We start from the raw sequence: 57,671 nt of genomic DNA on the forward strand, positions 1-57,671 counted from the left end.
TCCAATGTTTGCTCTTCTTCAAATATTGTTAATACTTCCAGCGCCACACGACATGCCAATGTATTACCAGAATAGCTATGAGAATGTAAAAATGCTTTCATTGTCCCATATTCATCATAAAATGCGTTATACACTTCATTACTTGTTAAGACAGCGGATAATGGTAAATAGCCGCCTGTTATGCCTTTGGATAAACACATAAAATCAGGTGTGATACTCGCCTGCTCACAGGCAAACATTGTCCCTGTACGACCGAATCCAACAGCTATTTCATCAGCGATTAAATGAACATCGTATTGTGAGCATAATGCTCGGAGCCGTTTTAAATAAGTAGGTGGATACATTTTCATCCCTGCTGCTGCCTGAATAAGTGGTTCTATAATAACAGCCGCGATTTCCTCATGATGCACTTTGAGCTGTTCTTCTACGAATTGACTACATGGTGCGTCACAGCTTTCTGGTACTTTCTGAAACGGGCAACGGAAACAATCTGGCCCCTGGGCACGTACAGTATCCAATAAAAGTGGCTCAAATACTTCATTGTACAGTCCTACCCCTCCTACAGATAAAGCACCAACGGTTTCACCATGATACGCATCTGTAAACGCTAGAAATCTAGTCTTTGTTTGTTTTCCAGTTTGCATATGGTATTGAAAGCTCATCTTCAATGCCACTTCAACGGCAGAAGAGCCGTTATCCGCAAGAAACACTTTATGTAAACCAGGTGGTGCTAAAGCGACTAATTTTTCAGCTAACTGAATAGCCGGTTCATGTGTAAAATTAGCAAAAATCGTATGCTCCAACGTAAATGCTTGATGACTTAAGGCTTGACTGATCCGCGGATTGGCATGTCCAAATAAATTTACCCACCATGAGGAAACTGCGTCCAAATAGCGCTTATCATGCTCATCATAAAGCCACACACCTTGTCCTTTTTTTATGACGATGGGCGGAAATGCTTCATAATCTTTCATTTGCGAGCATGGATGCCAAATATGCTGTAAATCTCTAGCTTGTAAGTCAGTTATTTCTCGTATCATTTCTATAAAGCCTTTCAAATAATGTTGTGTGTGTAATGTTGATATTCACTAGCTGTGAAATGTCCTGAAGACGTGGAATAACCGCATAGGGCAAAGGGTGATACTGTAAAATCGTTTTTATATTATCCTGTTCCATCATACTGCCCGTGTCACCATTAAAAACAATGCCAAGAACATCAATCTGGCGTGATTGCAATGCCTCCATCGTTAACAAGGTGTGATTGATGGTCCCAAGAGATGTCCTAGTAACAAGCACTACTGGCAATTTGCTACTAACAATGACATCGAGCAGTGTGATGCTTTGTTGAATATCTAATGGCACAAACAATCCACCTGCTCCCTCAGCTATAACGACATCGTAGGATTCTTGTAAGTATTGAATACGCTGTAAAAGATTTTCTACATCAATTTGCTGTCCCTCCAGTTGAGCAGCAAAATGAGGCGATGCGGCTTCCTTAAACGAATAGCCATTCATATGTTCTTTATTTAAAGCTTGCAAGGAATACTTCTCATACATAGCCGTATCAGCATAATAGCTATGCAAATTGTCGTATACCTCTCCTGTTTGCACAGGCTTGAAAGGTGTAATTTTCATCCCCAGCCTTTGCAATTGACACATCAACAATGTGGTGACAATCGTCTTACCAACATCTGTATCAGTACCGACAACCCAAAAATGTTGCATTGTTAACCTCCCCCTCTTTTTAAGTTAACCTAAGACACTTTAAAAGTTAACACATTTATTTTCTTTTTGTAAATGCCTATTCTTTAATTTCTCAGAAACTTGTACAAAAATAGCAAAATCTTGTCATAGCTTCTTGAAAAGTTAGACCTTTCAAGGCTTTCAAGGAATGCACCAACTGAATATGTTTTTTCATAAAATAAAGTAGGAGATACTTCTTAAATGAAAGGAGTTTTATCTAGCTGTGTAGTATTACACTATATGGGGGTGGTTGTATGTTTGGGATTTTTAAAGACGCAGAGAAAAGCATTGATACATATGAACAAGTGCATACAATTTTAAAATCATTGCTTACCTATGAACTAAGAGAATTACCGACTCGCTATGAATTTTGGTATCGTGTAGCTATTCGTCAGGAGGAGTGTCGTAGTCTTCAGGCGGAACATCGTGCAAAAATTTCGATGACCTCTGCAGTAGGACGTTTTCATCAAAAACAATATGAGGCGATGACAAAGAAACTAGCCAAACTAGAGCGACTGGCTGATATCTATAAATTATTTTGTTTGGAGGAAGAACGAGCGAATCTAAACCATCGACTATCCTTCCATCAAGAAAACATTGCCGCACTATACGATCACATTCAGCATAAAGAGCTTTATACGTATTGCGACTCGGTTCAACTGCAATTTTGGGAAGCCATCCGCGATGACATTTTACAAGCAATCGCAGACCTTGATTAAATAAAAAAAGCCAACGTTTTTATTCAAAACGTTGGTTATATATATTTAGGCAAAATGGTTTGACATTTTTAGTTGAAGCATTTGTTTAAATTCTTGTGACTGATCAACTTTAATCGCTACTTGATGATAGCTTTTTTTAATGCCTAACATAAAGGTCACTTCCACTGGCTCTTTCATTTTTAAAATAACGTGCGGATAAGCTTCACCAAAATCACGTGCAACGAAATCTATCGTATCCTTTGATAGTTTTCCTTCTAACTGTACCTTATCCTCTACGATCTCTTCAATTTTATTAAAGTCGATTTTTGTACGCTTCATTAAACCTAGTGAAATATATATTGTTTCGTCTGTTACGTAGATAGGATTTAAACGAACCGCCTGCATATCTGCTATAAAAAAGATCACTGAATACACATTAAAAATGAGCAAAATAATGGAAAGGATCATGGACTTCTCATGTAGCCACCAGTGAATGCCAATCGTTTCAATCACAATACCGTGGATAATCATCAGTTGAAAAGCGATATAGCTTGAATTTTTATGCAAAGTGAAACCGGGTCGTTCTTGTCGCTTCCAGCTAGCAAATCCATAATAAAGGACAAGTAAATCGGAACAAATCATTTGAATGACAGGATGCTGCGGTATTTGTTTTTCCACAGCTTTTGAAAATGAAAATAAATCCGGTAATGAACTGGCGCGTACATCGGCAAGAACCCTTGGCAGATAGCGTACAAGGGTAGCAATGAGAAAAATTTCTAATACGATCATTATACCTTCAATGGCAAAGCCTGCCCACGTGACTGCGACAAATGGCTGAAGATGCTCTATCGGAATGATAAAACGTGCGACAAGACAGCCAATTGCGCCTAATAAAATGGCTTGCTTTAATGAAAACTTCCCTTTATAAAGCATCCATATTACAGGTACGATGACTATTAAATCAATAAGGGAACCTAGGACAACTCCATTTGTTTCAATTGGCAAGATGGAAGAACCAAGCCCCGTATTATAAAGCGTATAATTGCTGACTAACACGATGAATAAAAAGGCTAGCCATATATGCTGCTTTTTCCTTAAAACCATCATTCTAACGCCCCCTACATACTATTAATTTCACTTTATTGTAAATGGTGAATCATGTATAGATTACAGGCATAAATAATCATATTTTTTCCATTTACGTTCAAGATTTTTTCACAATTTAATATTTTGCAGGAATTTCTTGCGATAAACATGTGGTGAATAGCCTGTATATTCTTTAAACTTCTCAATATAATAGCTAACTGTACTAAAGCCTGTATTGGCAGCTACCATCGTGACGGTTTGCTCGTCATCCTTCAATAATTCAATACTTTTGCGCAGTCGATATTGTAATAAATAAGTAAATGGTGTCAGTCCAATTATTTTCTTAAAATACCGACTACACTCAGCCCTACTTACATACACATGCTTGGCTAAATCCTCTAAAGTTATTTTTTGCTGATAGTGGGTATGTAAAAAATTCAGCATCACTTTAGCCCGTTCTTGTTGCACAATGATCGAGGGGTCCATAATCTCTTCAGTTAGCAAGGATTGGGTTAACATCAATTCCCAAATGTATAGCAGCTCTCTCCATACTTTTAGTTGAAAAAAGGCATCTTGCTCTCGCAAAATATCAGCCATACATGCCACCTTTTGCGAGAGCTCCTTTGTAAGCTTGACGTATGGCAGTCGCTGATTCGTTAAATAAGGTTGAACATAATTAGTTATAAAAATACTGCCTTCATGTCCACCGATGATTATAGGATCTACATTTATACAGTAAACAATAGCCTGCTCCATTTGAAAGGGCTTTGCCTCATGTAATTGCAAGGCATTGATGAATAGTCCTTCCCCTTCCTCTAAAACTAAAATATCCGCTCCTATCCGATACTTAGCACGTCCACTTTTGAGATATACAAATTGAATTTCTTTATGCCAATGGAGCGGAAGAAAATCCATACTATCCATGCTCATTGTTGTTTCATACAAGGCAACTGGAAATTCTTTCGATCCATGCAATGTTAGCTCTTGTAAATCTTTCGCAATTTTTATATGTGTTAAAGGCATTCTCATCACCTCAATATATTGATATTTTTAACGTGTTAACACGATATTTATTGGTTTATAGATCGCTTATAATCACTTTATATTGATAGTTTAGGAGATGTTCATCCATGAATCAAATCATCCCAAAAAATCGTACCCTCGGTTTTTTACTAGTTATCCTCGGGGCAAGTTTTTGGGGAATCGGTGGAACCGTAGCCCAAAGACTGTTTCAGCAGGAGCAAATAGCTGTAGAATGGCTAGTTTCTAGTCGTCTACTTTTGTCTGGTCTATTACTCATAGGAATATATAAAATAACCCATCGACATGGGTCAATATTTGTAATGTGGCGGACAAAACAAAATGCAATGAGACAACTTCTATTTAGTTTACTCGGCATGCTTGCTGTCCAATATACGTATATGATGTCTATTTCTATTGGAAATTCAGCAGTAGCCACGCTTCTACAATATTTAGCACCTTTGTTCATTATGGTGTATTACTTCTTATCTAAGCAAAGCCCGCTGACAAAACAGGATAGTATTGCTGTTACACTTACGCTTGTGGGAACTTTTTTATTATTAACAAATGGGTCCTTTTCTACACTATCAGTTCCTTTTATGGCGGTCTTCTGGGGTGTAGTATCAGGACTTTCAGTTGCCTTTTATACACTATATGCAGTTCCACTTCTCCAGCAATTTCATTCCTTACTTGTTGTGGGTTGGTCCATGATCATTGGAGGAATCGTTATGAGTTTTTTCCATCCACCATGGGCTATTGATGTATCAGACTGGACATTTTCTACGATTGCCTATTTTCTTTTTATTATTATATTCGGCACCATGCTAGCTTTTTGGTTTTATATTGCTAGCTTGCATTATTTATCCCCAAAGGAGTCAAGCTTGTTAGGTAGTTTAGAACCATTAATGGCCGTCATCACAAGTGTATGGTGGTTAAAAATAAGCTTTGGCGTTTATCAATTTATTGGCACTTTGCTTATTCTTCTAATGATTCTATATCTTACAGTGTTTCAGAAGAAACAGGCTTAAATAACCAAATATCTGATTTTTCTGATTTCAAGTAGTTAATACCTCCTATATTAAATATTAGTTTATATGAATTTATACATAAAATTTACATATTTCATATATCTTTTCTCCTTGTTTGTCTACTATACTGAAAATAAATGACAAACAAAAAAGGAGGTATTATGGATGAATAAAAAAGTTATTTTTTTCGAGGTTGAGGGTGGCACAGATAAAGGACCAGATGGCTATCGCCCAGATACAATGCCGATGGTGGAAGCTTTAAAGCAACGTGGACAAGATGCAGAGGTGCTATTTTTTGATAATGCAAAAAAACAGCAAATTTTTGACTACGTGAAGGAACATGGTGCTGCCTATGTATCACGTATAAACCCTGGCAATTTACAACATGAAGAAGAATATTTTGGGATGCTCCGAGAACTTTGCCAAGTAGGCGTAATGGGCATGCCACATCCCGATGCGATGATTAGCTACGGCTCTAAAGATGTATTATCCAAGCTGATTGCTACTAATTTAGTACCTGATGATACGTTCGCCTATTATACGATTGAGGCATTTAAAGCTCAATTTCCTACTTCACTAGCATTAACAGAACGTGTTCTGAAGCAAAATCGTGGTTCTACAGGTGAAGGTATTTGGCGTGTAAAATTAGTAGAACCTCTAGCCGAAGGAATGACTGAAGTTCCACTAGATGCACAAATTAAATGTACGGAAGCGAAAGATAATCATGTTGAATATTGGTCGCTTGGAGACTTTATGACATTCTGTGAGCCCTATATTACTGGACCGAATGGTATGTTGATCGATATGCGATTTCTTCCACGTATTACAGAAGGTGAAGTTCGCTTATTGATGTTGCGCAATCACCCCGTTCACGTGGTACATAAAACACCTGCTAATACCGAGGATGCCTTTAGCGCAACATTATTCTCAGGTGCACAATATCGCTATGATTCACCAGAAGATTGGCAAGAGCTGGTCGAAAACTTTCTATCGCAACTCCCTCAAGTAACGAGCCTATTGGGGGGTTATGACTTACCACTAATTTGGACAGCTGATTTTATGTTAGATACGGATGAAGCTGGAGCAGATTGCTATATATTAGGTGAAATGAATTGTTCTTGTGTGGGCTTTACTTCAGAGCTTACCTTAGCACATCAAGTAGCAGAAGAAATTATGGCTTGTCTCCAAAAGCAGACAACAGTCATTTCACCATCATAAAAAAAGTGCGATCTGAGTGATCGCACTTTTCATATATAAATTTTAATTGCTTGTATAAATTCATATATAAAATATCCAGCAAAGCCAATTAACAAGAATCCTGCGACAATCGTAAATGTTTTAATCATCTTACGATTCATGGCTTTACGCGTAACTGAGACAATGGTTAGTAAACCAAGATCGTGGAGTAAAATTCCACTCAGAACACCTGCAGCAATAATTAAAAAGCTTGATTGCTCCCCTTGTCCATAAGATTTAGCTAGAACCACGCCGAATACATTGACCCAAAAAACAAGGTTACCAGGGGAAATCGCTACCAATAATCCATTAAAATAAGAGGCAAAAAAGGACTTGGTTACTTTTTCTCCTGCCAATGTAATATCATGATCGGCATTCTTAATAGAGTCATACCCTAACAAGAATAAAAAGCCCGCTCCAATGATCCACATCGGAAGCTGTACCATAGGCATTGCCAAAATAGAGGCTAATCCCATATACAAGGCAAAAACTAATACGATGTCAATGGTCATGCCACCAAGCCCTACAGCCCAGCCGTGCAGAAAACCATTTTTAAGTCCTTGCTTTGTCATTTCAACTGTAATTGCACCTACAGGCATGGCAATGGCAAGTCCCACTAATACATACGCTACATATAAACTCAAAAAAACACTTCTTTCATGTCATCGATAAGCTTCATACGTCCGTTTATACATTCATAATAGCATAAATATACTCAAAAGGAAATAATTATTAATAGTTTAAACATCTCATTTCTAGATTTATAGCATTTGTTTTTTCCATTGTCTTAACATATCATTTGACTTCACAAGATCCATTTTCAAGGTAATTTGCTTGGTAGAACAGCGTTTTTTAGCTCTTTCCCAAGCCTCTTCTAAAGCAGGTAAATAGCTTAAATTTTTCGTAGCAGCTACAAGCTGTAAAAAAATATTCCCTTGAATAAAGTGCCAGCGAGGATTCATACCATCTAGCTGTATGGCTTCCTCAATAAGTCTAAGTGCTAAATAAGGGCTCCCCTCATGACGATTTAAAAATTGAGCAAAAGCACCCCAATAGAGCCCCTTGTTAGGCTGTAATTTGATAGCCTCCGCAAATTGGATCATTGCTTTGTCCTGTTCTTTAGTAAGAACGTAGTATTCAGCCATCGTGTAATACGCGTTTGCCTGTGCTTCAATGGGTCCGGCTAATAATTCGTCTATTACCTTCCCAAACTGTTCAGCATCTTGAGTACCGATATAGGCTGTAAGAACATCTCTCTCTGGGTAAGAACCATCTGTACGTTCTGTACTTTGCATGACTTTTTCATCAGTCGTTTCGGGCATATTGGCATATCCATTTGCCTCGAGTAATGCAACATGTTGCTGAATAAGCTGATGGGTCTCACCTTCTAAATTTGTCTGGTTGGCAAGAATCTCCTTCGCTAGCTGATAACTCTCTTTTACTTGACCACTTAAAAATAAGTCATTCATTTGCTGTACTTGCTCATCCATTTGTTTTACCACCATTAAATCCTCACCTTCACCAAAAGAAAAATCTTATTGATAGTGTACCATCTTAGACACGCAAGCAAAAGCTAACTTATTCTAATTTTTCTACAATTCTTTTAATTTAAATGCTTTTACGTGTTGCTCTAGTGTATGTGCCATATGGGTCGTTTCATTCGAACCTTGTGCAACCTCATCAATACTTGCTGTTGTTTGCTGGGCTGCTAAAGTAATTCTATTCATGGCTCCTTCGATGTCTCTAATGGATTCAGTTAATTGTTGTATCATCTGGACAATTCGAGCTGACTTTTCATTTTCAGCAGTCACTGCATGAGAAATACTTATAATTTCCTCAACGGTCTTCGCTACAGCGTTTGAAATATTCCCCAACGATTGTGCTGTTAAACCGACAGTCTCTGTTCCTTTTTCAATATATTGCGTATTATCATTCGTTGACGACATTACTTTCTGAACATGTTTCATCATATCCTGAATAAGCTGTTCAACTTGTAATACTTCTGCATTGGACTGCTCTGCTAGCTTTCGCACTTCCTCAGCAACAATCGCAAAGCCTTTTCCTTGCTCTCCTGCTCTAGCTGCCTCGATAGAAGCATTCAGTGCTAGTAAATTCGTTTGTGATGCAATACCAGCAATAGATGTTGTAATTGCCTGTATTTTAGCAGCAGACGTAACTAAGTTTTCAACAGTATGCTTCACTTCATCTGATCCACTTTGAATCGATGCCATATCATTATTTATGTCTTTGGCTAGCCTTTCTCCCTCTGTTGCTAGTTTCATTGTTTCTCGTGCATTATTAGCACTATCCGTAGCATTGTACTGGATTACCTGCAAGTCATCTGCTAAGGAGGTAAGCACTTCGGTAGCATTTTCAGCATGATGCATGCCTGCTGTCACAGTGTTTGTTACCTCTTCGATATTATGAGCGACCTCTTGAATGGTATTTGTCATATCGTTTAAGGTGCAAGCGGTTTCATCAGCATTATTAGCAAGTGTATTAGAAGTAGAACGCATGGTCATGATCATACTTTGCAGGCTAGCGGTCATACGATTTAATGTCTTCGCTAAATCCTCTACCTCATCCTTGCTATTTATTTTTGTTTCAGCTACTGCTAAATTGCCATTCGCAATTTCTTTGGCCTGTTGAATAAGAACACTAATTGGCTTCACTTTTCGTCGGATTAAAAACCCTGTAATAATTGAAGCAATCAGCATAGGGAAAATACTAATTAATATCCCACTTCGCACAACATCCCATGTACGCTCCTTGACAATATTGGCGTCAAAATCGATCACGCTGATGGCAATGATTTCTTTACTGGAATCGTGATCTTTGAAAATGGGCGCATAACCCGATAAGCGATCCATGTCAGCATACGTATAGGGCTGAGAGTAAGTTGGATGCTTATCTTGTAACAACCTATCAATCGCCTCTTGATCCAAATAGAAAGAATCCCCAGGGGCAAATCCTTTCTCGGCTAATTGGTCGTCCAGCGCTAACAATGTACCATCAAGGGACAGAATATATTGAGTTTGAAAAATATCTTTGTGTCCGGTTGTCCAGTTTAAGTCATTCCCAATCCGATCCTGAGCTGCCTGATCGCCACGCATGGCCTTGTCCATTAGTTCAGGAGCAATTAAACCAGTCGTAATATTGGCACATCCATATGCCTCCACACCAGCAGCATCATAAAGTTTATTGTAAGCAGTTATGTATGTAGCGAACGATGTAATCCCTAGCATGACCACTAAAATACCAGCGATAATCGTTCCAAGTTGAAAAGTTAATGAATTTCGTAATTTCACGATTCATCTTCTCCCCTTTCTTGTAATAATCTATGAATTTTCCCTTTATTTTCTCATCATACTATAAAAAGATGTATTAAAAAAGCATCTTTAATTTTTCCTATAAAATAAAAGTATTGGATAAAAGTTCTGAATTATGCGATAATTGAAGTGGACTAACTTTATTTTGAGGCATTTATCATTCATCTACAAAGGGGGGGCTTACAATGAATAAACGTTTTCATTTTGTATCGCTTATTACTGGAAATTTGCTAACAATAGGAGCCATATTCATTTATGCCGTGCAAAGCCAAGTACATGTAGCCCTCAGTACGTATGCACTAGTGATGGGATTTTTAAGTACATTACTTGTGATTTTCTTCTATGTATGGGGAGATGAAAAGCAACAAATATCCAGTCGATTTTTAAAATAAAAAGAGTGAAATGATGTTCTGATGTTTCAAGCAATGAGGTCCCTTGCTACCCTTGTAGAAAAGGGATTTTTTCATGTATTCCATGCTTTTTTCTTCTGATTACGTCTAATTGATGTAGAAAAATTAAAATTTTTGTAGAAAATTTTAAAACAATGATTGAGTACTATATCAAATTTCTGTATAATCAGCTTGTTTGACAATACTTTTATGAACTTGGGGGTAGACAATTGGGTAAAGCATTGATTATCGGAGCTGGCGGAGTTGCCAGTGTTGTGGTACACAAGTGTGTTCAAAATTCGGACGTATTTGAGGAAATTTGTATCGCAAGTAGAACTGTTTCAAAATGTGACGCTCTAAAAGAAAAACTAGACGGCGGAAAAACAAAAATTCATACTGCACAGGTAGACGCAGATAATACAGAAGAGGTTATTGAGCTTATTAAAGCCTTCGGACCAGATGTAGTGATTAACGTTGCCCTACCTTATCAGGACTTAACGATTATGGATGCTTGCTTAGCGACAGGTGTGCACTATGTGGATACTGCAAACTACGAGCCACCTGAAACGGCAAAATTTGAATATAAATGGCAATGGGCTTATAAAGAGAAGTTTGAAAAAGCTGGCTTAACTGCATTACTTGGTAGCGGTTTTGACCCAGGTGTAACAGGCGTTTTCACTGCTCATGCGCAAAAACATGAATTTGATGAAATCCACTATATCGATATCGTGGATGCAAACGCAGGAGATCATGGTTATCATTTCGCAACAAACTTCAACCCAGAAATTAACATTCGTGAAATAACAGCGAATGGTCGTTACTGGAAAGAAGGCGAGTGGGTTGAAACGGCACCACTTGAGAAAAAAGAAGTGTATAACTTACCAGAAATTGGACCAAAAGATATTTACCTTCTATACCATGAAGAGCTTGAATCACTAGCAAAAAATATTAAGGGTTTAAAACAAATCCGCTTCTGGATGACGTTCTCTGAAAAATACTTAACACACTTAAAAGTATTAGAAAACGTTGGTATGACATCAATCGAGCCGATCGAATTTGAAGGTAAAATGATTCAACCAATCCACTTCCTGACAGCGGTATTACCAGATCCAGCTTCTCTAGGACCACGTACAAAAGGTAAAACAAATATCGGTTGTATCATTCGCGGTCTAAAAGATGGCAAAGAAAAAACGTATTATGTGTACAACGTATGTGACCACGAAGAATGCTATAACGAAGTGGGCTCACAAGCAATTTCTTACACAACTGGCGTACCTGCTATGATTGGTGCAATGCTTGTGATGAACGGCGAATGGCGTAAACCAGGTGTTTGGAATGTAGAAGATTTCAATCCAGATCCATTCATGGATGCATTAAATAAATGGGGTCTACCATGGCAAGAAAGCCATAACCCAGAGTTACTAGACCTTGATTTAGATACAAAGGAATTAAGCCGATGAAACCAATTGATTTTTCAAAAGTTCCATCCCCTTCTTATGTAGTGGATGAGCGATTATTAACAAAAAATCTTGAGCTTTTAAAATCAATTCAAGATCGTACAGGCTGCCGCATTTTACTAGCCCTTAAAGGGTTCTCTATGCATTCAACTTTCCCGCTAGTAGGGGAATATTTAGCAGGCATTACAGCCAGCTCCCTGCATGAGGCACGTCTTGGCTATGAAAAAATGGGCAAAGAAGTACACGTTTATGCACCTGCTTATATTGAGCATGAAATGGACGAGCTTCTAGGCTATGTAGATCACGTCGTATTTAACTCATTTAACCAATGGGCTCAGTTCAAGGATAAAGTAAAATCTACTGGTAAAACAATTGAATGTGGTATTCGTGTGAATCCTGAGTACTCTGAAATTGAAACAGCTCTTTACGATCCTTGCTATACGAATTCCCGTCTTGGAACGACTTTGGCTAACTTCGATAAATCCCAACTTGACGGCATTGATGGCTTACACTTCCATGCAATGTGTGAACAAAACTCGGATACGCTAGAGCGTATTATTGAAGTAGTGGAAGAAAAATTTGGTGATGTATTACATCAAATGAAATGGTTGAATTTCGGTGGTGGTCACCATATTACACGTGAAGATTATGATGTAGAGAAGCTTGTGAACATCATTAATTATGTGCAAGAAAAATATAACCTGCTTGTGTATTTAGAGCCAGGTGAAGCAGTAGCCCTTAATACAGGTTATTTAGTAGCTACTGTGCTTGATATTCAAGAAAATGGGATGGATCTTGCTATTTTAGATACATCGGCAACATGTCATATGCCTGATGTACTTGAAATGCCCTACCGTCCAATGATTATTGGTTCAGGTCAAGCCAATGAATTTGCCCACACATATCGCTTAGGTGGACTAACATGTCTTGCTGGTGATGTTATTGGTGATTATTCATTTGAACAGCCCTTAAAACCAGGAGATCGTCTTGTATTTACGGATATGGCCCATTATTCAATGGTAAAAAACCATATGTTTAACGGTGTTAACCTGCCTTCTATCGTTTCTTATAATGATGAAGAAGGTATTAAAATTATTCGTGAATTTAAATTTGAAGACTACAGTGGTCGTCTTTCTTAAGAACGCGACAAAGCCCTTCCATTTTTGCAGGAAGGGCTTCTTTTTATAGCTGTATAGTCTTGGGATCTGTTCATACATCGCCTTGTCCCACCAATTTGAACATAAGAAAAACGTAGAAGCCTAAGCCTCTACGTTTTCTTTTTCATTTTCAAGCATTTTGTGTAAATAATTGATAATTTCACGAATACCCTCTAATGAATTGACGAGTATTTTTGGGTCAACATACGTAATCATTCGGTTTTCAAGATTAGCCACAGCTGTAAAATAGCGAGTTTTACTATAATTCACAAGTCCTAGCTGTTGAAGTATAGACTCATCTAAATCAAGAATTTCACGAGCTTCCGTAACAAGTAACCCATAGTTAACAACATCTGTATTCAATACAATTACTCGAGCAGTTGCTGTATTGGAAGAGCGATTATATAATATTCGTTCAAAATCTAGGACAGGCACAAGCTCCCCACGAATTCTTGTAAAACCTAAAAGATAGTTAGGTAAATGAGGAATAGGTGTTACCTGCTCTAATTTTTCAATTGAAATCGCTTGCTCTACAGGCACTGCATATTCCTCTGTACCACAAGCAAAAACTACTGCTTTTACACTTTCCATATGGTCACACCCTTCAAATTCGACTATTATTTTTTCGCAGATTCTTTGACGATCTCAACTAGTAAATCTGCTAATTTTTCTAATTCTTCAACGGGTATTTTTTCATTTGTCGTATGAATATCCTCATACCCAACTGATAAATTAACTGTTGGGATACCAAAGCCTGCAATCACATTTGCATCGGACCCACCACCTGAAATACCTAATGTAGGGGTACGATCAATTTGGCGTGCCGCTGCCATTGCCACTTGAACGACTTTGTCTGATTCGGTTACACGGAAACCTGGATACATAAGCTTCACTTCAACTTCAGCTCGTGCCCCTAATGAAGCAGCTACTTGTTCAAATGTCTCTTGCATATGCTTTGTTTGAGCATCTAATTTTGTTTTATCAATCGAACGCGCTTCAGCTAGAATAGTAACTTCGTCGCAAACAATATTTGTCGCCTGTCCACCCTCAAAGCGACCAATATTGGCTGTTGTTTCTTCATCTAATCGACCTAGCTTCATCTGTGCAATACATTTTGATGCAACTGTAATAGCTGAAATTCCTTTTTCAGGCGCAACACCAGCATGCGCAGTTTTACCGATAATCTTCGCAAAAATTTTCGCTTGGAACGGTGCTGCTGTCACAATACCTCCAACTTTGCCATCACTATCCACAGCAAAGCCATATTTTGCTTTAATAATAGATGGATCCAATTCTTTGGCACCAACAAGACCGCTTTCTTCACCAGCAGTAATAATAAACTCAATATCTCCGTGAGCAATATTTTGCTCTTTTAAGCGTTTTACCATTTCTAGTAGTGCCGCAAGTCCAGCCTTATCGTCCGCACCTAAAATTGTTGTGCCATCCGATACAATATAACCGTCTTCACGTAATGATGGCTTTATGCCTTTACCAGGAACAACTGTATCCATATGAGAAGTAAAATAGATCGGCTCTACATCTAATGTGCCTTTTAATGTAGCAATAATATTGCCTGCACCATGTCCGTTACGTGTATGGGCGTCATCTTGGATTACTGTAAATCCAAGTGCTGATAACTTATCGACTAAAATTGGTGCGATTTCTTGTTCATATTTTGTTTCTGAATCAATTTGAACGAGCTCAAAAAACTCTTCCACTAAACGACTTGTCATGTTGTAAAACTCCCTTAGTTTACGTGATTTTCCACGTTATAGTATAAGTATTATTTTAGCACAACGTCAGAAGAGTTGAAATCATTCAACAATACTCCCCATATAAAAAGTCTGAGAAATGAATCTCAGACTCAACTTACGCATTGAAAATGGCTCCTTGTTCTTGTTCGATTGTTTGTAAATAGTTCGCTGCTTTACTATGTTTATCCTGTAAGCGCCAAATTGTATTATGTACATCATCTTGGACACGTGAAACCTGTTCTCTTGCGGTTGAAATTTTGGAATGGACCGACCAAGCTGAAAAAAGATCATCGAAGAAATAGTCCGCAAATTTAACAAAACCATCTGTTTCCACTTGTAGTGTCTTTGTAGACATCTCATGAACATCTAATAGCTCATTGTGAAAACGTTGCAACGCAATTTGTGCACTATGTATGTAATTTTCTGATTGATCAAGTGCACCATGCTTTAAGTGTGTAGCGATTACTCCACCACCAAAGAAAGTATCCCAAGTCGAATATTCGTTGGCCGAATGAAGTGACGCAGCTGCTTGCCCCAACTTTGTCAGAGCTACCTCCCCTGCTCCTTCTGCTTCTTGAATTTCAGCAATGAGTTGCTTTGTGTGAATTTTTTCCTGAGCTAAATGCTCCAATCTCTCTGCCTGTGCAGGATTATGGATTTGTAAATAGCCCTTCTGTGTTGCGTGAATTTCTCGAAGCTCATCTTGTAAGGCTATCGTATTGATTTGAGCTAATTTCTGAGTTATTTGAACTTTATCTTTGCTTAAATCCGTCTGCATTTTCTTCGCTTCTTTAATTTTTAATTCAAGCACGGCTGCTTTATCAATTTTTTCAGCCCGTAATTCATCTTGTTGCCCCGTCCAAGTACGAATCATATTCATAAATGAAAAACCCTCTAATTTATGTAGTTTGGACCGAATTTGATTGAGTGTACTAAAATGTTTGTTTATTTCCTGTTGGGTATGCTCAATCTGCTTGTCAATTAACAGTCCTTGCTCGTTTAGCCTTGCCGCTTTTCTTAGTTGTGTATGAATCTTTTCCTGCTCTTTTTGTAATTGCTTCCATTCCATTCATATCAACTCCTTATATATCAGTACGGATGACAAGGAAAAATGTTTCAATTTTCATTGATAATATCACATACTAATTTTTAGAAATAAAACGCCTAGTAACTGTATAGCTACTAGGCTTGGACTTTTTATAATGGAATATTACCATGTTTTTTCTCAGGACGCGTTTCCTGTTTATTAGATAGCATATCAAGTCCTTGAATCAGTTTAATGCGTGTATCTCTTGGATCAATAACATCGTCTACCATTCCACGAGATGCAGCAACATATGGATTAGCAAATTTCTCTTTATATTCTTCAATTTTTGCCGCACGTGTTGCTTCTGGATCATCTGATTTTGCAATTTCACGGGCAAAAATGATGTTTGCTGCTCCGGCAGCTCCCATAACTGCAATCTCAGCGTTTGGCCAAGCAAATACAAGGTCTGCACCAATTGATTTAGAGTTTAGGGCAACGTAAGCGCCTCCATAAGCTTTACGTAAAATCACTGTAATTTTTGGTACAGTTGCTTCGGAGTAAGCATAAAGAATTTTCGCGCCATGACGAATGATGCCACCATGTTCTTGTTTAACACCTGGGAAGAAACCAGATACGTCTTCAAATGTAATGATTGGAATATTGTAAGCATCGCAAGTACGGATAAAACGAGCTGCTTTATCAGAAGAGTCTATATCTAATCCTCCAGCAAGTACTTTTGGTTGGTTACAAACAAGACCAACTGACTCACCAGCAATACGTGCAAAGCCAACTACAACGTTTTTCGCAAATTCTGCATGAACTTCCATGAATGAACCTTCATCCACTACTTGTTCAACGACTTTACGTACATCATAAGGACGTGTTGTTTCAATCGGTACAGTATCTACGATTTCTGGACGGTAGTCATCCCCCTCTGGTCGATCTTGACGAGGTGCTTTTTCTTTATTATTTTGGGGTAGATAGCTTAACAGTTTTTTAATTTCTTGAATTGCCTCTTCTTCAGATGGTGCACGGAAATGAGCATTACCACTTACTGCATTATTTACTTTCGAACCACCTAAATCTTCAGCAGAGATTTTTTCACCTGTTACAGTTTCGATCACTTTAGGTCCTGTTATAAACATTTGAGATGTTTTATCGACCATTAAGATAAAGTCTGTGATTGCAGGAGAATATACAGCTCCTCCAGCACATGGCCCCATAATTACGGAGATTTGCGGAATAACGCCCGAGTAAATCGCATTTCGGTAGAAAATATGACCATAGCCATCTAGTGAAAGAACACCCTCTTGGATACGTGCGCCACCTGAATCGTTAATACCAATAAATGGTGTGCCATTTTTCGCAGCGAGGTCCATAACTGTTGCCATTTTTTTCGCATGCATTTCACCTAGTGCGCCACCAAACACTGTAAAGTCTTGAGAGAATAAGTATACTGGACGTCCGTTAATTTTACCGAAACCAGTTACAACACCATCACCAGGACCTTCCATTTTTTCCATTCCGAAGTCTACTGTACGGTGAGTAATAAATGGGTTGATTTCAAAAAATGTGCCTTCATCTAGTAACAAATCAATACGTTCACGAGCTGTTAATTTCCCTTTTTCATGCTGTTTTTCGATGCGCTCATAGCCACCACCAAGTTCAATTACCGTCTTACGATCATACAAGTCATTGATTTTGTCGAACATATCCATATTAATCACTTATCCCCTTTTCCACTTTTATCACATAATTCATATAACACCCCGAACGAAGATTTAGGATGCATGAACGCAACCTCTGCACCTCCAGCACCAGGTCCTGGCTCTTCCGATAAAAGACGTACACCTTTTTCACGAAGCTCTATCATACGCTCACGAATTCCTGTCACACCAAAAGCAATATGGTGAATACCTTCTCCACGTTTTTCAATAAATCCATGAATGGCACTTTTTTCACTCATTGGTTCTAATAGCTCCAATTTCACGTTGCCTGCGTCGATAAAGGCAACACGAACTTGTTGTGAATCTACTTCTTCCACTTTCAATAACTTTAAACCTAAAGTTTCTGTATAATATGTAATGCGTTCATCAAGATCGCGCACAGCAATCCCAATATGGTCTACTTTCTCCATGGTGACATCTCCTTCTGTTATGGTACATACTCTATTTTACAGACTTTTTTGTCAAAACTCTACTACTTGAGAAATTTTTCAGATTTGATAAACTATTTATAAGAAAAGAAGGAGCGAACGAGCATATGAGTAATAAAAAGTTTCAAAAAATCGTTGTTTATACTATGGTCGCAATCATGCTAATCTCATCTCTAGCATTTGGTTTATCAATGCTAGTTTAAGGCAAGGCCATAGCGTCCACACTACTGTGGGCGCTCTTTTTTTACCTTTAAACCCTTAAATGACTGCTTTATTTCTAAATACCTGTCCATTTCCTCGATAAACTGATAGAGTGCGGCTTGAGCGATAAATTGCTCATGATTTTGCGGCAATGGTAGCTGAGAGAAATCATGTTTCACCTGCTCTAGCTTTTCCCGATAATGACTCGCTGTATTTCCAGAATGAATATGTCCCCCGAGGTCTTGTAAAAAATCTGCCACAATTTCAGCCTCTTGTACTATAACAGGTAAAGTTGTAATTTTTGGTAATACTCTTTCGATAATTTCTAGCTGTTTTTCTCGCATATCGAAATACATATAGTAATCATTTTTACGTCTCGTAAAATGGTTTTCAACATCTTTAAATGCCAAGGACTTTGCATCATTTAATGTTCGAATAGCTTCAATGATCTCATGCCCATCCCATAACGTATCCCCTTGTCGTAAATAGCTAGCAATTTCTAAAAATATTTTGCTATACAGCTCCTCAATTTTAACTCTGTAGTAATTTAATTCCTTTTGAATATCTGGCATATACATATTGATGGCTATACCGGTTCCATAGCCGATAGCCATCAACGCTAATTCATTATAAACAAGCTCCATCGAAAAACTTTTAGCGGCGTAAATATGCATAATAATGACGACACTAGAAATAAATCCGTCTGCAACTCTCAAGGACACAATCGTTGGGATAAAAAGCAATAGCATACCTGCTAGTGTTAGTGGCTGGTAGGAAAAAAGTTCAAAGCTTACAAAGGCAAAAAACATGGCCACTATACTAGCAACTAATCGTGTATAGGCTGCATGGATGGATTTTTTCTTCGTTGGCTGAACACATAATATCGTTAGAATACCAGCAGAGGCATACGAGGCTAAATTAAAATATTGAGCAATGGCAATCGCAAGTGCTGCACCAATTGCTGTTTTTAAAGTTCGATAGCCGATTGAAAACTTCTTCAGGCCGACTGCCTCCTATCTTTTAGTACTCTTCAGTGAATATCGCTAATTATTTAGCCAATATTACAAAAATTTTAATGGTAATGCTGAACTATCTATACATGATAATTAAGTAGGAAGCCTGCATAGATCAACTTTCTATGAGGCTTTTCTACTTAGTTATAAAGGATTGCTCTTATGCAAAATTTGACTTACAGCTCGTCACAATATTCTTCAAAGTTTGCTTGTAAGTTTGTCACAACTGACATCGGGTCATGCCCTTCAATTTCATAGCGACCCACTTCAGCGACAACTTGTCCATCTTTTAATAGAATAAATGATGGTGAGGATGGTAGGTGATCTTCCCCAAAAAGATAACGAGCCGCTGCAGTCGCTTCTTTATCTTGTCCTGCAAATACAGTTACTAAGTGATCTGGGCGTTTATCGTAATGTACACATTGCGCTGCTGCTGGACGAGCAATACCACCCGCACAACCACACACTGAGTTCACCATAACTAATGTTGTACCTGGACGAGCAAACGCCTCCTCAACAGCCTCCGGTGTTTTTAGCTGTTCGTAGCCAGCCGTTTCAATTTCAGCACGAGCTGTTTTTAAAATTTCCTGCATAAATAAATCGTAATCCATATTCATATAGCGATAGCTCCTTTCAAATCGCGTCAATTCAGCTTTTTATAGTAGGTATTTGACGCACATACATCTCTTATCATAGCAGTTTGCAACGAATTTGTGCACCCACTTGCTCATACATGTCAGTTGAATTTTCTAAGCTTATAAAGAAACTAGTTTACTGATCTTCCTGTTCCTCGCTAAATAAACGATCTACACCTTGTGTAACCGTTAGTTGGCCACTTAAAATTTGACGTTCCAGAAGCTGTACCTGTGCTTTACGTTGTGGATTTCCATAGAACATATCTATTAAATGATCAGTAATCATGGATTGGAACCACTCTTTTGTTTGTTTTTGACGTCGAGTAGCCCAATACCTGTTTGATTCAACAATTTGTTTAAATTCTTCTATGGTTCCCCAAACCTTATCGAGACCCCGTTTTTCCAATGAACTAACTGGCATTGCAGTTGACATCCAGCCTGGTGTAGCAGGCTGTAAAAAATGCAGAATCTGTTTATATTCTGCGACAGTTTTTTTGGCAAGCCGCATATTATCACCATCCGCCTTATGCACAACAATGGCGTCTGCTAACTCCATAATGCCCTTTTTCATGCCCTGCAATTCATCCCCTGCTCCAGTTAAAACTAGAAGCAAGAAGAAATCCACCATGCCTCGGACATATGTTTCACTTTGTCCCACACCCACTGTTTCAATGAGAATGACATCATAGCCTGCTGCTTCACAAACTAACATCGTTTCACGTGTCTTTTTATGAACACCCCCAAGGGTACCAGCCGATGGTGAAGGACGTACAAAAGCAGTAGGCTTCTTGACGAGCTCCTCCATGCGCGTTTTATCCCCTAAAATACTCCCCCCTGATAAAGAAGAGCTTGGGTCAATCGCAAGGACTGCTACTCGTTTTCCTATGTCACAAAGCATTGTTCCGAAAGCCTCAATGAACGAGCTCTTCCCCGCTCCTGGAACGCCCGTAATCCCGATTCGAATACTCTTTCCTGTATGCGGTAAAAGCTCCTGTAAAAGCTCCTGTGCTTGGACTTTATGAGTGGCATTCGAGCTTTCAATGAGGGTAATCGCTTTTGACAAATGTGTGCGAGAGCCTGCGCGTACTTGTTGTGCAAGCTCTCTAATATTAACAATGTCGGCTTTTTTCTTTCGGAATTTTTTTGGTGTACCATAGTGCATACCGTCGTGAGTCGCCTCGACTCCGCCCATCACAAATAGCGCACTTTCTTCCATTCCTTTGTTGTTGTCCATTATTCAGACACTTCCTCATAGCCTAAACGTTTGTAGATTTCCTCAATGATTTTTTGTGCGGATACAGGAATCACGGTACCTGGTCCAAAGATAGCTACTGCCCCAGCATTATAAAGGAAATCATAGTCTTGAGCAGGTATAACACCACCCACAATGATGATAATATCCTCACGCCCTAATTTTTCTAGCTCCGCAATCAATTCAGGCACTAATGTTTTATGACCCGCCGCTAACGAAGAGACACCAATGACATGAACATCATTTTCAACAGCCATTTGTGCTGCCTCAGCCGGTGTCATAAATAATGGAGAAATATCTACGTCAAAGCCTAAATCAGCATAGCCTGTTGCGACAACCTTAGCTCCACGGTCATGTCCATCTTGTCCCATTTTAGCTACTAAAATACGTGGACGACGGCCTTCGTTTTCAAGGAATTCTTCTGTCATTTGCTTCACTTCTGAAATTTGCTCCTCATCGGAGAAGTTGGCAGAGTAGACACCCGAAATAGAACGGATGACAGCTTTATGTCGCCCAGAAACAGCTTCAATTGCATCCGAGATTTCTCCTAAAGAGGCACGTGCACGAGCCGCATCAACTGCTATAGCTAGTAAATTTTCTTCGCCATCTTGCGCCGCTTTCGTTAAACGAGCTAAATGTTTTTGAACCTCAGCCTCATCACGTGCTGCTTTCATCGCTTCTAAACGCTCAATTTGTTTTTGTCGCACTAGGGTATTATCAATATTTAGAATGTCAATTGGCTCTTCTTTCGTCAGACGATATTTATTTACACCAACAATCGTCTCTGTCTTGGAGTCAATTTTCGCTTGACGTTTAGCAGCTGCCTCTTCAACTTTCATTTTAGGAAGACCTGTTTCAATTGCTTTCGCCATACCACCAAGTGCTTCAATCTCTTCAATTAATGCCCATGCTGATTTAGTAATTTCTTCTGTTAATTTCTCCACGTAGTACGAACCACCCCATGGATCAATTACTTTCGTCATTGCTGTTTCCTCTTGTAAAAATAACTGCGTATTACGTGCGATACGTGCAGAGAAATCCGTTGGAAGTGCAATGGCTTCATCTAGTGCATTCGTATGCAATGATTGCGTATGTCCCATTGATGACGCATTTGCTTCGATCAACGTACGTGCTACATTATTAAACGGATCTTGCTCTGTTAATGACCACCCAGATGTTTGCGAGTGGGTACGCAAAGCTAATGTTTTCGGATTTTTTGGATTAAACGTTGACATCATCTGTGCCCAAATACGACGTGCAGCGCGCATTTTAGCCACTTCCATATAATAGTTCATGCCAATGGCCCAGAAGAACGATAGACGTGGTGCAAATGCATCGATATCAATGCCTGCTTTTAGCCCTGTACGCACATACTCCAAACCATCTGCTAACGTATAGGCAAGCTCAATATCATTTGTTGCTCCCGCTTCTTGAATATGGTAACCAGAAATCGAAATTGAGTTAAATTTCGGCATATACTTTGCTGTATATTCAAAAATATCTGCAATGATTTTCATCGACATAGCTGGTGGGTAAATGTATGTATTACGCACCATGTATTCCTTTAAAATATCATTTTGAATCGTCCCTGCTAATTTTTCTGGTGTTACGCCTTGTTCCTCTGCTGCTACAATATAGAAAGCAAGAACCGGTAGTACGGCACCATTCATTGTCATAGAAACGGACATTTGATCTAACGGGATTTGATCGAAAAGAATTTTCATATCCTCAACAGAGTCAATCGCTACACCTGCTTTTCCTACATCCCCTGTAACTCGTGGATGATCAGAGTCATAGCCTCGGTGAGTTGCTAGGTCAAACGCTACAGATAAACCCTTTTGTCCCATTGCCAAATTTCGCTTGTAAAAGGCATTGGATTCTTCAGCTGTTGAGAAACCAGCATATTGACGAACAGTCCAAGGTCGAGCCACATACATAGTAGGGTATGGTCCGCGTGTATTAGGTGCAATACCTGCTACATCATTTAAATGTTTAGCATCCTTGATATCTTCTTTTGTATAAATATCTTTAATTTCAATACCTTCATTTGTCATAAACTTATCATCAGACGCTTGAGGTGCATTAGCTGATAAAACTTTTTCTATTTCAATTGCATTAAAATTTGGCTTACTCATCGTTGGACCTCCTTTATGCTCGCGAACACTGACTGTAATTTTTCAATGATGTTCTGTCCTGCGAAAATAAAGCCGTTTAAGCCATTTGCTAGCCAAGCTTTTTCTTCGTCTTTAAATTTCCCAGCCACATCCACAAGTACACCTGCTGGTTTGTCTGCTAAAATGGCATGGACAAATTCCTTTGTATCCTCATCATTACCTGCAATGACAACATATTTAGCCTCTGTTGCCTTTAGCCAAGCTATTGCCTCTTCAACAGTTGCCGCCGGTTCACTTTTTTCAGGAACAAGACCTACCGTATTTAAGAAACCAGCAATAAAATCTGCTCTTGGCTTGGAGCTTTTTAATGTACCTAATGCTAAAATACCTGTTTTCACATCAGCTGCCGTCATTTCTGCACGCAGCTTTTCAAATGGAATAGCACTTCGTTTAATGCTAGCAAATAACGGATTCGTTTCACTTTCAAGTGCATCAGCTGGGTTGGCATAAATATTCGTTCCAATCAATGATTGCTTACGTGTATGTGCAGCATGAATACGAGATTGATACGATTTCTCTACTTCTTCAGCGAGCTTGCCAGATGCAGTGTATTCATCAATGCCGCCAGCTGCCTCTATTTCTAAAAATAACGCCCATGCCTCTTTGACAAAGTCTGCCGTTAACGACTCGATAAAGTAAGAGCCACCTGCAGGGTCTATTACTTTTAAGACATTTGTTTCTTCTTTTAAAATTAATGACACGTTACGAGCAATACGTACTGACTGTTCTGTAGGCTTTGTTAACACATCATGCGGATGAACCGTAAAGAGATCAGCACCGCCGATTAGCCCAGAAAGCGCTTCATTAGAAGATCGTAATAAATTCACATAAACATCCAATTTAGAGAAGCTTCTTAAAGATGTTTCAGCAACAGTTGGAATTTTTACATTTTCCGTAACATCATAGGCAGATGAGAACGCTTTCCAAAGTACTTTAAAAGCACGGAGTTTTGCAATCTCTGTAAAGAATTGCGTATCAACAGCAAAGGATACAAAAAATTTCTTTGAAAATGCTTCAAAGCTTTCTTCCTGTTCTACAAATTTTGCTGCTAATGCAAGTGCATAGGCCAATTCTTGAACGGCGTTGGCACCCTCATTATGATATAGGACTGTGTTAGCGCCGACTGAGCGCACGCTCGGAAAAGCATGTAAAGAGATTGGTTCGTTCGAAACGATGAAACCTTTCACAGCTTCTCGCTGATCCAAAGCAATTTTGTCAAACACTGTTAATAATGGGTCTTTTGTATCTTTAATAGTAATTTTAAATGAATATTCTGAGAAATATGATGCTAATTTGACCAATATATCTTCTGTCCAGTCAAAATTAACACGACTATCAATGGTAATAACTTCATTACCTCGAGCTAAACTGTCATCAAGCTGTGCAAAAAACGCTTCACTCGTATCAGCATGAATTTGCTGAGCTACTTGAAATGCTAGACTATTTTGTAGGGAACGAATTGTGGCAACTTGTCGATCAAGCTCATCACCAAGCTTAGCTACTAAACTTTCTTGTGTGTAAATGGGCTGTAGTGTAACACCCTCATTTGTTTTTGTGAATAGAGACTCAAATGGTTTCCCCTTTAAAGCTTTGATTGCTGCATCTTGCCAGTCTGAATAGGCCGGCTTTTCAAATTCAATATTTTTCATGTTGTTTGACATGCGGACGCTTAATCAGCTTCCCCCCTTAGTAGTTTCTATTTGTTATTCTACATGACAAATTGCGACTCGGAAAGCATAAAAAAAATCGGAAACCCTTATACAGCAGGTTTCCGACAAGTCATCAGTAGACTGACGTCGAAGATTTATTTGTATTTTCGAGTATTTCTTTTACTCTATTTAGGAATTTACCACATACTAGTCCATCCAACACACGATGATCTAATGATAAACATAAATTCACAATATCTCGAGCGGCAAACATTCCACCTGGTAAAACGACTGGTTTTTTTACAATACTTTCCACTTGCAGGATAGCAGCTTGTGGATAATTGATGATACCCATTGATTGAATAGAGCCAAATGCTCCCGTATTATTTACGGTAAATGTACCACCTTTAATATCATCCATGGCTAATTTTCCAGTTCGAACCTTGTTAGCAAGCTCATGAATTTCTCTAGCAATTCCTTTAATGGATTTTTCATCCGCGTGTTTTATAACAGGCACGAATAATGCATCATCTGTCGCTACTGCAATCGAAATATTGATGTCATGCTTTTGAATAATTTTATCCTCAGCCCACATCGAATTCATCATTGGGAATTCTTTCAAGGCTTGAGCCACTGCTTTTACAAAGAAGGCGAAATATGTAAGATTAAAGCCTTCTTTTTGCTTAAATTCACCTTTTAGGCTATCTCGATAAGCAACTAAATCTGTTACGTCCACTTCCATCATCATCCAAGCGTGTGGAGCCTCATGAACACTTCTTACCATATTATTAGCAATTGCACGACGGACCTTCGTCACTGGAATTTCAATATCTCCTGGCTGGATAGGTTGTACCGGTGCGGCAGGCTTTTCTGCATGCTGAGCTTGTGCAGGAGCTGGCTGTTCAGATGGTGCTTGACTCGTTGCTGGCGCTGGTGCCGCGCTAGTTGCAGTTGGGATATTGCCCGTTTCAATTAGTTTTAACAAGTCTTTTCTTGTAATGCGACCACCCTCGCCCGTTCCCGTAACTTGTTCGAGTGCAATATCATGCTCCTGTGCAAGTCGAAGAACAGCAGGTGAGTAGCGTACTTTGTCCTTACGCGCTTCTTTTGGAGCGGCTGAAGGAGGAGTAGAAACTGATTGTGATGCCTCTTGTTTCTTTTGAACACCTGCATTTAAAATCGCTGTGCTTACAGCAGATTTTTTTTCAGGCGGTGGAGGTGGTAATTCACTATCTCCTGCAATTTCAATTGAGCATACGACTGCACCAACTGGCAATGTTTGACCTTCTTGCGCAATTAGCTCCGTAATAACCCCTTCAAACGACGATGGAATTTCTGCATTTACTTTATCTGTCACAACTTCTGCTAAAGAATCATATTTTTTTACTGTATCGCCAGGCTTCACAAGCCATTTTTCAATTGTACCTTCTGTTACACTTTCGCCGAGCTGTGGCATAGTAATATTTTGAACCGCCATCATTTATTCCTCCCATCAATTAAGCCTAGGCGACATTGTACCTGATGCAGCGCTAAATTAATAAACGAAGATAGGCAAATAGACAGATTTTGACTTTCAAACGGCTAAGTCAAAATCTGTTCTTCCGTCTGAGGCTTTCATTTTTTCAATCAGCCTTGCTTGGTATGTTAAAATGCCGCAAGTTCTCGCATCGCACGTTCAACTTTATCAGGATTAATCATAAAATATTTTTCCATTGTTGGTGCATACGGCATTGCTGGCACATCAGGTCCTGCTAGACGTTGAATTGGTGCATCAAGCTCAAATAAACAATGCTCCGCTATAATTGCGGCAACTTCACTCATGATACTACCTTCTTTATTATCCTCCGTAACAAGTAATACTTTTCCTGTCTTACTTGCTGCCTCAATTATTGCTTCCTTATCAAGTGGATAAACTGTGCGTAGGTCAAGTATATGCGCAGAAATTCCATCTGCAGCTAGACGCTCTGCCGCTTGTAGCGCAAAGTGTACAGCTAAACCATAGGTAATGACCGTCACATCATCCCCTTCACGCTTCACATCAGCCTTGCCGATTGGTAACGTGTAATCGTCTAGCGGTACCTCACCCTTAATTAATCGATAAGCACGTTTATGTTCAAAGAATAATACTGGATCTTCATCGCGAATTGCTGCTTTCAGCAATCCTTTAGCATCATACGGAGTTGATGGTATAACAATTTTTAAACCAGGCGTACCCGCAAAAAGGGCTTCAACGGATTGAGAATGATAAAGCGCCCCATGGATTCCTCCACCAAAAGGTGCACGGATTACCATTGGACAAGTCCAATCATTATTAGAACGGTAACGGATTTTAGCTGCCTCAGAGACGATTTGGTTGACCGCTGGCATAATGAAATCAGCAAATTGCATTTCTGCGATTGGACGCATACCATACATCGCTGCCCCAATACCAACCCCTGCAATAGCACTTTCTGCAAGTGGCGTATCTAGTACACGGTATTCACCGAATTGATCGTACAGACCTGTAGTGGCTTTGAATACACCGCCTTTACGGCCAACGTCTTCTCCTAAAATGAAAACTCGCTCATCACGTTCCATTTCTTCTTTCATTGCTAATGTAATCGCATCAATATAAGACATAACTGCCATTACATGTCACCTCCGTCCACTGGTGCATAAACATATTTCATGGCATCCTCTGGTTGTGCATATGGAGCCGCTTCTGCATAATCAGTCGCTTCATTCACTTCTGCCATCACACGTTCTTCAATTTCAGTACGTACGTTTTCAGTCATGACGCCAGCATCTGTTAAATACTTTTCGAATAACACAATCGGATCTTTTGCCTTACCTTCTGCTATATCTTCAGCCGTACGATATTGACGATCATCATCATCCGAAGAGTGGGCTGTTAAACGATATGTGACTGTTTCGATTAAGCTTGGGCCCTCTCCATTACGTGCACGGTCCGCTGCTTCTTTTACCACTTTGTAAACTTGTAATGGGCATTTCCCATCAACTGTCACACCTGGCATACCGTAGCCAATTCCACGATCAGAAACCTTCGCGCAGCCTAACTGGCGTTCAACGGGTACAGAGATCGCATATTGATTGTTTTCTACCATGATAATAACTGGCAATTTATGAACACCTGCGAAGTTTGCTCCTTCATGGAAATCTCCTTGGTTAGAAGAACCTTCACCAAGTGTCACGAAAGAAACAAAATCCTCTTTTTGTAGACGTCCTGCAAGTGCTACGCCAACTGCATGCGGCACCTGCGTTGTTACAGGCGAAGATCCTGTTAAAATACGATTTTTCTTTTGACCAAAATGCCCTGGCATTTGACGTCCACCAGAGTTTGGATCTTCTGCTTTGGCAAATGCAGATAACATCAGCTCTCTTGGTGTCATACCAAAATGTAAAACAACACCCATATCACGATAATATGGTGCAATATAATCTTTATCTTTATTTAGTGCAAAGGCTGCCCCAACTTGTGCTGCCTCCTGACCTTGACAAGAAATAACAAACGGAATTTTACCAGAACGGTTTAATAACCACATACGCTCATCTAATCTTCTGGCCATTAACATTGTTTCGAACATAGCAAGTACATCTTCATTTGACAAACCTAAATCTTCATGTTTGATTTGAACATCTTGCATACGAACACCCCTTTCGTATTATAGAGAAATAACTATCTTATCCTATATCCCCACATTTGGATACGTTAGTTATGAAATTCAGAAAAATTTAAAAATGGATAGCACGACCATCAACTGCTAAAGCAGATTCCACTAATACCTCATTTAATGAAGGATGTGGATGGATTGCCTGACTAATTTCCCATGGCGTTGCATCCAATAACTTAGCTAAGGATGCCTCTCCAATTAAATCTGTCACGTGCGGCCCTACCATATGAATACCCAAAATATCATTTGTTTCTTCATCAGCAATAATTTTTACAAAACCTTCTGCTTCTCCATTTACTAATGCCTTACCAATTGCCTTGAACGGGAATTTACCGATCTTTAATGAAAGGCCTCGCTCTTTGGCAGCAACTTCTGTTAAACCGATGCTAGCAACCTCAGGATATGAATAAACGCATTTAGGTACGTTCAGATCATTTAAATGCTCGGTTTTACCTGTCGCGATATGCTCGATCGCTGACAGTCCTTCATGAGAAGCAACATGTGCTAACTGTAAGCCACCAATCACATCCCCAATGGCATACATATGTGATTCCTTCGTTTGATAAGAATCATTCACTTTAATGAAGCCATTTTCCACTTCGATTTCTGTATTTTCCAAACCAATATCTTGCGTGTTGGCTTCACGACCTACACAAAGTAAAAGTTTATCTGCCTCAAAGACTTCTTCCTGATCATTCACTTTGGCAGAAATGAAAACGTTATCATTTTCTATTTTGAATGTATCTGCCTCTAAACGAGCATTTGTCACAATGCGAACTCCACGCTTTTCAAGCTGCTTTGTTACTTCTTTGACAATATCTGCATCTTCTGCAGGTAAGATAGTTGGTCCGTATTCTACAACTGTTACATATACGCCAAAATCGCAAAGCATAGATGCCCACTCAATACCAATGACACCACCGCCAACGATTAACAATGATTTTGGTAAATGATCAAGCTCCAACGCATGATCTGAATTCATCACATATTGACCATCAACTGTTAATCCGGCCATACCTCGCGGCTTTGAGCCAGTTGCAATGACAACATTTGTCGGTACAAGCATTTCATTTTCTTCCCCATTAGACATTTCTACCGAGATCGTTCCTGGCATTGGCGAGAAAATAGATGGACCTAAAATTCGTCCTGTACCATGATAAACATCTATTTTACCTTTTTTCATCAGTGTATTCACACCTTGGCTTAATTGCTCAACGATTGCTTGTTTCCTAGCTTGAACTTTGTCAAATTGCAGTGTTACACCTTCAATATCGACACCATATTCACTAGCCGTTTTATTAGCCATTCGATATACTTCTGCACTTCGAAGTAAGGCTTTACTTGGAATACAACCTTTATGCAAGCATGTTCCGCCTAAACGCTCCCGCTCTACAATAGCTGTTTTCAAGCCTAGTTGTGCAGCTCTGATGGCCGCAACGTAACCGCCTGTACCTCCACCTAAAATGACAACATCATAATTTTGAGCCATGTTTATTCCCCCTTTTGAGAAAAGTGCTAAAGTATTCTATCTATTAAACAAGCACCCTATCAATTAGCTTACGGTCTATTCTTGCTTAAGAAGAACTTTAGCTTTACTACAACGATGCTCTTAATTGTTGGTAAAATTAGAAGAAGTCGACAATGCGACTTCTCCAAATTTTCAAACCTTGTATATTAGCGACCGTGTAAAATATTTTTTTCATTTTTTAAGAATTGGCTGCGAGATTTCGCCACACGCGCAATGCGTTCTTCAGCTAAACGATTCGCTGCCACATATGTCGGAATGCCATCTCGTTTTGAAATAGCAAAGATCTTTTCAATACTATCATAAATACCGTCAACGCGTTTCAGAGCACGTTCACGATTATAGCCATATAATTCATCCGCAACGTTAATAACGCCACCAGCATTAATCACATAGTCTGGTGCATAGACAATCCCTAATTCATGGAGGTAATCACCATGACGTGAATCTTTTAACTGGTTATTAGCAGATCCAGCAATTACTTTTGCTTTTAGTTGTGGAATAGTTTCATCATTTAATATAGCACCTAAAGCACAAGGTGAGAAAATATCAACGTCTTGCGCGTAAATTTCATCTGGAGCTACTGCAATTGCGTCAAAGTCATTTACAACTCGATCAATTGCTGCCTGATTGATATCTGTTACAACAAGTTTTGCCCCTTCATTATGTAAATACTCGCAAAGCTTGTAAGCTACATTTCCTAGACCTTGTACAGAAATTTTTAATCCCTCTAATGATTCTGAACCGAATGCTTCTTTTGCAGCCGCTTTCATACCGCGATAAACACCATACGCCGTTACTGGAGATGGATTCCCTGATGAACCGAATGCAGGTGAAATTCCTGTTACATAATCTGTTTCCTCATGGATTAAATCCATATCTGTTACCGTTGTACCTACGTCTTCTGCAGTAATATAACGGCCATTTAAGCCTTGGATGAAACGACCTAATGCACGGAACATTTCTTCGTTTTTATCTTTAAATGGGTCACCGATAATGACCGTTTTTCCACCGCCAAGGTTTAAACCAGCTGCCGCATTTTTGTAAGTCATGCCTCGTGCTAAACGCAATGCGTCTTCCACTGCATTTTCCTCTGAAGCATATGTCCACATACGTGCACCGCCTAATGCTGGTCCAAGTGTTGTGTCATGGATAGCGATAACCGCTTTTAACCCTGATGCTTCATCTTGGCAAAATACCAATTGTTCATAATCATACTTTTCCATATACTTGAAGATTTCCATGAAACTCGCCCCTTTGCTTTGGAAAGTGCATCCCCAAATGCCCGTCCCAATCAAGTTTTATCTAACAATTCTTTCCCTTATTGTCCTCTTCTCAGCAAAAAACCGAGCCCCATTTTACTGTAGGTGTTTAGACCCTTATACAGGAAGAAAAAAATTGTTTAGTAATGGATAATATTGCTCCACTTATTTTTACAATACTGACAAATTCACAATTTCGCAACTATTATTACACATTCTTATTTAAGTAAGAATTTTCTAAACATTCAGTAACAAAAACCACTTTATGCCCTGCCTAGCTTTGAGGAATAAATATGATATTGATTCCTACCCTTTCTTGACATTCCCCCATCCACAGGTACAATTAATCATAGGAATAAGGAGGGGTATACATGGCCCGTTTAGCTGCATTTATTGTAATGCTTATTCCAGGTCTTATGGCTGCAGGCGGCATTAAATTTATGCGTGATACATTATTTGGAAAGCTTCTTTCGCCTTTCCCATTTTTATGGCTACAATTTGTAGTGGGTGTTATTTTCTTTGTGATAGGCTTCGGCTTTTTCGCAGGATTTTTACTACATCGTGACCGCAAAAATGGAAAAGTAGCACCTCGCTTCCAAAAAAAATAAAAATAGCTATCCAAATAAGTCACATGGGCTTACTGGATAGCTATTTTTATACTCGCTGCTGTGTAGTGATGACTTTATCAGGATAATCCGTAATCCAACCTAACACAGCATGGTGCGGATTCGTTAAGAACGGTTCATTACCATCAATGGCATAAAAACGACAGGCTTTGCCGCTTGTAACACATGCCTCTAAATATCTTGGTTTGTAGTACCGTTTATGCATATGAACAGTATCTGCCGCTTTGTAATCAGCTAACAAATCCCATTTTAATTTTTTTGTGGCTATTAGAGCTGTTTCATATTCAGGCCTATGTTTTTTCACCATTTCCAGTAATTCATAATGAAATGATGAGAAGTGGCTCCCTGTTGGTAATGAGAGCCCTTGAAGAAAATCTTTTAGCCCACTTTGATTGTCTAGAATGGTTGATTTTAATTCAATATTTAAAGGGAGCTTATTTGTTTTAGCCCATGCTAAAACTGCATCAAATGCTGGCATTTTAGCCGATGAAAAAAGACGCCTCCAAGGCTTTCCGAGTTTAAAACGCAATAACTCTTCCATCGTACAATCACTCACCAGTTTATTGATACCTACTAATCTTGACAATTGTGGATCATGGTACACGATTGGACATCCCTCTTTTGAAAATTGGATGTCTAACTCAATGCCATCAGCCCCCAGCTCCAATGCCTTTTCGAAGGCTTTAAAGGTATTTTCAAGCGCATAGGCCGAAGCCCCTCGATGTGCAAACACTGGAATATAGGACGAATTAGACATTTAACTCACCAAACTCCAGTAGAAATTTCCCATTGGTCATTTTGCTTAATAAAGATGATTTTTTACCAATTTGAATATATGTTCCCGGATGCGCTTCCTTTGTGACAATAATCTCTTCTTTTCCTATATGACGCATTTCGTCCATTATCAGTTTAATTTCTCGATCTAATGTAACAGCTTCTGCCTTTAATTTTGTTAAAGCCTGCTTGGTCTCTTCAAAGGACGCTGTTTGTTCTTTAGACATTTGGTTGAGGAATGGTAATAAGCTTTTCATTTTGGACTCATGGGCTGCAATTTCTGATTGTAACTCTTTAAGCTGTACAGCTTTTTCCTGCATCATCGAATTATTCTCTTGTTTATTGACACTTTCAATAATCAAATCCGTTCGACGTTCCAATCGGTTACCTGATATGGCAGTGACAATTGTATTTTTAGCTACAGCACGTCCTCCAATAATTTTACCTTTTCGTTCGTCTACGAAAATAGAATGAGCTGAAAGTTGTGAACCTAATGCATAGAAGCCTATATGGATACTATCCGCCGCAAATAAATTTGCTTCATTGACATGTTTGACAAAAATATTGCCGCCCGCTTCCACAACTGTTGAGCCTAGACCAAAAATGCCACCGCGAATATAAACATCGCCTTCAATGGATTTAATTAGTTTGGCACCGCTTACACCTTCAGCACCATCAATAGAAATATCGCCAGTTGCAATAACCGTATAGCCATTTGTTACGGTCCCTTTAATACTAAGAGAACCATTAAATTCTAGATTTCCTGTTTCAACGCCCACATCACCGTTAATAGGTAGGTGTCTGTTTACACCAATCATACCTTTCACATCATCTAGAACACCAGCAATTTTCGAGCGGATCACAATTTTTCCGTCCTCTTCCACTTCATATGCTGATTTTGTATCATATCGGATAGGAAAATCTCGTCCTGGTGCAGCAGCCACTACCTCACCTAGTACATTTTTCCCTGGTTTACCTAATGTAGCAGGAATCTTTTCACCTAGCCATGAGCCTTCTGAAATTTCTGAGATAAAATTCATATCAAAGTAATCCGCTTTTCCATCATCACGAATGACCGGTTTTCGCTCCGGTTTAGGTAAGTATGTAATTTGTGCATCCGTGCCTGCTATAGGTGGTTGCCCCTGTGCAATTAAAAATGCTTTTCCTGGTTCAGCCTTCGAAATATCAAAATCTAATATTCCATGCACTATTTCATTTTCCGCAAGTGTTTCTTGTACTTGCTGTGTTAGCTTTTCTTTATGATTTGCCATATATTCGTTTGTTTCATAGATAAAAATAGAGGCTGACATTTTATCACGGGCAATTTCAGCTTCTATATTTGGAAGCCAGCGGCCAATTTCTACTGGACTTGTGTTTTGAGTTGACAGCACATTTTTTAAAATTGAAAAATTAGATAATTTAAGTCGCGGATGACTACGTAGTATGCTATCAAATTCTTTTAATGGAAATCCGGCACTAAAAGTAAGCATAAATACCTTGCCATTCTCTTCAGAAATTTCGAAGTTTTCATTTCGAACTAGAATCAAGCTACCTCCTCCTTCCCTCTATATGTAAGTATATACAATCCACTTACATTTGTTTAGAGACCATTGTCACTAACGAGAAAGAAAATAGTACTACTTAATCATTAAAACATCCAACTATTTTTTATTTCCAATAAATATTAATAGGTGTAAAATACTAAAAAAATGTTTATTATTTAATTTTTTTAATAAAATCAACCTTAAATAGAAGGTTATTCTATTAGGATAATTTGAACAAACAGTAATCCTACTCTATATATTATAGGATAGGATCGTCATAAAAATTAAACAATAAAGAGTCTTTAGAACTATAAAATTATCAGATATTAAGGCTCTTTATTCAAGATAGCTCTTAATATTTCCAATTTGAAAGGTCGCGCCAAGCTGTCCCAATTCCTCCTTACTCATATATTGCATACTTATTTTACCGTCTAATACGAGTCGGACTTCAAATAAATGTTCCTCTAGTTGTGTAATTTCTATAGAGTCCATTCCATCTAATTGAAAGTTGACACTTTTCATTTTTGATCACCTATTTCTCCATTACATCAGTATCATCGCTCATAAGATAATAGATACCCATCAAAAAAATACGCCTTTCTAAACAGTGGTCACACTGTCTAAAAATGGCGTTATAAAAACTCGAGGTATAATTGCTATATCAGTTTTTCTATCGTTTATTGATAAAAATTATATGTTTAGCTAGCCATCATGTCGATGCGGATTTTGTCTGCAATCATAGCAATGAATTCACTATTTGTCGGCTTGGATTTCAAGTGATGCACCGTGTAGCCAAACATCGACGAAATGGATTCATAATTGCCACGATTCCATGCAACTTCAATAGCATGACGAATTGCACGTTCAACACGTGATGGTGTCGTATTGAATTTTTTCGCGATTTCTGGATATAAGATCTTTGTCACAGATCCTAATAATTCAATATCCTCAAATACCATTTGAATGGCTTCACGCAAATAAGAATACCCTTTAATATGTGCAGGTACACCGATTTCTTTAATAATAGCTGTAATCGTGCTGTCTAATTGATGCTGATTTAATTTTTGAGGGACGGTAGGTTGTAAAACGCTTGTCTTTTTAGGAAGAGTCGCCTTCTGTCCAGCACAATGTAAAATCTTCTGCACTAATTGGTCAAATTCAAATGGCTTTAGCATGAAATAAGATGCCCCTAAATCTACAGCCTGCTTCATGACATCTTCTTGGCCAAAAGCAGTTAACATAATTACTTGGACTGATGACATTTTCTCATTTTGATACATCGATTCTAAAACAGCTAAACCGTCAAGATGAGGCATGATTATATCTAGAAGTAAAACATCAGGTGTAAATTCCTCAAGCATTTGTAGACAAACTTTTCCGTTTGAAGCCGTCGCAATAATTTCTATTTCGGCATGTCCTTGGAAATATTGCTCCATTGTTTTTAATAACTCACGATTATCATCTGCAATCGCTACTTTTACCTTTGTCATTTCAATTCCTCCTTCTGGACTTGCTTTGAACACTCCAAAGCGTTAACCTAACCCCTAAATGCCGTTTTTGGCACACTGTGGAATTTTCGACATTTTTGTTTAAAAACCTTTTTCATTTCCAAAAATGAGTATGTAGTCCGATACTTTCTTTTTATATCGACAAGTTGCGCTAAATATTGGCAAACTGTCGAAACGCTCTTATTACCTATTTTAGATAAAAAAATAAGATAAAACTACAGTTTTTTTAAATATCATGACTCCTTTCGTTTATTATTAGAAATACTTGTTGAATACAAGGTATTTTTAACATATAGATAAAAACCCGCAAATCTCCAGCGGGCACCTGTTCTGCCAGCGGAAAAATGCGGATTTTTACCAAATGCCATCCCTCTTTTTAAGAAGACTTCCTTAACATTTCAGCTACTGTTAGAGCTGCTCCCTTTTTCGGCTCCTCCACAAACATATGTGTTACAGCACCGACAAACCGACCGTCTTGAATGATAGGACTGCCACTCATTCCTTGCAAAATTCCACCCGTTTTTTCAATGAGCTTTTCGTCAGAAACTATAAATTCAAGTCGTTCATTTTCAACCTTTGTTATTTCAATGGAAAAAGTTTCGACTTTTCGGCCTTCAATGGCTGTATATATTTCCGCTTTCCCCGTTTTTATATCTTTTTCATGCATAATTTCAATCGCTTTGGGTAATCTTTGTGGATAGCCTTCTTCCCAACGGCCAAAAATTCCATAAACAGTATTTTTATCTATACTACCCAGTCGTTCCTGATGTTTTTCAATGGAGGATATTTTGTAACCTGGTTGGCCAGGCGTACTTTTACGGATTTGTTGAATTGAAGCTAAGAAAATGGAGCCAGCTCTAAATACAGGGGCCTCTTGTAGGGTTGAATCGACAATTTGATGACCTAGTGCACCATAGTTTTTTGTCTCTGGATCAATATAAGTCAGTGTTCCTACTCCATCTGTTTCATCTTTTAAAAAGGATATGATATGCTCTGCTTCTTGATTTTGTAATTCGAGTGTCACTTGTTTTCCGTCATTATTGATCGTCCATTTCTGTTGGCCTTCTTTAGCCATAGCTTGTTTGGCGTCTGCCAGCGACTTTACAGGTATATCATTAATTTTTTCAATCACTGCGCCACCTTTCATCCACTGATTGGAAGCTAACAGTACATCATGCGCTACGAACACATGTGATAATTGAAGTTGGATTCCAATGGCTTCACCCATCGGTATAAGCTTTTTGGCGGCTAAAGCTTGTATAGGCATCACTAACAAAAAGATGAGCATAGGCAAAATGACTAATTGACGCCAACGACGATTCATACGACACCTCCTTTTCATTTTTGTCTTTTTACTATGTGTTGTTGTGGCATTCTTATAAGCGGTAAATATTTGTGCAAAAAGAAAAAAACCAGAAACAGGTTCAACTGTTTCTGGAATATGGTTAACGCATTTGTTTTTTTCGCTCTTCTGCCATTGTTAATAACTCCGTTGCATGCTGAAGCGTTAAAGCTGTAATTTCAGTTCCAGACATCATACGGCTGACTTCTTCAATTCGAGCATTTTGATCAATTTCTGATAAAGACGTAAATGTTCGATCATGCTCAACTTCTTTCTTAATGAAGTAATGATGATCAGCCATCGCAGCAACTTGAGGTAAATGTGAAATACATAGCACTTGAGAATTAATGGATACCGCTGCAATTTTTTCTGCAATGGCTTGTGCCACTCTTCCACTAACTCCTGTGTCTACTTCATCAAAAATGATGGATGTGATACCATTAGAAGAAGAGAAAATGGTTTTCAGCGCCAGCATCATTCGTGATAATTCTCCTCCCGAGGCAATTTTCGGTAAGGATTTTGGCGGTTCTCCAACATTGGTAGAAATATAAAAAATAATTTGATCTTTTCCAGTTGCATCGAAATATGGTAATTCTTCAAAATTGACAATAAATTTAGCTTTTTCCATATGTAATTCCCGTAACTCTGCCATAATGGCTTCACTTAACTGTTGGGCAGCAGCTTTACGCACAGTTGAAAGTTCTGTAGCAAGCTCATTGAGCACCGATTCCATTTCGAGCACTCTTCGTTCTTTCACCTGCAAAATTTCATCGCGATTCAGCAGCTCATTTAACTCTATTTTTATTTTTTCAAAATACGCTAAAATGTCCTCCACAGTCGAGCCATATTTGCGTTTTAAATTTTGGAATAGTGCTAATCGTTGTTCTACCTCATTTAAACGCGCTGGATCAAACTCCAATTCATCTAATACATTTTTGACCTGATAAGCCGCATCTTGTAGCGCATAAAATGCCGTTGTCACTGCCTCAGAAGCTTCTTTGAATTGCTCGTCCACTGTTACTGCATCGTCCAAGGCACCCATTGCATTACCAATCCAATCAAGACCTTTTGATTCTCCCTGAATGGCCTCATAGGCAGCACTAGAACGTTCAAAAATTTTATTGTAATTCATGAGACGACGGCGTTCATCAAGAAGTTCATCTTCCTCACCTAGCCTTAAATTGGCTTCTTCTAGCTCTTTTATTTGGAATTGATACAAATCAATGCGTTGTGCCATCAATTGTTCATCGATGGAAATCGAGGCTAAGTCCTTTTTCAGCAATCGATATTCTTCATATTGTTCGCTGTATATTTTTTGTTTAGGCAGCAGCTGCTCTTCTGCAAACTGGTCGAGTAAATTGATATGCTGTTTTTCATCCATCAGCTCTTGGTTTTCATGTTGGCCATGAATATCAATGAGACTCCCACCAATTTCTCTCAGTACTGATAATGGCACAAGTTTACCATTTACACGGCAAATACTTTTCCCAGAATCATTTAGATCACGACGTAAAATAACTGTATCTTCTTCAATTTCAATGCCTGCTTCTTCTAATTTTTTTAGCACAGGATGCGTGGAATTCGAAATTTGAAATAAGCCACCTAATTCAGCCTTTCTTGCCCCATGACGAATAAATTCAGTATTTCCCCGTCCACCAGCAAGTAAATGAACAGCATCAATAATAATAGATTTACCAGCACCAGTTTCCCCCGTCAGTACAGTCAATCCTTCAGAAAAACTCACAGTCAAATCCTCAATGATAGCAAAGTTTCGAATACTAAGCTCTCTTAACACAAATTGTCACCTCTGAATCCATTTCCCCATTTTTTAAAGCATGTCTAGTAAGCGATTTTTTGTATTTTCCCGCTCATTTTCATTTCGACAAATAATTAAAATGGTATCGTCTCCAGAAATTGTACCTAAAATTTCTGGCCAATCTAAATGGTCTAGTAAGGATGCAATCGCATTCGCATTACCCGGAAGAGCTTTCATCACTAAAAAATGCGATGCTCCATCAATGCTTATAAAGGCATCGGCTAGCGCGCGATGTAATTTTTGCACTGGGTTAAATCGCTGATCAGCGGGCAAGCTATACTTATAGCGACCGTCCTGTAATGGTACTTTCACCAAATGTAGTTCTTTAATATCTCGTGATACCGTAGCTTGTGTCACATTATAGCCTGCATCTTTTAGGAAATCGACTAAATCATCTTGTGTTTCAATTTCATGATTCGCAATAATATCCCGAATTCGTATATGTCTTTGTCCTTTATTCATCGTAGCCACCTCTAATAAATAATTAAATATGTGTATAATCACACTACCATTTTCAACAAAAAAGCACAAGAAAAAACACGGCTCTATAAGCGAGCACGTGTTATTTTAAAGAATTATGCGCTTCTTCAACGAGTGCATTAAAAGCTGTATAAGCAGGAATGTCTTCGTCTCCAATAGGATTCACTAAATGGAATAAAAATTCAATATTTCCTTCCCCACCTGTTATCGGGGAATAAGAAGCATCCTTCACAACAAATCCAATTTCTGTGGCCATTGCCGCTGTTTTTTCTAATACTTCGAGATGGACTTTTTTATCACGAACGATACCTTTTTTTCCAACTTTATCTTTTCCCGCCTCAAACTGCGGTTTCACCAATGCCATGACATCGCCACCTGGTAGCAATACTGTTTTTAACACCGGTAAAATTAATGATAAAGAAATAAAACTAACATCTATTGTAGCAAAATCAGGTAATCCTTGAGATAAATCTGCTGCCGTAGTATAACGGAAATTAGTTTTTTCCATGACGGTAACACGTTCGTCTGACCGAATTTTCCACGCTAATTGATTGGATCCGACATCCAGTGCATAGCCATGTCTTGCTCCATGTTGCAATGCACAATCTGTAAACCCACCTGTAGAGGAGCCAATGTCAAGCATTAGCTTCCCTTCTACAGACATATCAAAAATTTGTAGGGCCTTTTCTAGCTTCAGACCACCACGACTAACATATTTTAAATCGGAGCCTTTTACTTGTAGAGGCGCATCGATAGCAATTTTTTCTCCTGCTTTATCGATTCGTATTTCATTTGAAAAAACAAGTCCCGCCATAATGGAACGTTTTGCTTTTTCTCTTGTTTCACATAATCCACGCTCTACAAGTAAAATATCCACTCGTTCTTTTGGTTGTTTTGTCATTATTTATTTAAACCTACTTGCTGTTTTTGTTGAAGTAATACTTGCATACGTGCTGCTGCGTCCTCTGCTGTCATATGAATTTCTTCGAGCAGCTGATCAACGTTACCATGTTCGATATATTGATCTGGAATACCCATTCGATCAACAATTGCATGGAGATAGCCATGGTCGTGAGCAAATTCTAATACTCCGCTACCAAATCCGCCTTTTAGGACGGCTTCTTCAATGGTTAATATCGGTTTATGGTTGGATAAAATTCGGTGTAGCATATCCTCATCCATTGGTTTGATAAAGCGTGCATTGACCACCTCGATATCGATCCCTTGCTGCGCTAATATATCTGCTGCTTGCATGGCCATCGGAATCGTTGTGCCAAATGTCAAAATGGAACCGTCTTTTCCTTCTCGTAAAACTTCCCAGCTACCAATTGGTAATGCGACTAGCTCATCATCTAATGGAACGCCAATCCCATTACCGCGTGGGTAACGTAGTGCAATCGGACCACCATCGTACTCAATAGCTGTTTTAACCATATGTTGCCCTTCATTCTCATCCTTAGGCATCATAATCGTCATATTTGGAATATGACGAAGGAAAGCAATATCAAATACGCCCTGATGCGTTTCACCATCTGCCCCAACTAAACCAGCACGATCAATACCGATAAAGACATTTAAATTAGGACGTGCAATATCATGCAACACTTGATCATAAGCACGTTGTAGGAATGTTGAATAAATCGCTAAAAATGGCTTCATATTTTGTGTAGCTAAACCCGCTGCCATTGTTGCTGCATGTTGCTCGGCAATCCCCACATCGAAGAAGCGATTTGGAAAGTCTTGTTGAATACCCTGTAATTTTGACCCGACAGGCATAGCAGGTGTGATCGTCACGACTCGCTCATCTTCATGAGCAATTTTACGAACAGTTTCTGCAATTAAACTACTCCATGCTGGTCCTTTAGTTTCGGACTTCACAAAGGCACCATTTTCAATTTTATAAGGACCTGTTCCATGCCAATTACCGATCGTATCGTCTTCAGCAGGTTTATAGCCCTTTCCTTTTTTCGTAATTACGTGAACAAGGACTGGCCCCTTCACTTTTTTTGCATGGGATAATGTCATTTCCAATGCTTCAAAATCATGACCATCAATAGGACCAAGATATTTAAAGCCTAATTCCTCAAAAAAGACACCTGACACCACTAAATATTTTAAGCTATCCTTAAGTCGTTCCGCGGTAGAAGCAAGCTTCCCACCTAATACCGGAATTTTATTAATAAGTGATTCTAGCTCTTCTTTGGCTTTTGAATACTCCTTGGCAGTACGCAAACGACCTAAAACACTGTGAAGCGCACCAACGTTTGGAGCAATGGACATTTCATTATCATTTAGGATAACAATCATATTCGTTTTTGCATGACCGATATGATTTAACGCTTCAAGTGCCATACCGCCAGTTAAAGCGCCATCCCCAATAATAGGAATTACATAGTTATGTTCTTTTTTAATATCACGTGCTGCTGCCATACCCATGGCTGCTGATAAGGAAGTCGAGCTATGACCTGTTTCCCATTCATCATGTTCACTCTCCACGCGCTTTGGAAATCCACAAAGCCCTTTGAACTGACGTAGTGTGTCAAATTGACTCGCACGACCTGTTAAAATTTTATGCACGTAAGCTTGGTGGCCAACATCCCACAAAAACTTATCTTTTGGACTGTCAAACATTTTATGCAACATGATCGTAAGCTCGACTACTCCTAAATTCGGCCCGATATGTCCACCTGTGACAGAACATTTTTCGATTAAGAAGGTACGAATTTCTTGCGCTACCTGCTCAAGCTCCTTCTTATTTAAGTTTTTTAAAAAGGATGGACTAGTTATTTTATTTAAATCCACCTTTCTCACACACCTTTTCAATAAAATATTCACCGCATTTGTTTTTCACTATTATAGCAGTGTTATCAATATGCTAAAAGTACGAGCACTTCATTGTTTACAATTTGTAAACGTTCCCACCTATTCTAGCATATTCTTTTCCTTCAATGCCTTGATTTTCTCTCAGTTTTTACGATGAACAATATATGCCGCAAAGTCTCGTAATAAGCTAGCATCTATTGGTAATTGATCGAGTGCATTAATAGCATGTTGATAATGCTCAGCAAGCTTTTCTTTCGCTCCATTTAGCGTTAAAAGTGCTGGGTAAGTACTCTTATCACTAGCTACATCTTTCCCAGCCGTTTTTCCTAGTTCCTCTGTTGTTCCTTCGATATCTAAAATATCGTCTTGGATTTGGAAAGCGAGGCCGATGTGATGGGCATATTCCTTCAAAGTAGCACGGTCTTGTTTAGATGCATCTGCTAATACGGCTCCCGCTTCAATACTAAATCTTAATAAAGCACCGGTTTTATTAACATGGACTTGTTCCAGTTCAGTTAAATTAAGCTGACGCTGCTCACCTTCCATATCCAGTACTTGACCACCAACCATGCCCTCAGCACCTGCGGCAACGCTTAACAATTGAACAAGCTCGATCCGCTTTTCAGCCGTTACTTCCATACGAGCTAAAATACCAAACGCCAATGTGTTTAATGCATCTCCCGCAAGTGTTGCAAGTGCTTCTCCATAAACTTTGTGGTTTGTTGGCTTGCCTCTTCTAAAATCATCATTATCCATGCTTGGTAAGTCATCATGGATTAACGAATACGTATGAATGATTTCAATGACAGATCCTACAATTAAACCATCCTGTAAATTTTTTTGGTAAAGCTCCAGGACAGCTAATACAAAAAGTGGTCGAATGCGTTTACCGCCTGCCTTTAATGAATATAGCATGGAGTCCTTTAAATCTACTGGAGCATCAATTTTTGAAACAAGTGCAAACATCGTTTCTTCGATTTGTGGTATGTTGCTTTCGATAAAGTACTTTAATGGCTCATTCATTTCCTAATTCTCTCCCTTTAGTGGATCAAATGCTGTTTTTTCACCTGTCTCTTGGACAATAGATACTAGCTGCTCTTCAGCATGCTGCAGCTTACTATGGCAAAACTTTGATAGCTCCATTCCTTGCTTGTATAAATCAATCGCATTTTCCAATGGTACATCGCCTTGTTCTAGCTGGCGAACTATTTCTTCCAATGCCGTCATAGCTTCTGCGAAAGTTTGTTGTTTTTCTGTCACAACGATTCCCCCTCATTCTTTGGCAAAATATCCTTCACTTCAGCCACAACCTTCCCATCATGGAAAGTCAATGTTAGATGATCCTGCTTCTGCACGTCAGTGGATGATTTAATCATCTGTTGATCTTTATAAGCGACTGTAAATCCTCTTGTTAAAATGGATAGTGGATTTAATGCTTCTAATGTTCGAATAGCTGCCTCAAATTGTTGTTGCTGCTTCGCTACATAATACGTTGTAGCACGAGTTAATTGTTGCATGCGCGCTTCTAGCTCCCGTTGATGGAAGGCAAGTGCTTTTTTTGGTGAATGTTGTGCCACCGTACTATGTAATTGCTGAAGCTGAGCACTTTTCTTCATCAAATCTACTTGCATGGCTGTTTGCAATCCTGACTCGAGCTGTGCCAATCTTTCAGTAAACGGTCGATATAGTCTTTCTGGCATTGATAGTGGATAAGACTGTTGGAGCTTATTAAGACGCTGTCGTTCAGCCATAAGTTGCGACCTAACCATTTGATGAATTTGAGATTTTTGGGAAAGTACCCGTTGGAATAGCTCCGCTTGATCTGGGACTGCCATCTCAGCGGCCGCTGTTGGTGTAGGTGCACGTAAATCAGAAACAAAATCGGCAATTGTCGTATCTGTTTCATGACCAACTGCGCTAATAATAGGAATTCGACTGTCAAAAATAGCTCTCGCCACTATTTCTTCATTGAATGCCCATAAGTCCTCGATCGAGCCTCCCCCGCGTCCAACAATCAACACTTGACAAGTTGCCTCTTGATTGGCACGTTGAATGTTTTGCACAATATTTGGTGCCGCCTGTGCTCCTTGTACGAGTGTAGGGTAAATCAAAATTTCAGCTAGAGGGTAACGTCTCTTTAAAGTCGTACAAATATCTCGAATCGCTGCTCCTGTCGTTGATGTTAGCACACCTATTTTTTCAGGAAACTTTGGAATCGATTGCTTCCATTCTAATTTAAAAAGCCCTTCTTTTTGTAATTGCTCTTTTAATTGATTAAAGGCAACAAATAGACTACCTATACCATCCGGTTGCATTTCTTGGACATATAGCTGATAAGTCCCATAGCCTTCGTAAACGTTTACATCACCACGGATAAATACTTGCATACCTTCTTTTGGTTCGAATGCTAATTTCGTGGCAGCGGTTTTAAACATCGTGGCAGCGATTCTTGCCCCATCATCCTTTAATGTAAAATAAATATGGCCAGATTGATGAATTTTAACATTTGATAGCTCACCTTTCACATACACTTCGCGTAGGTGAGGGTCCGCATCAAATTTTCGTTTAATATATTTTGTTAATGCTTTTACAGTTAAATAAGAAGCAGAGGACATGTTTTCGGCTCCTTTACTAAGATCAGGTTTTTCACAAAAACTACACCTATCATAACATTTTTTACTGGTGTTGACGCGTTTAAATACAGTTTCGCTAGAAAAAATGCCTGTCTTTTATCTATCAAAAAACAACTATAACATATTCCAACACGTTCTAACTAATAGAAATTGACTATTCAATGAATAACAAAACAAGGTCCCATAACAACAGTTGTTATGAGACTTTACATTTTAATAAAATAATAATAATAATGTTCCTACAATAAAACAGTAATACGTAAAATAGCTAAGTTTACCGCTTTTCATAATGCCCATAAACCAACGCATGGCAAAGTACGTCATAATAAGAGTAGCTAGAAAAGTGGCTGCATAAGGAAGCGCTAACGCACCTTTATTAGGCTCATCTAAAAAATCAGTTATTCCTAATACGACCCCACCTAAGCTTACTGGAATATAAAGCATAAACGAGAAGCGTAAAGCTGTATCCTGTCTCATACCTACTGCAATCGCTGAAATAATCGTCGCACCTGAGCGGCTAATACCTGGTGTAAGAGCAACTGCTTGCCCTAACCCAACAATAATGGCATCCTTTGCACTTAAATCTGCATCTTTTTTCTTCCCACGCATATTACGAATCAGCCATAATGCCGCACCCGTAACAAACAACATGAGCGCGATTGTCGTCATACTCACATTGTCTGCAATAACATCACTTAATAATACTCCTAAAACGCCCGCTGGAATAGAACCTATAATGATATACAGGGCAAAACGAAAATCAGCATTGTAGCGCTTCTCACGTGTTTTCAAGTACAAGAAAAAATGGGAAATCAATCGTACTATATCCTCACGATAAATATAAACAATAGCAAGTAACGATGCTGTATTAGTGAGAATGGCGAACGTAAACCCTTGTTCACCAAGCCCTAGTATTTCGCTGGCAATCATCACATGTCCACTTGACGATACCGGAATTGGTTCTGTAAACCCTTGGACAAGACCAATAATGATATGCTTCACAATTAACACAATATCGATATTTTCCATAAAAACCTCCTACTAAGTATGTATGTCCCAAACGTTACATTAGACGTCAACATTAGCATAAAAGTTCTGGAATTAATCCATAAAAAAGTCATCTCAACATGATATTGAGATGACTTCTTGAAAAGGCTATTTAATTAGCAAGCTTATTTTCAGCTGCTTGCACAGTGTTGAATAGTAACATTGTGATGGTCATTGGTCCAACACCGCCTGGTACAGGTGTGATATGAGACGCTATACCATCTACTTCAGCAAAGTTTACGTCGCCGCATAATTTATTGTTGTCATCACGATTAATGCCAACATCAATTACAACAGCCCCATCTTTCACATGCTCTTTTGTAATAAAGTTTGCACGTCCAACAGCAGCAATTAATATATCCGCTTGTTTTGTAAATGAAGGTAAATCTGGCGTTTTGGAATGTGTATACGTTACCGTAGCATCTTTTTGCAATAGTAGTTGCCCCATTGGCTTACCTACAATATGACTACGTCCTACGATTACAGCATGTTTTCCTGCAATTTCAATTCCTGAATACTCAAGAAGCTTCATTACGCCAAAAGGAGTACAAGGTAAAAATGTTTCTTGGCCAAGCATCATTTTCCCCACACTGACAGGTGAGAAGCCATCAACATCCTTCTCGACAGCAATTGTCGCGATGACTTTATCCTCATCAATATGTTTTGGAAGTGGTAATTGTACTAAAATACCGTGAATATCTTCACGTTGATTTAATAGTTGAATTTGTGTTAATAATTCCTCTTGCGTCGTTTCTTCTGGTAATTTAATTAGTTCCGAATACATACCAATTGCTTCACAAGATTTTTGTTTATTTCTCACATATGTAGCTGAAGCTTGGTTGTCCCCAACTAACACAACCGCTAAACCAGGTGTTAACCCTTGCTCTTTTAAACGAATTACACGCTCTGCTACAGCATTACGAATTTCTTGACCAATCTCTTTACCATTAATAATTGCACTTGACATAAACCTTCGTTACTCCTTCCAATTCAACACATTATTCTTGTTCTGTAAATTTAGAAAGTACACCATTGACGAATTTAGATGAACTATCATCGCCAAATGTTTTACATAACTCGATTGCTTCGTTTAGTACTACTCTTTTTGGTGTTTCGGGCATGTATAACAGCTCGTATACAGCTAGGCGTAAAACAGTTCTCTCAATTTTGGGTAAACGGGCAAGTGACCACTTTTCAAGATGCTGTTCTAATGTAGCATCAATTTCCTCCAAATGTTCAGCTGTTCCAGTAACAATTTTTTCGTAGAAGGCATTTGTCGGTTGGCCTTTAATATGACCCATTGCTTCTTCAACTGTTAAATCTGTATTGTCTAGCTGAAACAAAACTTGCAACGCTTTTTCGCGTGCTTCATGTCGTTTCATGTAAAGCTCTCCTTCTTAAGTGGCATTAAGGTTTATAATAGCATAAAATCGCCCGAGAAACACGATTTGAAGCAAGTTTTCAATAATCTGAAACCTTTTTCAAGAAACTTTTTGCGCATCTAACAATTCGTCTCGAGCATTCCAAAATACTTGTTTAATTCACAAAATGTTATAATAAAGAAAATTGAAAGAATCTACAGAGGTGTTCACAATGCAATATGAAGCTATTTGCACGAGCTGTAAAAAACCATTCAAGCTCCAAGAAGGTGAAGCACAATACAAACTAATGAAAGAACGTAAAGCTCACCTATTTTATTGCGAAGAGTGCAAGCATAAAATTCGCTTTGATGCCATCCGAAACTTCTTTAGCTACTATTAGTGGAGGCCATTATGAAGGAACATTATTATACAATCGGTGAGGTTGCCAAACTGTCCAATCTATCCATTCAAACGTTACGCTATTATGATCAGATCGATTTATTTAAGCCTGCTTATACCGATTCTTATACCAATTATCGCTATTATAAAGACAGTCAAATTTTCTATTTAGATATCATTAAATCACTTAAATATATTGGCATTTCTCTAGAGGATATAAAGAAAGCGCTCAAATTAACGTCTGAAGAACTACTTGACTTTTTTGCTCAGCAAGAGCAAAGAATTGATACTAAAATTTCACGCTTGAATGAAGTAAAAAACACGTTATTAAAAACCAAAAAGCAATTACAGGAACAAATCGATATCCCCTTCTTTGGTGAGGTATATATACAAGTAGAGGAAGCCATGCCCATTCTACAAGTGACAACTACCGAATTAACTCCAACTTCTAGTACCAATACATATTACGCAACACTTACAAAAATTATTGAGAAGGAAGGCAGTGTATTAAATAGTCGCTATGGTTGTATATATCCGCTCGCTCCCTATGAAAATGTGAATGCAATTATTTATGACGCCATTTTCACCCCGCTATTAACAGAGCGAGTATTTTCGAAGCTATCGTCGAATATTGAACAAACCATTATACCTGCTGGTACATTTGTCTGTATTGCATTTATCTACCATCCGGATACCTACTTTTCTTTTTATGAAAAATTAAGAAATTATGTCATGGCTCAGTCTGAAGCTTTTGAATCTCAAGTTTATGAACTGTATATGCCCGCAACCCTTACTTTAGAGCATGAAAAGAAATTCATTGTTGAATTAAAGATTCGAAAAAAACAATAAAGATACAATCTCCCTTTATGTATAACTGTCCACATTAATTTCCAAACTGATAAAAAATCATCAAATTGAAAACAAATCTTTTGACCCTATAGTTACTATAGGGTTTATCGTAATACATGGAAATATTCTAGTAGAATGTCAATTTCATGTATCGTGAACGAATAAAAGGAGAACATTATGAGCAAGAAGCAAAATATAACATTAGCAATTTTACTATCGAATCTATTCATTGCCTTTTTAGGTATTGGTTTAGTCATTCCAGTTTTACCAACCATCATGAATGAGCTTCATATTTCAGGCTCTGTCGTTGGTTATATGGTGGCAGCCTTTGCTATTACGCAACTGATCGTGTCACCCATTGCTGGTAAGTTAGTCGATAATATTGGCCGCAAAGTCATGATTGTTGCAGGGCTTTTTATTTTTGGACTTTCTGAGTTTTTATTTGGATTGGGACGTTCCATTGAAGTCCTATTTATTTCTCGAATGTTAGGTGGCGTGAGTGCGGCCTTCATTATGCCAGCCGTCACTGCTTATATTGCCGATATTACAACACTATCTCAACGCCCGAAAGCTCTTGGCTATATGAGTGCTGCAATTAGTACAGGCTTTATAATTGGTCCTGGAATCGGAGGGTTTTTAGCCGAATATGGTACACGTGTTCCCTTCTATGCAGCAGGTGTCCTTGGCCTTGTAGCAGCAATCTTTTCATTGGTATTACTAAAGGAACCAACACGTGCTGGAGATAAGGAAGATACACCAACATCAATTTTAGGGAGTGCCAAGCGAGTATTTAGCCCGCTTTATTTCATTCCATTTATCCTTATTTTCGTCCTATCATTTGGCTTAGCTGCATTCGAATCATTATTTAGTTTATTCGTCGACCACAAATTCGCCTTTACGCCATCAGATATCGCCATTATCATTACAGGTAGTGGGATTGTAGGTGCATTGGCACAATTATTACTATTTGATTGGCTGACAAAGAAAATGGGAGAAATTAATGTCATTCGCTATTCACTGATCCTTTCAGCGGTCTTAACTTTTGCTATGACTATCGTGAATCATTATTTCGCCATCCTATTTGTCACATTCTTTATTTTTGTTGGTTTCGATTTAATTCGTCCAGCAGTCACTTCTTATTTATCTAAAATTGCCGGCAATGAGCAAGGGTTTGTGGGTGGTATGAACTCTATGTTTACAAGCCTTGGTAATATTTTCGGTCCTATTTTAGGCGGGATATTGTTCGATATTAATTTGAACTATCCATATTACTTTGCCACAATTGTTTTAGTGATTGGTGTCATCCTTGCGTTATTCTGGAGAAAACCAAAGCATATTGAACTATAAACGAACAGCGATACAATATAATATTATGAATGAATTTCCAAATTAAAAAAGGATTGCCCACAGATATGTCTTCTACGGGCAATCCTTTTAGTTTTATTCATGTACTACAGTTTCTTCTTTTTCGAAATGAATCGCTGTAATATGCACATTTACTTCTGCAGTTTCGAGTGCTGTCATATTAAAAATAGCTTGGCGTATCTGTGTTTGTACTTCCTTCGCAACCTTAGGAATGGCATATCCATATTTCACAGAGCAAAATACATCAATAGCGATTTCACCCGTTTCTGTTACACCTGATTTAATCCCTTTATTGTGTACTTTTTTACCGAAACGTTCCACGACACCTGTCGCAATATTACCACGTGTTGCAGCAATGCCTTCGACCTCATTTACTGCGATCCCTGCCACAACCTCGATAACCTCTGCCGCTACTTCAATTTTTCCAAGCTCTTCTTTTCCAGAAGGTGTTGGTTGTACGAAAGATTGTCCTACTTTCTCTGCCATACAAATATCATCCTTTCCCTTACACATCACAAACAAATGCTGTACTTACATATATTATACTATAAAAAGGAAGGTTTGGCTGTCGAAAGCCGTTTTAATTTATAAAGAAGCTGGATCCTCAACATTTATTAAATAAATCCTCTTGTCAAAGCCTCCGCGCTCCATTTTCTTCTAATTACGGAATGCCTCAAGCTCTTCATAGCTCACACCTAGTGCACTAATTGTTGTATGTATTAACTCTAAAATATCTACTAATTCCTCAACCTCATCTTGTACAGTAGTAGCATCATGAAACTCCCTAGCTTCCTCGAGCATTTTTGCTTTTACTTCCGTTAAAAGCTCAATTGGTTCTAAAGTACGCGCACGATAAGTTAGACCTTTCGCATCCATTATTTCTAAAATATTATCTCTTACTAGCTTATTAGATATAGGCATACTGATCCCCCTCCTCAACTGCTCTACCCGAATTATACAGTGGTATAAACAAAAACCTCTAACTGTAAAAAAAGTTAGAGGCTTTTCAAATAGCGATCGCTTACTTCACTTTTTCTGCAACACCCAATACATCATTCTCTTCAAGGAACTTCGTTTTGAATTGTGCTGATTTAAAGACGTCATTGTTCATGAGTGCTTGGTGGAATGGAATAGTTGTTGCGCTTAGTTTAATAAGAATAGGGTTTGCGTGAATGATGAATCTCATAGCCAGTCCTTTTTATGCTTTCAAATCAATCATAAGAACGCTCATAGGTGCTAAAGTCGCTTTGAACACTTCTACAAGATTTGCAATCTCCATTTAACTATCAACTCTCACTCTAATATGTTATGTTTTTAAATAAAAAGAATTTTCTGTTAGTTAAGGAAAAGATAGAAATATGATGGGGGAATGAAGATGAAAATTAGAACAGCAACAATTCAAGATGCACAAGGTATTGGAAAGGTTCATGTTGACAGTTGGAGAACAGCCTATAAAAATATTATTCCTGATAGTTTTTTAGATAAATTATCCTATGAACAACGAGAAAAATTATGGGAAAGAAATATCAACAGAGAAGATAATTATGTTCTTGTCGCTGAAAATGAAATTGGAGAAATTGTTGGCTTTGCAGTTGCTTCAACTAGAGAAACAAACGTTGAACGTAATTCAAGTGACTTAACCTCGATTTACCTATTAGAAGAATATCAAGGCAAAAGGATTGGAAAACTTTTATTGAAAGAGTTATTTATGTATTTTAAACAGAAAGGGTATCAATCAATATTTGTAGAAGTATTGGCAGAAAATAAAACACGTTTTTTCTATGAATATTACGGAGCGGAATATGTGAAAACGGTGCAAATTAATATTGGTGGAAAAGTGTTAGAAGAATACGTCTATGTGTGGAATGATATTGATAGGGTTTTGGAAAAACTAAAATAGGGACTATGAACAACCATTCGACATTCAAAACAATAGCCATCATACTAAGGGCTTGTGTGTATGATTCAACCTCATTACACGCAAGTCCTTTTGCTATGCTCTCACAATCAACTGTGAGATTAATCCACTTGAAAAAATTATCTACGAAACGTTTAAAAGTTATAAATATATTCGCTGATTGTCGCCTTACGAACGCCCAACAAGACGCATTTGCTCTTTCACAATTAACATATCACTATTAATTTCTACACCTTTCTAAGCCTCATGTAATTCAGCTACATCAATCATTAGCTTTGGTGGAGTAATCAGTATCGTATCTTCCTCTTTAAACGTACCCTCAAAGCTTGGTAGCTGTATAGCTTCTGTCATATCTTCTAAATCGAAGTCCCTGTACGCTGACCTTTTCAAGATAAACAAAAAACCTCTAACTGTAAAAGTTAGAGGCTTTTCAAATAGCGAACGCTTACTTCACTTTTTCTGCAACACCCAATACATCATTCTCTTCAAGGAACTTCGTATTGAATTGTGCTGATTTGAACACGTCGTTGTTCATGAGTGCTTGGTGGAATGGAATGGTTGTATTGATTCCAGGACCAGATACTTCAAATTCACCTAGTGCGCGATTCATTTTCGCAATCGCCTCTTCACGTGTATCGGCATGAACAATAAGTTTTGCCACCATTGAATCATAGTATGGTGGAATTGTATAACCTGCATAGACAGCAGAATCAATACGTACACCATAGCCACCTGGCGTTACATACGTATCAACAGTTCCTGCTGAAGGCATGAAGTTTTTATAGGCATTTTCTGCGTTAATACGGCATTCAATAGCCCAACCATTTAATTGAATATCATCTTGAGTGAAAGGTAGTTTTTCACCAGATGCAATTTTTAATTGTTGTTGTACAAGATCTACACCAGAAATCATTTCTGTTACTGGGTGCTCTACTTGGATACGCGTATTCATTTCCATGAAGTAGAACTTGTCCTCTTGATAGTCATAAATGAACTCAATTGTTCCAGCACCTTCATAGTCACAGGCTTGGGCTGCTTTTACGGCAGCTGCACCCATTTCAGCACGGCGTTCAGAAGAAAGAGCTGGAGATGGAGCTTCCTCTACTAACTTCTGCATACGACGTTGAACAGTACAGTCACGCTCGCCTAAATGCACGACGTTACCATAGCCATCCGCTAAAATTTGGATTTCACAGTGACGGAAGTACTCGATGAATTTCTCTAAATATACGCCAGGGTTACCGAATGCAGCAGCAGCCTCTTTTTGCGTAATATCAATACCTTTGACAAGATCTTCTTCTGTACGTGCTACACGAATCCCTTTACCACCGCCACCAGCAGTGGCTTTGATGATTACAGGATAGCCAATTTTAGCAGCCCATTCTTTACCTGTTTCGATATCTGGCACAATACCAGTACCCGGAACAAGTGGAACTCCTGCTGCTTCCATTGTTGTACGTGCTACGTCCTTGATACCCATAATTTTAATGGAATCAGATGATGGACCGATAAATTTAATGCCAGCGTTTTCACAAGCTTCTGCAAAATCAGCGTTTTCCGATACAAAGCCATAGCCTGGGTGGATACCGTCAGCACCTGTTTTTTCAGCTACACTAAGTAGAGCTGGGAAGCTAAGATAAGAATCTTTTGATAGCTTTGGTCCAATACAGTAGGCTTCGTCTGCTAATTTCACATGTAATGCGTCTGCATCTGCCTCAGAGTACACAGCAACCGACTGGATGCCTAACTCTTTACAAGCACGAATGATACGCACAGCGATTTCGCCGCGGTTTGCAATTAAAACTTTTTTCATGATTTGCACTCCTTACTCAGCTTTTACAAGGAATAATGGTTGGCCGTATTCTACTAATTCGCCATCTTTCACAAGTACTTCAACGATTTCCCCTTGCACTTCTGCTTCAATTTCGTTGAATAATTTCATTGCTTCTACGATACATACAATTGTTTCGTTCCCTACTTTGTCTCCTGCTTTTACGTAAGCTGGTGAATCTGGGTTTGGTGATTGATAGAAAGTACCGACCATTGGAGATACAATTTTATGTAGCGATGGGTCGTTAATCGCTGGCGCCGCTGCAGCAGGTGCTTCTTCCACTTTAGCTGGTGCTGCTACTGGAGCTTCTGCTGGTGCAGATTGTTGTACAACAGGTGCTACTACTTCTTTTTTAGGTGCTACAGTTTCTGTAACAACAATATTATTCTTTTTTAACTTAACTTTTGCGCCATCTACCTCATACACAAACTCGTCAATTGAAGAAGAATCTACTAATTTAATAATTTCGCGAATTTCTTGAATTTTGAACATTTCTAACTCTCCTTATGAAATAAAATCTACTACAATAACTATTTTATATTTTTTCGAATCAATTTGAAATAGTTAAATGAAAATTAAGTAAATATGAACAAAATAAAAGGCTTTCCTTTACTAAGCGAAAGCCTTTTCATAACGCTGATATATAACAACTCTTTTTAAATAAACTAAAAATTTATTATTTTCTATATTTTTAATAATTATTCGCGCTGAACTTTACTTGTACATCATTTGCGCCTTCCATCTCTGTTCTTACTAAATATATAATTTCATTTGCTTGGGATTTTGACAATTCTTCAGCCATGACTGTAACAGAAACTTTTTCTCCTTCGGCACGAACAAATGCATCAGAATAGCCTAATGATTTAATGAGCATTTCAAGCATTGCTTCTGCTGATTCTCGTTTAATAAGACCATCCATTTCATTGAATGCCTCATTTTTCTCGTCAGCAGAAGATTCTTCTGAAGCAATTTTTTGTGTTAACTGCTCACGAAGTTGGCTTCTCTCATCACTAACTTGCATACGCATTTCTTCAAATAAATGACTCGGTGAAGAAACTTCTTGTGTCACATCATTCGTTGCTTTTTGATCAGTAACACCACTTACAGCTGTTTGTTGTAATGTATCATCCGTAAAAATAGTAAGACCATTGAACTGTTTTGCTGGATCAACCAAATAATACACTGAAATGACTGCTACTAAACTTAATAATGTCATAAACCAAACTGTTCTTCTACGTACGCGCATTTACTTTTCCTCCTTATTTTCCATTGGAACGATAATAATTCGATGAATCGGCAACTGCATCACTTGACTGACGACTGCACGAATTTCATTTTTCACAAAGATATCGGATGCACCTTCTGAAACAACTAGCATTCCTGTTACGTTTTTCGCGCCTTGCTCAGTCCCTCGAAAATATTGGCTGAATAGTTTATTGGCATCTTGGTCATCTGTCATCTCTCCATAATAAAAATAGACTTTAACCTCCCCAACACCTTGCATTGCTTTTAGTGTTTGCTCAAGTTTTTCTTCATTCGTGAGCGGTGAACCTTTGTCGTTCGTTGAATTCGTTTGATACATAGGCAAAATGATGAAAATACCAACGGAGGCAGCTACCAGTATTAAAACCATTAATGACGTTGTTTTTTTTCGTGTCTTTTCCACATCACTTGTACATTGCCTCCTTTCATCTTCTCTTTTTCAAGTGTATGTACGCTTGTTTCTTCCTATGAATTGATAAATGGAATCTTTAATAGCAATTGCAAAAATACTAACGTGATGACCAGTTTTGTGAGTGAAATTATTTCCTTATCATCCGTTAGAAACACAAATATCTGACAAACAAAGAGCAATGCCAATAAAAGAATCAATCTATCTCCCCCCTGCCATAACTTGTACGAACACAATGAGGAAAAAACAAGAGAACATAAATGAAAAAGCAATCAAAAATGATACAGCACATAAGGTAAATAGGGATTTACTAATTTGATCTAGTAGTCTACAAATATCATCAAAGGCAATGGGTTCTAAAATAGCGGCAAGCATTTTTAAAGAATAGGCACTGACAACAAGTTGAACAGTTGGAATAAACGATACGGTAATAACTGCGATAAAGGCACTAATGCTGGTAAGTGAGGATGTAAATTGTGTCATATGCTGAAACATTGAAAAGCTATCAACTATAAACGAACCAACTACCGGAATATTTTCTTCAATTAATTTTTTGACTGGCTCAGCTACAGCTGCATTGACGCTAAACGCAGCCACTCCTCCTGCAGTCATCAATAGGACGTAGCAAATAACAGAGGCAGAAACGATACTCATAATGGTAAAGCGAATCAAATCCGCGATCCGTGTAAAAGATATTTCCTTAACAATCACACTACATACATCAAAAACAATGGCTAACAAAACACCTGGAATAAGCCACTTACTACTAATAATTGTGAGAACTTGTACAAAAAACAGCAAAAAAGGCTGCCAGGATGCAATGGCTGTAATACTACTAGATAACATAAAGCTTGAGGTCAAAATAGGATAAAACGCCGTAAATAAATGGGCTAGTCCTTGGGCAATTTCATCAATTAATGTAAAAGATTTAACAACAACTGGTCCTATCGTAGCTAACACAATTAGAAAAAAGAGGATTCTTGTCCCTTTTTCAAATTCTGGTAATATCATGTTGATGATTAAAATCATGATGACATAACTACAAAGCAACAGTGTCATCTTGAGCAAGAGAAAGAATGGGTCGATTAAAAACGATAGTATTTGCTCCTGCAATGGCTCCGCTCCTTAGTTTAGCCTTTGTAAAATGGCCGACACCTCCTGTAAAACAGCCAAAAATTCTTTGAACCAATACAATAAAATAACAATCTTTACCGCTGCAAAAACAATGTTCCCGAGCACCCTATAGTTATGTTCTACAAGCAGCAATGACACCCATTGCCCGACATAGAACATACTTGCACTAATTAAAATAGCCTTTGCATAAGGCAAAAACGCAAGCGTTTCTAAAAGTTGCTTGACGAAGGGCAATAAAAGTGTCGAGAACAGCATGCCAAAAAGTAAAAACGAAAACATCACACTTATTAGCGCGTGGAGTGGCTGTATGACTTCTTTTATCAGCAACAATAAAAGCAGCATGACAACAGCAACGATAACAATTTCCATTTACCCTACCCGGATGATGTCAGCCATTGAAAGAATGTGAGAATTTCGGTAAAAAATAGACGTAAAAATCGGAGTAATTCTGCTGTCATATATAAGTAGGCAATAAAAAATAGGAAAAATGAAAATTCCTTCTTCCCTGTTTGATCGAAGAAAACATGAAGAAGCGCAACTACTAGTCCCACTCCAGCAACTCTTAATACGTCTTGTAATTCCATTCCTACGCCCCCTCGTGTACAGCAATATATGTCGCTCTACAAAAAAAAAGACCTCTATACAGTTGTATAGAGATCTTCTATGTAAAAATTTTATAGCCATTTATCTACGATACTTTTGACCGTACCAGTGTGCTGTACAAGATGGCTATTTTCGCCCATCCACATCGATAAATATTCAGCATTGCCCTGTTCAGCACTTTCCTTACGAATAGTTGTCGTTAAATAATTTTGCAACGGATAGGGTGCAACTGTCGCATCCTTCATACGTCTAGTAAAATCATTTGCTAGACCCCTTGCTGGTTTACCTGTAAATGCGAGTGTAATGGTTGTTTCCTGTTCTTTTGATGCCAGCACCGCATTTTTATAAAGCGGAGAAATTTCACATTCTTCTGCCACCAGTAAAACCGTCCCAACTTGCACTGCCTGTGCCCCGCTCTCTAAAGCCTTCTGAATATCCTCCTTCGTCACAAGGCCTCCCGCTGCGATAATAGGAATAGCTATGTT

60 protein-coding genes (2 of these 60 only partly in view) are annotated in these 57,671 nt (G+C 38.5%); 12 read left to right on the plus strand and 48 right to left on the minus strand.

Annotated features, from left to right (window positions below; translation table 11 throughout):
- Together bioA and bioD are read right to left on the minus strand one after the other, a co-directional pair.
- On the minus strand, window positions 1–1,040 hold the 5' portion of the coding sequence (bioA, locus tag KVT27_RS11500) for an adenosylmethionine--8-amino-7-oxononanoate transaminase (RefSeq protein WP_217581320.1). It extends 337 nt beyond the left edge of the window; only the first 1,040 of its 1,377 coding nucleotides appear in the window; its start codon is at window positions 1,038–1,040; its stop codon lies beyond the left edge, outside the window.
- Window positions 1,021–1,725: a dethiobiotin synthase gene (bioD, locus tag KVT27_RS11505; RefSeq protein ID WP_208705731.1), complete on the minus strand. Its 705-nt coding sequence runs from the start codon at window positions 1,723–1,725 to the stop codon at window positions 1,021–1,023. The genes bioA and bioD overlap by 20 nt, the downstream gene beginning before the upstream one ends.
- A gap of 272 nt (window positions 1,726–1,997) precedes the next feature.
- Between bioD and KVT27_RS11510 the strand changes: the two genes are divergently transcribed.
- Window positions 1,998–2,462: a hypothetical protein gene (locus KVT27_RS11510; RefSeq protein ID WP_217581321.1), complete on the plus strand. Its 465-nt coding sequence runs from the start codon at window positions 1,998–2,000 to the stop codon at window positions 2,460–2,462.
- 45 nt (window positions 2,463–2,507) lie between these two features.
- Here KVT27_RS11510 and KVT27_RS11515 read toward each other — a convergent pair whose 3' ends face one another.
- Entirely contained in the window at window positions 2,508–3,548 is a 1,041-nt protein-coding gene (locus KVT27_RS11515) for a beta-carotene 15,15'-monooxygenase (RefSeq protein WP_217581322.1), read from the minus strand.
- A gap of 108 nt (window positions 3,549–3,656) precedes the next feature.
- Window positions 3,657–4,550, minus strand: a complete 894-nt coding sequence (locus KVT27_RS11520; protein WP_217581323.1) for an AraC family transcriptional regulator — start codon at window positions 4,548–4,550, stop codon at window positions 3,657–3,659.
- 107 nt (window positions 4,551–4,657) lie between these two features.
- Between KVT27_RS11520 and KVT27_RS11525 the strand changes: the two genes are divergently transcribed.
- Both KVT27_RS11525 and KVT27_RS11530 read left to right on the plus strand, forming a co-directional pair.
- On the plus strand, window positions 4,658–5,575 hold the full coding sequence (locus KVT27_RS11525) for a DMT family transporter (RefSeq protein WP_217581324.1): 918 nt from the start codon (window positions 4,658–4,660) through the stop codon (window positions 5,573–5,575).
- Between the two features lie 165 nt (window positions 5,576–5,740).
- Window positions 5,741–6,793, plus strand: a complete 1,053-nt coding sequence (locus KVT27_RS11530; protein WP_217581325.1) for a Cj0069 family protein — start codon at window positions 5,741–5,743, stop codon at window positions 6,791–6,793.
- A gap of 29 nt (window positions 6,794–6,822) precedes the next feature.
- Here KVT27_RS11530 and KVT27_RS11535 read toward each other — a convergent pair whose 3' ends face one another.
- The 3 genes from KVT27_RS11535 to KVT27_RS11545 form a co-directional block, all read right to left on the minus strand.
- Window positions 6,823–7,455: a LysE family translocator gene (locus KVT27_RS11535; protein ID WP_008178185.1), complete on the minus strand. Its 633-nt coding sequence runs from the start codon at window positions 7,453–7,455 to the stop codon at window positions 6,823–6,825.
- Between the two features lie 117 nt (window positions 7,456–7,572).
- Entirely contained in the window at window positions 7,573–8,316 is a 744-nt protein-coding gene (locus tag KVT27_RS11540) for a tetratricopeptide repeat protein (protein ID WP_036126899.1), read from the minus strand.
- A gap of 87 nt (window positions 8,317–8,403) precedes the next feature.
- Window positions 8,404–10,119, minus strand: a complete 1,716-nt coding sequence (locus KVT27_RS11545) for a methyl-accepting chemotaxis protein (RefSeq protein ID WP_217581326.1) — start codon at window positions 10,117–10,119, stop codon at window positions 8,404–8,406.
- Window positions 10,120–10,325: 206 nt separating this feature from the next.
- Here KVT27_RS11545 and KVT27_RS11550 point away from each other — a divergent pair, with 206 nt between their 5' ends.
- From KVT27_RS11550 to nspC, 3 genes are all read left to right on the plus strand, one after another.
- Window positions 10,326–10,532 (plus strand): hypothetical protein, encoded by a 207-nt coding sequence (locus KVT27_RS11550; RefSeq protein ID WP_036126902.1) that lies wholly within the window; start codon window positions 10,326–10,328, stop codon window positions 10,530–10,532.
- A gap of 227 nt (window positions 10,533–10,759) precedes the next feature.
- Window positions 10,760–11,989 (plus strand): saccharopine dehydrogenase family protein, encoded by a 1,230-nt coding sequence (locus KVT27_RS11555; RefSeq protein ID WP_036126904.1) that lies wholly within the window; start codon window positions 10,760–10,762, stop codon window positions 11,987–11,989.
- Entirely contained in the window at window positions 11,986–13,125 is a 1,140-nt protein-coding gene (nspC, locus tag KVT27_RS11560; RefSeq protein WP_025116106.1) for a carboxynorspermidine decarboxylase, read from the plus strand. The genes KVT27_RS11555 and nspC overlap by 4 nt, the downstream gene beginning before the upstream one ends.
- Window positions 13,126–13,245: 120 nt before the next feature.
- Here nspC and KVT27_RS11565 read toward each other — a convergent pair whose 3' ends face one another.
- The 5 genes from KVT27_RS11565 to mce all read right to left on the minus strand — a co-directional run bounded on the left by KVT27_RS11565 (window position 13,246) and on the right by mce (window position 18,061).
- A complete protein-coding gene (locus tag KVT27_RS11565) occupies window positions 13,246–13,734 on the minus strand; it encodes a chemotaxis protein CheW (protein ID WP_008181662.1) in 489 nt (162 codons plus the stop codon).
- A gap of 26 nt (window positions 13,735–13,760) precedes the next feature.
- Complete coding sequence (locus tag KVT27_RS11570; RefSeq protein WP_036126907.1) at window positions 13,761–14,876, minus strand: M20/M25/M40 family metallo-hydrolase; 1,116 nt, start codon at window positions 14,874–14,876, stop codon at window positions 13,761–13,763.
- A 136-nt stretch (window positions 14,877–15,012) separates the two neighbouring features.
- Window positions 15,013–15,966, minus strand: coding sequence for a hypothetical protein (locus KVT27_RS11575; RefSeq protein ID WP_036148979.1), 954 nt, complete (start codon window positions 15,964–15,966; stop codon window positions 15,013–15,015).
- Window positions 15,967–16,094: 128 nt separating this feature from the next.
- On the minus strand, window positions 16,095–17,642 hold the full coding sequence (locus KVT27_RS11580) for an acyl-CoA carboxylase subunit beta (RefSeq protein WP_025116102.1): 1,548 nt from the start codon (window positions 17,640–17,642) through the stop codon (window positions 16,095–16,097).
- A gap of 5 nt (window positions 17,643–17,647) precedes the next feature.
- Entirely contained in the window at window positions 17,648–18,061 is a 414-nt protein-coding gene (gene mce / locus KVT27_RS11585; protein ID WP_217581327.1) for a methylmalonyl-CoA epimerase, read from the minus strand.
- A 125-nt stretch (window positions 18,062–18,186) separates the two neighbouring features.
- Here mce and prli42 point away from each other — a divergent pair, with 125 nt between their 5' ends.
- Window positions 18,187–18,282, plus strand: a complete 96-nt coding sequence (prli42, locus tag KVT27_RS11590; RefSeq protein WP_150907189.1) for a stressosome-associated protein Prli42 — start codon at window positions 18,187–18,189, stop codon at window positions 18,280–18,282.
- Window positions 18,283–18,303: 21 nt separating this feature from the next.
- Here the strand turns inward: prli42 and KVT27_RS11595 are convergent, their stop codons facing one another.
- The 10 genes from KVT27_RS11595 to KVT27_RS11640 all read right to left on the minus strand — a co-directional run bounded on the left by KVT27_RS11595 (window position 18,304) and on the right by KVT27_RS11640 (window position 31,443).
- Window positions 18,304–19,281: an aromatic acid exporter family protein gene (locus KVT27_RS11595; protein ID WP_036126910.1), complete on the minus strand. Its 978-nt coding sequence runs from the start codon at window positions 19,279–19,281 to the stop codon at window positions 18,304–18,306.
- A 188-nt stretch (window positions 19,282–19,469) separates the two neighbouring features.
- Window positions 19,470–19,910, minus strand: coding sequence for a BrxA/BrxB family bacilliredoxin (locus KVT27_RS11600; RefSeq protein ID WP_008179942.1), 441 nt, complete (start codon window positions 19,908–19,910; stop codon window positions 19,470–19,472).
- Window positions 19,911–20,064: 154 nt separating this feature from the next.
- Window positions 20,065–21,162, minus strand: a complete 1,098-nt coding sequence (meaB, locus tag KVT27_RS11605; RefSeq protein ID WP_036126911.1) for a methylmalonyl Co-A mutase-associated GTPase MeaB — start codon at window positions 21,160–21,162, stop codon at window positions 20,065–20,067.
- Window positions 21,162–23,315, minus strand: coding sequence for a methylmalonyl-CoA mutase (scpA, locus tag KVT27_RS11610; RefSeq protein ID WP_217581328.1), 2,154 nt, complete (start codon window positions 23,313–23,315; stop codon window positions 21,162–21,164). Before scpA ends, meaB begins: the two co-directional genes overlap by 1 nt.
- Window positions 23,312–25,015: a methylmalonyl-CoA mutase family protein gene (locus KVT27_RS11615; RefSeq protein ID WP_217581329.1), complete on the minus strand. Its 1,704-nt coding sequence runs from the start codon at window positions 25,013–25,015 to the stop codon at window positions 23,312–23,314. The genes scpA and KVT27_RS11615 overlap by 4 nt, the downstream gene beginning before the upstream one ends.
- A 121-nt stretch (window positions 25,016–25,136) precedes the next feature.
- On the minus strand, window positions 25,137–26,480 hold the full coding sequence (locus tag KVT27_RS11620; protein WP_036221650.1) for a dihydrolipoamide acetyltransferase family protein: 1,344 nt from the start codon (window positions 26,478–26,480) through the stop codon (window positions 25,137–25,139).
- A gap of 167 nt (window positions 26,481–26,647) precedes the next feature.
- The gene (locus KVT27_RS11625; protein WP_016993882.1) at window positions 26,648–27,631 is read right to left on the minus strand and encodes an alpha-ketoacid dehydrogenase subunit beta; all 984 of its coding nucleotides are present in this window, start codon (window positions 27,629–27,631) and stop codon (window positions 26,648–26,650) included.
- Window positions 27,631–28,647, minus strand: a complete 1,017-nt coding sequence (locus KVT27_RS11630; protein ID WP_036126916.1) for a thiamine pyrophosphate-dependent dehydrogenase E1 component subunit alpha — start codon at window positions 28,645–28,647, stop codon at window positions 27,631–27,633. Before KVT27_RS11630 ends, KVT27_RS11625 begins: the two co-directional genes overlap by 1 nt.
- Before the next feature lie 88 nt (window positions 28,648–28,735).
- Window positions 28,736–30,163 (minus strand): dihydrolipoyl dehydrogenase, encoded by a 1,428-nt coding sequence (lpdA, locus tag KVT27_RS11635; protein WP_217581330.1) that lies wholly within the window; start codon window positions 30,161–30,163, stop codon window positions 28,736–28,738.
- 185 nt (window positions 30,164–30,348) lie between these two features.
- The gene (locus tag KVT27_RS11640; protein ID WP_008179924.1) at window positions 30,349–31,443 is read right to left on the minus strand and encodes a Leu/Phe/Val dehydrogenase; all 1,095 of its coding nucleotides are present in this window, start codon (window positions 31,441–31,443) and stop codon (window positions 30,349–30,351) included.
- A gap of 389 nt (window positions 31,444–31,832) precedes the next feature.
- Between KVT27_RS11640 and KVT27_RS11645 the strand changes: the two genes are divergently transcribed.
- Window positions 31,833–32,069 (plus strand): DUF2627 family protein, encoded by a 237-nt coding sequence (locus KVT27_RS11645; RefSeq protein WP_008179922.1) that lies wholly within the window; start codon window positions 31,833–31,835, stop codon window positions 32,067–32,069.
- Window positions 32,070–32,115: 46 nt separating this feature from the next.
- Here KVT27_RS11645 and KVT27_RS11650 read toward each other — a convergent pair whose 3' ends face one another.
- From KVT27_RS11650 to nusB, 15 genes are all read right to left on the minus strand, one after another.
- Window positions 32,116–32,844, minus strand: a complete 729-nt coding sequence (locus KVT27_RS11650) for a glycerophosphodiester phosphodiesterase (protein ID WP_036126921.1) — start codon at window positions 32,842–32,844, stop codon at window positions 32,116–32,118.
- The gene (locus KVT27_RS11655; protein ID WP_008179917.1) at window positions 32,837–34,408 is read right to left on the minus strand and encodes a flagellar assembly protein A; all 1,572 of its coding nucleotides are present in this window, start codon (window positions 34,406–34,408) and stop codon (window positions 32,837–32,839) included. The genes KVT27_RS11650 and KVT27_RS11655 overlap by 8 nt, the downstream gene beginning before the upstream one ends.
- A 333-nt stretch (window positions 34,409–34,741) precedes the next feature.
- On the minus strand, window positions 34,742–34,927 hold the full coding sequence (locus KVT27_RS11660; RefSeq protein WP_036126923.1) for a hypothetical protein: 186 nt from the start codon (window positions 34,925–34,927) through the stop codon (window positions 34,742–34,744).
- A 176-nt stretch (window positions 34,928–35,103) separates the two neighbouring features.
- Window positions 35,104–35,895, minus strand: a complete 792-nt coding sequence (spo0A, locus tag KVT27_RS11665) for a sporulation transcription factor Spo0A (RefSeq protein WP_008179911.1) — start codon at window positions 35,893–35,895, stop codon at window positions 35,104–35,106.
- Window positions 35,896–36,289: 394 nt separating this feature from the next.
- Window positions 36,290–37,237, minus strand: a complete 948-nt coding sequence (locus KVT27_RS11670; protein ID WP_008179909.1) for a SpoIVB peptidase S55 domain-containing protein — start codon at window positions 37,235–37,237, stop codon at window positions 36,290–36,292.
- Between the two features lie 121 nt (window positions 37,238–37,358).
- Entirely contained in the window at window positions 37,359–39,050 is a 1,692-nt protein-coding gene (recN, locus tag KVT27_RS11675) for a DNA repair protein RecN (protein ID WP_150907184.1), read from the minus strand.
- Between the two features lie 33 nt (window positions 39,051–39,083).
- Window positions 39,084–39,533, minus strand: a complete 450-nt coding sequence (gene ahrC / locus KVT27_RS11680; RefSeq protein WP_008179906.1) for a transcriptional regulator AhrC/ArgR — start codon at window positions 39,531–39,533, stop codon at window positions 39,084–39,086.
- A gap of 100 nt (window positions 39,534–39,633) precedes the next feature.
- Window positions 39,634–40,452 carry a TlyA family RNA methyltransferase gene (locus KVT27_RS11685; RefSeq protein ID WP_036126928.1) on the minus strand — a complete coding sequence of 273 codons (819 nt, stop codon included), beginning with the start codon at window positions 40,450–40,452 and terminating at the stop codon, window positions 39,634–39,636.
- Window positions 40,452–42,353, minus strand: a complete 1,902-nt coding sequence (dxs, locus tag KVT27_RS11690) for a 1-deoxy-D-xylulose-5-phosphate synthase (RefSeq protein ID WP_036126930.1) — start codon at window positions 42,351–42,353, stop codon at window positions 40,452–40,454. The genes KVT27_RS11685 and dxs overlap by 1 nt, the downstream gene beginning before the upstream one ends.
- Window positions 42,354–42,515: 162 nt before the next feature.
- Window positions 42,516–43,397 (minus strand): polyprenyl synthetase family protein, encoded by an 882-nt coding sequence (locus KVT27_RS11695; RefSeq protein ID WP_025116086.1) that lies wholly within the window; start codon window positions 43,395–43,397, stop codon window positions 42,516–42,518.
- 3 nt (window positions 43,398–43,400) lie between these two features.
- A complete protein-coding gene (gene xseB / locus KVT27_RS11700) occupies window positions 43,401–43,634 on the minus strand; it encodes an exodeoxyribonuclease VII small subunit (protein ID WP_036126931.1) in 234 nt (77 codons plus the stop codon).
- Window positions 43,631–44,989 (minus strand): exodeoxyribonuclease VII large subunit, encoded by a 1,359-nt coding sequence (xseA, locus tag KVT27_RS11705; RefSeq protein ID WP_036126933.1) that lies wholly within the window; start codon window positions 44,987–44,989, stop codon window positions 43,631–43,633. The genes xseB and xseA overlap by 4 nt, the downstream gene beginning before the upstream one ends.
- Before the next feature lie 231 nt (window positions 44,990–45,220).
- Window positions 45,221–46,036: an undecaprenyl-diphosphate phosphatase gene (locus tag KVT27_RS11710; RefSeq protein WP_008179894.1), complete on the minus strand. Its 816-nt coding sequence runs from the start codon at window positions 46,034–46,036 to the stop codon at window positions 45,221–45,223.
- Window positions 46,037–46,166: 130 nt separating this feature from the next.
- On the minus strand, window positions 46,167–47,021 hold the full coding sequence (gene folD / locus KVT27_RS11715) for a bifunctional methylenetetrahydrofolate dehydrogenase/methenyltetrahydrofolate cyclohydrolase FolD (RefSeq protein ID WP_036126934.1): 855 nt from the start codon (window positions 47,019–47,021) through the stop codon (window positions 46,167–46,169).
- Between the two features lie 31 nt (window positions 47,022–47,052).
- Window positions 47,053–47,436: a transcription antitermination factor NusB gene (gene nusB, locus KVT27_RS11720; protein ID WP_008179889.1), complete on the minus strand. Its 384-nt coding sequence runs from the start codon at window positions 47,434–47,436 to the stop codon at window positions 47,053–47,055.
- Window positions 47,437–47,647: 211 nt separating this feature from the next.
- Between nusB and KVT27_RS11725 the strand changes: the two genes are divergently transcribed.
- The 3 genes from KVT27_RS11725 to KVT27_RS11735 all read left to right on the plus strand — a co-directional run bounded on the left by KVT27_RS11725 (window position 47,648) and on the right by KVT27_RS11735 (window position 50,010).
- A complete protein-coding gene (locus tag KVT27_RS11725; protein ID WP_144422574.1) occupies window positions 47,648–47,815 on the plus strand; it encodes a DUF2197 domain-containing protein in 168 nt (55 codons plus the stop codon).
- Between the two features lie 11 nt (window positions 47,816–47,826).
- Window positions 47,827–48,663: a MerR family transcriptional regulator gene (locus KVT27_RS11730; RefSeq protein WP_036148986.1), complete on the plus strand. Its 837-nt coding sequence runs from the start codon at window positions 47,827–47,829 to the stop codon at window positions 48,661–48,663.
- A gap of 177 nt (window positions 48,664–48,840) precedes the next feature.
- Window positions 48,841–50,010, plus strand: coding sequence for an MFS transporter (locus tag KVT27_RS11735; RefSeq protein WP_036126938.1), 1,170 nt, complete (start codon window positions 48,841–48,843; stop codon window positions 50,008–50,010).
- A gap of 93 nt (window positions 50,011–50,103) precedes the next feature.
- Here the strand turns inward: KVT27_RS11735 and KVT27_RS11740 are convergent, their stop codons facing one another.
- The 3 genes from KVT27_RS11740 to KVT27_RS11750 all read right to left on the minus strand — a co-directional run bounded on the left by KVT27_RS11740 (window position 50,104) and on the right by KVT27_RS11750 (window position 51,214).
- A complete protein-coding gene (locus KVT27_RS11740; RefSeq protein ID WP_036126940.1) occupies window positions 50,104–50,514 on the minus strand; it encodes an Asp23/Gls24 family envelope stress response protein in 411 nt (136 codons plus the stop codon).
- 171 nt (window positions 50,515–50,685) lie between these two features.
- A complete protein-coding gene (locus KVT27_RS11745; RefSeq protein ID WP_217581331.1) occupies window positions 50,686–50,949 on the minus strand; it encodes a nucleoside triphosphate pyrophosphohydrolase in 264 nt (87 codons plus the stop codon).
- A 100-nt stretch (window positions 50,950–51,049) separates the two neighbouring features.
- Entirely contained in the window at window positions 51,050–51,214 is a 165-nt protein-coding gene (locus tag KVT27_RS11750) for a hypothetical protein (protein ID WP_196244012.1), read from the minus strand.
- Between the two features lie 189 nt (window positions 51,215–51,403).
- Between KVT27_RS11750 and KVT27_RS11755 the strand changes: the two genes are divergently transcribed.
- The gene (locus KVT27_RS11755; RefSeq protein ID WP_217581332.1) at window positions 51,404–51,928 is read left to right on the plus strand and encodes a GNAT family N-acetyltransferase; all 525 of its coding nucleotides are present in this window, start codon (window positions 51,404–51,406) and stop codon (window positions 51,926–51,928) included.
- 463 nt (window positions 51,929–52,391) lie between these two features.
- Here KVT27_RS11755 and accC read toward each other — a convergent pair whose 3' ends face one another.
- The 8 genes from accC to KVT27_RS11795 form a co-directional block, all read right to left on the minus strand.
- Window positions 52,392–53,759 (minus strand): acetyl-CoA carboxylase biotin carboxylase subunit, encoded by a 1,368-nt coding sequence (gene accC, locus KVT27_RS11760; protein ID WP_008179874.1) that lies wholly within the window; start codon window positions 53,757–53,759, stop codon window positions 52,392–52,394.
- A 12-nt stretch (window positions 53,760–53,771) separates the two neighbouring features.
- Window positions 53,772–54,269, minus strand: a complete 498-nt coding sequence (gene accB / locus KVT27_RS11765; protein WP_012295084.1) for an acetyl-CoA carboxylase biotin carboxyl carrier protein — start codon at window positions 54,267–54,269, stop codon at window positions 53,772–53,774.
- 199 nt (window positions 54,270–54,468) lie between these two features.
- Window positions 54,469–55,023 (minus strand): SpoIIIAH-like family protein, encoded by a 555-nt coding sequence (locus KVT27_RS11770; RefSeq protein WP_008179871.1) that lies wholly within the window; start codon window positions 55,021–55,023, stop codon window positions 54,469–54,471.
- Window positions 55,024–55,443 carry a hypothetical protein gene (locus KVT27_RS11775; protein ID WP_008179869.1) on the minus strand — a complete coding sequence of 140 codons (420 nt, stop codon included), beginning with the start codon at window positions 55,441–55,443 and terminating at the stop codon, window positions 55,024–55,026.
- A gap of 207 nt (window positions 55,444–55,650) precedes the next feature.
- A complete protein-coding gene (locus KVT27_RS11780; RefSeq protein WP_036126944.1) occupies window positions 55,651–56,562 on the minus strand; it encodes a stage III sporulation protein AE in 912 nt (303 codons plus the stop codon).
- A gap of 12 nt (window positions 56,563–56,574) precedes the next feature.
- The gene (locus KVT27_RS11785; protein ID WP_008179865.1) at window positions 56,575–56,952 is read right to left on the minus strand and encodes a hypothetical protein; all 378 of its coding nucleotides are present in this window, start codon (window positions 56,950–56,952) and stop codon (window positions 56,575–56,577) included.
- 5 nt (window positions 56,953–56,957) lie between these two features.
- Window positions 56,958–57,167, minus strand: coding sequence for a hypothetical protein (locus tag KVT27_RS11790; protein ID WP_008179863.1), 210 nt, complete (start codon window positions 57,165–57,167; stop codon window positions 56,958–56,960).
- A 90-nt stretch (window positions 57,168–57,257) separates the two neighbouring features.
- A protein-coding gene (locus KVT27_RS11795; RefSeq protein ID WP_036148988.1) for an NAD(P)H-dependent flavin oxidoreductase crosses the window boundary here: on the minus strand, window positions 57,258–57,671 show its 3' end. The gene runs 594 nt beyond the window's last position; the window shows 414 of its 1,008 coding nt (coding positions 595–1,008); the start codon falls outside the window, past its right edge — the gene reads right to left on this strand; its stop codon occupies window positions 57,258–57,260.

It is taken from the genome of Lysinibacillus sp. GbtcB16 (genome assembly GCF_019091145.1).
In the GTDB taxonomy this organism is placed as follows: domain Bacteria; phylum Bacillota; class Bacilli; order Bacillales_A; family Planococcaceae; genus Lysinibacillus; species Lysinibacillus fusiformis.

Coding starts and splice junctions, on each gene's coding strand:
- bioD (WP_208705731.1), bottom strand. CDS start 1,725: ATGCAACATTTTTGGGTTGTCGGTACTGATACAGATGTTGGTAAGACG.
- KVT27_RS11510 (WP_217581321.1), top strand. CDS start 1,998: ATGTTTGGGATTTTTAAAGACGCAGAGAAAAGCATTGATACATATGAA.
- KVT27_RS11515 (WP_217581322.1), bottom strand. CDS start 3,548: ATGATGGTTTTAAGGAAAAAGCAGCATATATGGCTAGCCTTTTTATTC.
- KVT27_RS11520 (WP_217581323.1), bottom strand. CDS start 4,550: ATGCCTTTAACACATATAAAAATTGCGAAAGATTTACAAGAGCTAACA.
- KVT27_RS11525 (WP_217581324.1), top strand. CDS start 4,658: ATGAATCAAATCATCCCAAAAAATCGTACCCTCGGTTTTTTACTAGTT.
- KVT27_RS11530 (WP_217581325.1), top strand. CDS start 5,741: ATGAATAAAAAAGTTATTTTTTTCGAGGTTGAGGGTGGCACAGATAAA.
- KVT27_RS11540 (WP_036126899.1), bottom strand. CDS start 8,316: ATGGTGGTAAAACAAATGGATGAGCAAGTACAGCAAATGAATGACTTA.
- KVT27_RS11550 (WP_036126902.1), top strand. CDS start 10,326: ATGAATAAACGTTTTCATTTTGTATCGCTTATTACTGGAAATTTGCTA.
- nspC (WP_025116106.1), top strand. CDS start 11,986: ATGAAACCAATTGATTTTTCAAAAGTTCCATCCCCTTCTTATGTAGTG.
- KVT27_RS11565 (WP_008181662.1), bottom strand. CDS start 13,734: ATGGAAAGTGTAAAAGCAGTAGTTTTTGCTTGTGGTACAGAGGAATAT.
- KVT27_RS11570 (WP_036126907.1), bottom strand. CDS start 14,876: ATGACAAGTCGTTTAGTGGAAGAGTTTTTTGAGCTCGTTCAAATTGAT.
- KVT27_RS11575 (WP_036148979.1), bottom strand. CDS start 15,966: ATGGAATGGAAGCAATTACAAAAAGAGCAGGAAAAGATTCATACACAA.
- KVT27_RS11580 (WP_025116102.1), bottom strand. CDS start 17,642: ATGGATATGTTCGACAAAATCAATGACTTGTATGATCGTAAGACGGTA.
- mce (WP_217581327.1), bottom strand. CDS start 18,061: ATGGAGAAAGTAGACCATATTGGGATTGCTGTGCGCGATCTTGATGAA.
- prli42 (WP_150907189.1), top strand. CDS start 18,187: ATGAGTAATAAAAAGTTTCAAAAAATCGTTGTTTATACTATGGTCGCA.
- KVT27_RS11600 (WP_008179942.1), bottom strand. CDS start 19,910: ATGAATATGGATTACGATTTATTTATGCAGGAAATTTTAAAAACAGCT.
- meaB (WP_036126911.1), bottom strand. CDS start 21,162: ATGGACAACAACAAAGGAATGGAAGAAAGTGCGCTATTTGTGATGGGC.
- scpA (WP_217581328.1), bottom strand. CDS start 23,315: ATGAGTAAGCCAAATTTTAATGCAATTGAAATAGAAAAAGTTTTATCA.
- KVT27_RS11615 (WP_217581329.1), bottom strand. CDS start 25,015: ATGTCAAACAACATGAAAAATATTGAATTTGAAAAGCCGGCCTATTCA.
- KVT27_RS11620 (WP_036221650.1), bottom strand. CDS start 26,480: ATGGCGGTTCAAAATATTACTATGCCACAGCTCGGCGAAAGTGTAACA.
- KVT27_RS11625 (WP_016993882.1), bottom strand. CDS start 27,631: ATGGCAGTTATGTCTTATATTGATGCGATTACATTAGCAATGAAAGAA.
- KVT27_RS11630 (WP_036126916.1), bottom strand. CDS start 28,647: ATGCAAGATGTTCAAATCAAACATGAAGATTTAGGTTTGTCAAATGAA.
- lpdA (WP_217581330.1), bottom strand. CDS start 30,163: ATGGCTCAAAATTATGATGTTGTCATTTTAGGTGGAGGTACAGGCGGT.
- KVT27_RS11640 (WP_008179924.1), bottom strand. CDS start 31,443: ATGGAAATCTTCAAGTATATGGAAAAGTATGATTATGAACAATTGGTA.
- KVT27_RS11645 (WP_008179922.1), top strand. CDS start 31,833: ATGGCCCGTTTAGCTGCATTTATTGTAATGCTTATTCCAGGTCTTATG.
- KVT27_RS11650 (WP_036126921.1), bottom strand. CDS start 32,844: ATGTCTAATTCGTCCTATATTCCAGTGTTTGCACATCGAGGGGCTTCG.
- KVT27_RS11660 (WP_036126923.1), bottom strand. CDS start 34,927: ATGAAAAGTGTCAACTTTCAATTAGATGGAATGGACTCTATAGAAATT.
- spo0A (WP_008179911.1), bottom strand. CDS start 35,895: ATGACAAAGGTAAAAGTAGCGATTGCAGATGATAATCGTGAGTTATTA.
- KVT27_RS11670 (WP_008179909.1), bottom strand. CDS start 37,237: ATGAATCGTCGTTGGCGTCAATTAGTCATTTTGCCTATGCTCATCTTT.
- ahrC (WP_008179906.1), bottom strand. CDS start 39,533: ATGAATAAAGGACAAAGACATATACGAATTCGGGATATTATTGCGAAT.
- KVT27_RS11685 (WP_036126928.1), bottom strand. CDS start 40,452: ATGACAAAACAACCAAAAGAACGAGTGGATATTTTACTTGTAGAGCGT.
- KVT27_RS11695 (WP_025116086.1), bottom strand. CDS start 43,397: ATGAATGAGCCATTAAAGTACTTTATCGAAAGCAACATACCACAAATC.
- xseA (WP_036126933.1), bottom strand. CDS start 44,989: ATGTCCTCTGCTTCTTATTTAACTGTAAAAGCATTAACAAAATATATT.
- KVT27_RS11710 (WP_008179894.1), bottom strand. CDS start 46,036: ATGGAAAATATCGATATTGTGTTAATTGTGAAGCATATCATTATTGGT.
- folD (WP_036126934.1), bottom strand. CDS start 47,021: ATGTCAAGTGCAATTATTAATGGTAAAGAGATTGGTCAAGAAATTCGT.
- nusB (WP_008179889.1), bottom strand. CDS start 47,436: ATGAAACGACATGAAGCACGCGAAAAAGCGTTGCAAGTTTTGTTTCAG.
- KVT27_RS11725 (WP_144422574.1), top strand. CDS start 47,648: ATGCAATATGAAGCTATTTGCACGAGCTGTAAAAAACCATTCAAGCTC.
- KVT27_RS11730 (WP_036148986.1), top strand. CDS start 47,827: ATGAAGGAACATTATTATACAATCGGTGAGGTTGCCAAACTGTCCAAT.
- KVT27_RS11735 (WP_036126938.1), top strand. CDS start 48,841: ATGAGCAAGAAGCAAAATATAACATTAGCAATTTTACTATCGAATCTA.
- KVT27_RS11740 (WP_036126940.1), bottom strand. CDS start 50,514: ATGGCAGAGAAAGTAGGACAATCTTTCGTACAACCAACACCTTCTGGA.
- KVT27_RS11745 (WP_217581331.1), bottom strand. CDS start 50,949: ATGCCTATATCTAATAAGCTAGTAAGAGATAATATTTTAGAAATAATG.
- KVT27_RS11750 (WP_196244012.1), bottom strand. CDS start 51,214: ATGAGATTCATCATTCACGCAAACCCTATTCTTATTAAACTAAGCGCA.
- KVT27_RS11755 (WP_217581332.1), top strand. CDS start 51,404: ATGAAAATTAGAACAGCAACAATTCAAGATGCACAAGGTATTGGAAAG.
- accC (WP_008179874.1), bottom strand. CDS start 53,759: ATGAAAAAAGTTTTAATTGCAAACCGCGGCGAAATCGCTGTGCGTATC.
- accB (WP_012295084.1), bottom strand. CDS start 54,269: ATGTTCAAAATTCAAGAAATTCGCGAAATTATTAAATTAGTAGATTCT.
- KVT27_RS11770 (WP_008179871.1), bottom strand. CDS start 55,023: ATGCGCGTACGTAGAAGAACAGTTTGGTTTATGACATTATTAAGTTTA.
- KVT27_RS11785 (WP_008179865.1), bottom strand. CDS start 56,952: ATGGAAATTGTTATCGTTGCTGTTGTCATGCTGCTTTTATTGTTGCTG.
- KVT27_RS11790 (WP_008179863.1), bottom strand. CDS start 57,167: ATGGAATTACAAGACGTATTAAGAGTTGCTGGAGTGGGACTAGTAGTT.